At 62.0% G+C, this 57,391-nt stretch carries 49 protein-coding genes (1 of these 49 cut by a window edge); 27 read left to right on the top strand and 22 right to left on the bottom strand.

What is annotated here, in order from left to right; genetic code table 11:
• A protein-coding gene (locus ACM62R_RS08810) for an MFS transporter (protein WP_415183684.1) crosses the window boundary here: on the bottom strand, positions 1-536 show its 5' portion. 799 nt of this gene lie to the left of the window's left edge; 536 of the gene's 1,335 nt are visible here — the first part of the coding sequence; its start codon is at positions 534-536; the stop codon falls past the left edge of the window.
• A 76-nt stretch (positions 537-612) separates the two neighbouring features.
• Positions 613-1,143 (bottom strand): acyl-CoA thioesterase, encoded by a 531-nt coding sequence (locus ACM62R_RS08805; protein ID WP_415183683.1) that lies wholly within the window; start codon positions 1,141-1,143, stop codon positions 613-615.
• A 134-nt stretch (positions 1,144-1,277) separates the two neighbouring features.
• On the opposite strand from ACM62R_RS08805, the gene ACM62R_RS08800 reads away from it, so the two are divergent.
• Both ACM62R_RS08800 and recQ read left to right on the top strand, forming a co-directional pair.
• Positions 1,278-1,571 carry a YggT family protein gene (locus ACM62R_RS08800; protein WP_415183682.1) on the top strand — a complete coding sequence of 98 codons (294 nt, stop codon included), beginning with the start codon at positions 1,278-1,280 and terminating at the stop codon, positions 1,569-1,571.
• 6 nt (positions 1,572-1,577) lie between these two features.
• Positions 1,578-3,626 (top strand): DNA helicase RecQ, encoded by a 2,049-nt coding sequence (recQ, locus tag ACM62R_RS08795; protein WP_415183681.1) that lies wholly within the window; start codon positions 1,578-1,580, stop codon positions 3,624-3,626.
• Between the two features lie 88 nt (positions 3,627-3,714).
• Here recQ and ACM62R_RS08790 read toward each other — a convergent pair whose 3' ends face one another.
• Positions 3,715-5,928, bottom strand: a complete 2,214-nt coding sequence (locus ACM62R_RS08790; protein ID WP_415183680.1) for a response regulator — start codon at positions 5,926-5,928, stop codon at positions 3,715-3,717.
• 159 nt (positions 5,929-6,087) lie between these two features.
• Between ACM62R_RS08790 and ACM62R_RS08785 the strand changes: the two genes are divergently transcribed.
• Together ACM62R_RS08785 and pbpC are read left to right on the top strand one after the other, a co-directional pair.
• Entirely contained in the window at positions 6,088-11,529 is a 5,442-nt protein-coding gene (locus ACM62R_RS08785) for an alpha-2-macroglobulin family protein (protein WP_415183679.1), read from the top strand.
• Between the two features lie 3 nt (positions 11,530-11,532).
• Positions 11,533-13,569, top strand: coding sequence for a penicillin-binding protein 1C (pbpC, locus tag ACM62R_RS08780; protein ID WP_415183678.1), 2,037 nt, complete (start codon positions 11,533-11,535; stop codon positions 13,567-13,569).
• 129 nt (positions 13,570-13,698) lie between these two features.
• Here pbpC and ACM62R_RS08775 read toward each other — a convergent pair whose 3' ends face one another.
• From ACM62R_RS08775 to ACM62R_RS08760, 4 genes are all read right to left on the bottom strand, one after another.
• Entirely contained in the window at positions 13,699-14,874 is a 1,176-nt protein-coding gene (locus ACM62R_RS08775) for an acetyl-CoA C-acyltransferase family protein (protein ID WP_415183677.1), read from the bottom strand.
• Between the two features lie 114 nt (positions 14,875-14,988).
• On the bottom strand, positions 14,989-15,732 hold the full coding sequence (locus tag ACM62R_RS08770; RefSeq protein WP_415183676.1) for a metallophosphoesterase: 744 nt from the start codon (positions 15,730-15,732) through the stop codon (positions 14,989-14,991).
• 69 nt (positions 15,733-15,801) lie between these two features.
• Positions 15,802-17,397, bottom strand: a complete 1,596-nt coding sequence (gene serA, locus ACM62R_RS08765; RefSeq protein ID WP_415183675.1) for a phosphoglycerate dehydrogenase — start codon at positions 17,395-17,397, stop codon at positions 15,802-15,804.
• Between the two features lie 68 nt (positions 17,398-17,465).
• Positions 17,466-18,614, bottom strand: a complete 1,149-nt coding sequence (locus tag ACM62R_RS08760; RefSeq protein WP_415183674.1) for a phosphoserine transaminase — start codon at positions 18,612-18,614, stop codon at positions 17,466-17,468.
• Between the two features lie 151 nt (positions 18,615-18,765).
• Between ACM62R_RS08760 and serB the strand changes: the two genes are divergently transcribed.
• From serB to ACM62R_RS08745, 3 genes are all read left to right on the top strand, one after another.
• A complete protein-coding gene (gene serB, locus ACM62R_RS08755) occupies positions 18,766-19,638 on the top strand; it encodes a phosphoserine phosphatase SerB (protein ID WP_415183673.1) in 873 nt (290 codons plus the stop codon).
• Positions 19,639-19,762: 124 nt separating this feature from the next.
• Positions 19,763-20,272, top strand: a complete 510-nt coding sequence (locus tag ACM62R_RS08750; protein WP_415183672.1) for a copper chaperone PCu(A)C — start codon at positions 19,763-19,765, stop codon at positions 20,270-20,272.
• 66 nt (positions 20,273-20,338) lie between these two features.
• On the top strand, positions 20,339-21,097 hold the full coding sequence (locus tag ACM62R_RS08745; protein ID WP_415183671.1) for a TSUP family transporter: 759 nt from the start codon (positions 20,339-20,341) through the stop codon (positions 21,095-21,097).
• A gap of 22 nt (positions 21,098-21,119) precedes the next feature.
• Here the strand turns inward: ACM62R_RS08745 and ACM62R_RS08740 are convergent, their stop codons facing one another.
• The gene (locus ACM62R_RS08740) at positions 21,120-22,109 is read right to left on the bottom strand and encodes an asparaginase (RefSeq protein WP_415183670.1); all 990 of its coding nucleotides are present in this window, start codon (positions 22,107-22,109) and stop codon (positions 21,120-21,122) included.
• Between the two features lie 184 nt (positions 22,110-22,293).
• Between ACM62R_RS08740 and ACM62R_RS08735 the strand changes: the two genes are divergently transcribed.
• Positions 22,294-22,821 (top strand): invasion associated locus B family protein, encoded by a 528-nt coding sequence (locus ACM62R_RS08735; RefSeq protein WP_415183669.1) that lies wholly within the window; start codon positions 22,294-22,296, stop codon positions 22,819-22,821.
• 264 nt (positions 22,822-23,085) lie between these two features.
• Here the strand turns inward: ACM62R_RS08735 and ACM62R_RS08730 are convergent, their stop codons facing one another.
• Positions 23,086-23,880, bottom strand: coding sequence for an inositol monophosphatase family protein (locus tag ACM62R_RS08730; protein WP_415183668.1), 795 nt, complete (start codon positions 23,878-23,880; stop codon positions 23,086-23,088).
• Positions 23,881-24,150: 270 nt separating this feature from the next.
• On the opposite strand from ACM62R_RS08730, the gene ACM62R_RS08725 reads away from it, so the two are divergent.
• On the top strand, positions 24,151-24,762 hold the full coding sequence (locus ACM62R_RS08725) for a glutathione S-transferase family protein (protein ID WP_415183667.1): 612 nt from the start codon (positions 24,151-24,153) through the stop codon (positions 24,760-24,762).
• A 22-nt stretch (positions 24,763-24,784) separates the two neighbouring features.
• On the opposite strand, the gene ACM62R_RS08720 is transcribed toward ACM62R_RS08725, so the two are convergent.
• The 5 genes from ACM62R_RS08720 to ACM62R_RS08700 form a co-directional block, all read right to left on the bottom strand.
• On the bottom strand, positions 24,785-25,945 hold the full coding sequence (locus tag ACM62R_RS08720) for a TIGR03862 family flavoprotein (protein WP_415183726.1): 1,161 nt from the start codon (positions 25,943-25,945) through the stop codon (positions 24,785-24,787).
• Between the two features lie 219 nt (positions 25,946-26,164).
• The gene (gene holA / locus ACM62R_RS08715) at positions 26,165-27,187 is read right to left on the bottom strand and encodes a DNA polymerase III subunit delta (RefSeq protein WP_415183666.1); all 1,023 of its coding nucleotides are present in this window, start codon (positions 27,185-27,187) and stop codon (positions 26,165-26,167) included.
• Positions 27,184-27,672, bottom strand: coding sequence for an LPS assembly lipoprotein LptE (gene lptE, locus ACM62R_RS08710; RefSeq protein ID WP_415183665.1), 489 nt, complete (start codon positions 27,670-27,672; stop codon positions 27,184-27,186). The genes holA and lptE overlap by 4 nt, the downstream gene beginning before the upstream one ends.
• On the bottom strand, positions 27,659-30,202 hold the full coding sequence (gene leuS / locus ACM62R_RS08705; RefSeq protein WP_415183664.1) for a leucine--tRNA ligase: 2,544 nt from the start codon (positions 30,200-30,202) through the stop codon (positions 27,659-27,661). The genes lptE and leuS overlap by 14 nt, the downstream gene beginning before the upstream one ends.
• A gap of 169 nt (positions 30,203-30,371) precedes the next feature.
• The gene (locus ACM62R_RS08700; RefSeq protein ID WP_415183663.1) at positions 30,372-30,884 is read right to left on the bottom strand and encodes a DUF3576 domain-containing protein; all 513 of its coding nucleotides are present in this window, start codon (positions 30,882-30,884) and stop codon (positions 30,372-30,374) included.
• Between the two features lie 248 nt (positions 30,885-31,132).
• On the opposite strand from ACM62R_RS08700, the gene ACM62R_RS08695 reads away from it, so the two are divergent.
• The 3 genes from ACM62R_RS08695 to ACM62R_RS08685 all read left to right on the top strand — a co-directional run bounded on the left by ACM62R_RS08695 (position 31,133) and on the right by ACM62R_RS08685 (position 35,156).
• On the top strand, positions 31,133-32,194 hold the full coding sequence (locus tag ACM62R_RS08695; RefSeq protein ID WP_415183662.1) for a porin: 1,062 nt from the start codon (positions 31,133-31,135) through the stop codon (positions 32,192-32,194).
• A 144-nt stretch (positions 32,195-32,338) separates the two neighbouring features.
• Entirely contained in the window at positions 32,339-34,516 is a 2,178-nt protein-coding gene (locus ACM62R_RS08690) for a sulfotransferase (protein WP_415183661.1), read from the top strand.
• Positions 34,503-35,156 carry a YggS family pyridoxal phosphate-dependent enzyme gene (locus tag ACM62R_RS08685; RefSeq protein ID WP_415183660.1) on the top strand — a complete coding sequence of 218 codons (654 nt, stop codon included), beginning with the start codon at positions 34,503-34,505 and terminating at the stop codon, positions 35,154-35,156. The genes ACM62R_RS08690 and ACM62R_RS08685 overlap by 14 nt, the downstream gene beginning before the upstream one ends.
• A 50-nt stretch (positions 35,157-35,206) precedes the next feature.
• Here ACM62R_RS08685 and ACM62R_RS08680 read toward each other — a convergent pair whose 3' ends face one another.
• Both ACM62R_RS08680 and ribA read right to left on the bottom strand, forming a co-directional pair.
• Positions 35,207-35,710, bottom strand: coding sequence for a L,D-transpeptidase family protein (locus tag ACM62R_RS08680; RefSeq protein WP_415183659.1), 504 nt, complete (start codon positions 35,708-35,710; stop codon positions 35,207-35,209).
• Complete coding sequence (ribA, locus tag ACM62R_RS08675) at positions 35,707-36,795, bottom strand: GTP cyclohydrolase II (RefSeq protein WP_415183658.1); 1,089 nt, start codon at positions 36,793-36,795, stop codon at positions 35,707-35,709. Before ribA ends, ACM62R_RS08680 begins: the two co-directional genes overlap by 4 nt.
• 149 nt (positions 36,796-36,944) lie before the next feature.
• On the opposite strand from ribA, the gene ACM62R_RS08670 reads away from it, so the two are divergent.
• From ACM62R_RS08670 to ACM62R_RS08650, 5 genes are all read left to right on the top strand, one after another.
• Complete coding sequence (locus ACM62R_RS08670) at positions 36,945-37,631, top strand: response regulator transcription factor (protein ID WP_415183657.1); 687 nt, start codon at positions 36,945-36,947, stop codon at positions 37,629-37,631.
• Positions 37,632-37,766: 135 nt separating this feature from the next.
• Positions 37,767-38,555: an exodeoxyribonuclease III gene (locus tag ACM62R_RS08665; protein ID WP_415183656.1), complete on the top strand. Its 789-nt coding sequence runs from the start codon at positions 37,767-37,769 to the stop codon at positions 38,553-38,555.
• Between the two features lie 65 nt (positions 38,556-38,620).
• Positions 38,621-39,511 (top strand): thioredoxin, encoded by an 891-nt coding sequence (gene trxA / locus ACM62R_RS08660; RefSeq protein ID WP_415183655.1) that lies wholly within the window; start codon positions 38,621-38,623, stop codon positions 39,509-39,511.
• A 26-nt stretch (positions 39,512-39,537) separates the two neighbouring features.
• Positions 39,538-40,176 carry an LON peptidase substrate-binding domain-containing protein gene (locus tag ACM62R_RS08655; RefSeq protein ID WP_415183654.1) on the top strand — a complete coding sequence of 213 codons (639 nt, stop codon included), beginning with the start codon at positions 39,538-39,540 and terminating at the stop codon, positions 40,174-40,176.
• Positions 40,173-40,361 carry a Trm112 family protein gene (locus tag ACM62R_RS08650; RefSeq protein ID WP_415183653.1) on the top strand — a complete coding sequence of 63 codons (189 nt, stop codon included), beginning with the start codon at positions 40,173-40,175 and terminating at the stop codon, positions 40,359-40,361. The genes ACM62R_RS08655 and ACM62R_RS08650 overlap by 4 nt, the downstream gene beginning before the upstream one ends.
• A gap of 64 nt (positions 40,362-40,425) precedes the next feature.
• Here ACM62R_RS08650 and ACM62R_RS08645 read toward each other — a convergent pair whose 3' ends face one another.
• Positions 40,426-41,652, bottom strand: coding sequence for a UbiH/UbiF/VisC/COQ6 family ubiquinone biosynthesis hydroxylase (locus ACM62R_RS08645; protein WP_415183652.1), 1,227 nt, complete (start codon positions 41,650-41,652; stop codon positions 40,426-40,428).
• A 79-nt stretch (positions 41,653-41,731) separates the two neighbouring features.
• On the opposite strand from ACM62R_RS08645, the gene ACM62R_RS08640 reads away from it, so the two are divergent.
• The 4 genes from ACM62R_RS08640 to ACM62R_RS08625 all read left to right on the top strand — a co-directional run bounded on the left by ACM62R_RS08640 (position 41,732) and on the right by ACM62R_RS08625 (position 48,183).
• Positions 41,732-43,048, top strand: coding sequence for an amidase (locus tag ACM62R_RS08640; protein ID WP_415183651.1), 1,317 nt, complete (start codon positions 41,732-41,734; stop codon positions 43,046-43,048).
• Positions 43,049-43,166: 118 nt separating this feature from the next.
• Positions 43,167-44,345 carry an aminotransferase class I/II-fold pyridoxal phosphate-dependent enzyme gene (locus tag ACM62R_RS08635; protein ID WP_415183725.1) on the top strand — a complete coding sequence of 393 codons (1,179 nt, stop codon included), beginning with the start codon at positions 43,167-43,169 and terminating at the stop codon, positions 44,343-44,345.
• A gap of 12 nt (positions 44,346-44,357) precedes the next feature.
• The gene (locus ACM62R_RS08630) at positions 44,358-47,498 is read left to right on the top strand and encodes a DNA translocase FtsK 4TM domain-containing protein (RefSeq protein WP_415183650.1); all 3,141 of its coding nucleotides are present in this window, start codon (positions 44,358-44,360) and stop codon (positions 47,496-47,498) included.
• 82 nt (positions 47,499-47,580) lie between these two features.
• Positions 47,581-48,183: a LolA family protein gene (locus ACM62R_RS08625; RefSeq protein ID WP_415183649.1), complete on the top strand. Its 603-nt coding sequence runs from the start codon at positions 47,581-47,583 to the stop codon at positions 48,181-48,183.
• 5 nt (positions 48,184-48,188) lie between these two features.
• Here ACM62R_RS08625 and ACM62R_RS08620 read toward each other — a convergent pair whose 3' ends face one another.
• Positions 48,189-48,770, bottom strand: coding sequence for a lytic transglycosylase (locus tag ACM62R_RS08620; RefSeq protein WP_415183648.1), 582 nt, complete (start codon positions 48,768-48,770; stop codon positions 48,189-48,191).
• A 189-nt stretch (positions 48,771-48,959) separates the two neighbouring features.
• Here ACM62R_RS08620 and hspQ point away from each other — a divergent pair, with 189 nt between their 5' ends.
• On the top strand, positions 48,960-49,286 hold the full coding sequence (hspQ, locus tag ACM62R_RS08615) for a heat shock protein HspQ (protein WP_415183647.1): 327 nt from the start codon (positions 48,960-48,962) through the stop codon (positions 49,284-49,286).
• Positions 49,287-49,343: 57 nt separating this feature from the next.
• On the opposite strand, the gene ACM62R_RS08610 is transcribed toward hspQ, so the two are convergent.
• A complete protein-coding gene (locus ACM62R_RS08610; RefSeq protein WP_415183646.1) occupies positions 49,344-49,826 on the bottom strand; it encodes an ATP-binding protein in 483 nt (160 codons plus the stop codon).
• Positions 49,816-50,169, bottom strand: coding sequence for an STAS domain-containing protein (locus ACM62R_RS08605; RefSeq protein ID WP_415183645.1), 354 nt, complete (start codon positions 50,167-50,169; stop codon positions 49,816-49,818). Before ACM62R_RS08605 ends, ACM62R_RS08610 begins: the two co-directional genes overlap by 11 nt.
• Positions 50,170-50,265: 96 nt before the next feature.
• Here ACM62R_RS08605 and ACM62R_RS08600 point away from each other — a divergent pair, with 96 nt between their 5' ends.
• The 4 genes from ACM62R_RS08600 (at position 50,266) to ACM62R_RS08585 (ending at position 53,388) form a co-directional block, all read left to right on the top strand.
• Positions 50,266-51,444: an acetyl-CoA C-acyltransferase gene (locus ACM62R_RS08600; protein WP_415183644.1), complete on the top strand. Its 1,179-nt coding sequence runs from the start codon at positions 50,266-50,268 to the stop codon at positions 51,442-51,444.
• Between the two features lie 64 nt (positions 51,445-51,508).
• On the top strand, positions 51,509-51,964 hold the full coding sequence (locus ACM62R_RS08595) for a GAF domain-containing protein (RefSeq protein ID WP_415183643.1): 456 nt from the start codon (positions 51,509-51,511) through the stop codon (positions 51,962-51,964).
• Positions 51,965-52,035: 71 nt separating this feature from the next.
• Positions 52,036-52,659 carry a LysE family translocator gene (locus ACM62R_RS08590; protein WP_415183642.1) on the top strand — a complete coding sequence of 208 codons (624 nt, stop codon included), beginning with the start codon at positions 52,036-52,038 and terminating at the stop codon, positions 52,657-52,659.
• A 75-nt stretch (positions 52,660-52,734) separates the two neighbouring features.
• Positions 52,735-53,388: a pseudouridine synthase gene (locus tag ACM62R_RS08585; protein WP_415183641.1), complete on the top strand. Its 654-nt coding sequence runs from the start codon at positions 52,735-52,737 to the stop codon at positions 53,386-53,388.
• Positions 53,389-53,458: 70 nt separating this feature from the next.
• Here the strand turns inward: ACM62R_RS08585 and ACM62R_RS08580 are convergent, their stop codons facing one another.
• The gene (locus tag ACM62R_RS08580) at positions 53,459-54,898 is read right to left on the bottom strand and encodes an aldehyde dehydrogenase family protein (protein WP_415183640.1); all 1,440 of its coding nucleotides are present in this window, start codon (positions 54,896-54,898) and stop codon (positions 53,459-53,461) included.
• Positions 54,899-55,028: 130 nt separating this feature from the next.
• Here ACM62R_RS08580 and ACM62R_RS08575 point away from each other — a divergent pair, with 130 nt between their 5' ends.
• Positions 55,029-55,682 carry a peroxiredoxin gene (locus ACM62R_RS08575; RefSeq protein ID WP_415183639.1) on the top strand — a complete coding sequence of 218 codons (654 nt, stop codon included), beginning with the start codon at positions 55,029-55,031 and terminating at the stop codon, positions 55,680-55,682.
• Positions 55,683-55,748: 66 nt separating this feature from the next.
• Here ACM62R_RS08575 and pnp read toward each other — a convergent pair.
• Positions 55,749-57,391 (bottom strand): polyribonucleotide nucleotidyltransferase (gene pnp / locus ACM62R_RS08570; protein WP_415183638.1); only part of this gene is annotated, 1,643 nt, incomplete at its 5' end.

Here is a 57,391-nt window from a genome sequence, read left to right as displayed (position 1 = left end):
ATCGGGCTGATCCCGATCAGGGTCTTTCCGGCGGCATTCTCGGCAAAAAGGGCCAGCATAACGATCAGCGCCAGCATTCCCCCCAGGTAACCAAACGCCCAACCGGACCCTGACACCCGGCCCATATCTTCGCGTTTGGCCAGATCGGGCAGCATCGAGTTGGTGAAGATCGTCGCAAACTCCATACCGATCATGCCAACCCCGAACGAGGCCATGATCAGCCAGACGTTGAAATTGCCGGGCGCCGCATACCAAAGCCCCCATGCCCCCAACACATACATCAGCGAAAACAGCCAGATAAACCGCATCCGGCCCCCGGCCCTGTCCGCGATAGCGCCCAGCAACGGCGCGCATAGGGCGATGATGATCCCGGTGGCGCCAATGCCGTAACCCCAGACCGTCTGCGCCGCCGACCCGTCGCCCATCAGCTCTTTCATGTAGGGGGCAAAGATGAATGTCAGCAGCAGGGTGTTGTAGGGTTGGCTGGCCCAGTCAAAGAAATACCAGCCCCAGATCCGTTTGCGCAGACTTGCCATTCTGTTCCCCCGCAGGCTTTGCGGCGATCAAGCCCGAATTTCACGCGGTGTGCAAGCGCGGTGGTTGTGGGTCGCGCTACATCTGCGGCGGCCAGGGGCGGGCGGCCTCGGCCTCGCACCAGGCGTTGACCCAATCGGGCAGGGCAGGGCTTTCGCCGGTGTGGCCCAGTGCGGCCAACACCTCGGCAGGCGGCACAATCCCCTTCTTTGAGGTGACGGCACCGCGGATGATGATGTGGCTGGAACATTCGCCCCGGCTCCACATGCTTTGTTCCATATAGACAAAGCGTGCGTCCCAACCGATGCAGCGGGTCCGCATCTCAAAGCGCTGAAAGGCCCGAACGCGGCGCCGGTAACGTGTGGTATTGCCGGCTACAACCATCCCCCAGCGGTTTTCTTTCAGCGCACGCGCCAACCCGGTACGCAGTGATAGCGGTATCCGGCCCAGATCATAGAGCGTCAGCGTGCGACCATTGTTCAGCTCTAGCCAGGGGTCGATGTCCCAGGGCCAGCAAACATGCGGTGACACATGGGTGTCAAAAATTCCCAACGCCGGGGCATTGCGGTATTTCAGGGCCTCTTTGGCCATGCGGACGAACGGATACATGCAAGCCTCACAGTTTTGCGTGGGGTGCCCTTTGCCGGCGGCAAGGTCAACCCGGCACGTTGCGGCATGCACTGGGCGGTTGCATGGCGCCGCGGTCTGACATACCTGTGGGCGCGAAATTCCCGGAGGTCCAAATGATCACGCTGTTCCAAGCCTTGAATCTGATCCTGAACGTGGTCTGGTTTATCATGATCGCCCACATCATTCTTAGCTGGCTGATCAGCTTTCAGGTGCTGAACATCCGCCAGCCGACGGTTGCGCAGATCTGGTACGGGCTGAACCGCTTGCTAGAGCCGGTCTACGCCCCGATCCGCCGATTTTTGCCACAGGCGGCGGGGTTGGACCTTGCGCCGTTGGTCGCGTTCATCGTGCTGATCATCATGCAACGCGCGCTGATCAACAACGCTGGCTTCTTTTACGGATATTGACCCGCGATGCCCGTCGCGACCGCGCAGGCGCTACTGGGGACGGTGTTTGGCTTTGGGTCGTACCGGCCCGGGCAGGAAGAAATCGTGCACGCCGTTCTTGCCGGGCGTAACACGTTGGCGATCATGCCGACGGGGGGCGGAAAGTCCCTGTGCTTTCAGCTACCTGCGCTGTGCCGCGACGGGGTGACGGTGGTCATTTCGCCGTTGATCGCCTTGATGCGCGATCAGGTCCGCGCGTTGCGCGAAGCGGGGGTCGAGGCGGGGGCGCTGACCTCGGGTAATACCGACGAGGAAACCGAAGACGTTTTTGCCGCGCTGGATGCGGGGCGGCTGAAGCTGCTTTACATGGCGCCGGAACGGCTGGCCTCGGGCGGAACATTACCGCTGCTGCGGCGCGTCAACACCCGGCTGATTGCCGTGGACGAGGCGCATTGCGTGTCGCAATGGGGCCATGATTTTCGCCCCGACTATCTGCGCATCGGTGAATTGCGCCGCGCCTTGGGCGTGCCGCTGGCCGCCTTTACCGCCACCGCAGACGAAGAAACCCGCGCCGAGATCGTCACACGTCTGTTCGATGGCGAAGCGCCCGCGACGTTCTTGCGTGGCTTTGACCGCCCGAACATCCATCTCGCGTTTGAGCCAAAGGATCAGCCCCGCCGCCAGATCCTCACCTTTGCCGCCGCGCGGCGCGGGCAGTCCGGCATCGTCTATTGCGCAACACGGGCCAAGACCGAGGCGCTTGCCCGCGCGCTGCACGACGACGGGCATCTTGCCCGCCACTATCACGGCGGCATGGATGCCGAAGACAGGCGTCAGGTCGAGGCTGCATTTCAGCGCGAAGACGGGCTGATCGTGGTGGCGACCATCGCCTTCGGCATGGGGATCGACAAACCCGATATCCGCTGGGTGGCCCATGCGGACCTGCCCAAGTCAATCGAAAGTTATTATCAGGAAATTGGCCGTGCCGGGCGTGATGGTGCGCCTGCGGAAACCCTGACCCTGTTCGGCGCCGATGATATCCGTCTGCGCCGCGCACAGATTGACGAAGGGCTGGCACCGCCTGACCGCAAATCCGCCGATCATGCCCGGCTGAACGCGCTTTTGGGTTTGGCCGAAGCAACCGGCTGCCGCCGCCTGCGCCTTTTGGGCTACTTTGGCGAGGCGGCGCAACCCTGCGGCAACTGCGATCTGTGCGACACGCCGCCTGATGTGTTTGACGCCACCGATGCGGTGCGCAAGGCCCTGTCTGCTGCGTTGCGCACGGGGGAAAGCTTTGGCGCGGGGCACTTGATTGATATTCTGACCGGCAATGCGACCGAAAAAGTAACCCAGCGCGGCCATGAGGCACTGCCGACATTTGGTGTAGGCCGTGATCTTGGCCGCCCACAATGGCTGGCAGTGTTTCGGCAGATGATGGGGCATGACCTGATCCGCCCCGATGCGGAACGCCACGGCGCGCTGGTGATGACCGAGACCGCCCGCCCGATTCTGCGTGGCGAAACGCAGATAACCCTGCGCCGCGATCTGATCCGCAAGGCGGTTGCGCGGCCGGTGGTAAAATCCCTGGTAGCCGAGGAGGATGCGCCCCTGTTGTCGGCGTTGAAGGCCAAACGTCGGGCGCTGGCCGAGGCGGCGCGGGTTCCGGCCTATGTCATTTTTCCCGACCGCACGCTGATCGAAATGACCGAGACCCGGCCCATGACGCTGGATGCGATGGCGCGGGTCAGCGGTGTGGGAGCAAAAAAGCTGGAAAGCTATGGCGCGGCCTTTTTGGAGGTGATCGCGGGGGCGGTTGAGACGCTACACCCAGCGCGCCGCAAGTTGGCTGGGCGGGATGCAGGGCCAGTGTTTGACCGCTTGGCCGAAGCGCAGTTGACATTGGTGCGCGGCCCGGATGGGTTGGATCGTTATCTGACTTGCAGCCAATCCACCTTGCGCAAGATTGCCGAAACCCGGCCCCGCAACCGCGCCGATATGGCCCGTATCGGCGGCATGGGCGAGCAGAAATTGGACCGCTTTGCCGAGGTGTTCCTGGCTATAGTGGCTGAAGGCTGAGCGCGGCGGCAAGGGCAGAAGCCTCCGGCGGGAGTATTTTTCCAAAAAAAAGCCGCGAGGGGGTGGTGTGTAAAGCAGGAAGTGTGGGTTAATCTGCACCCTCCTTTGGGCCCGGGCGGCGCGCGTGTTCGGGGCAATGCGCATGAATCTGTGCGGCGATGGCGCTTTTTCTAAGTGGCTTGGTCATGTAGTGATCGACCCCGGCTGCGAGTATCGACGCGCTGTCACCGTCCATAGCGTGTGCGGTCAGGGCGATAATGGGTACATGAGTGCCCTGTGTGGCCTCGGTCGCGCGGATGGTGCGGGTTGCCTCGCGACCATCCATTTCGGGCATCGAGATATCCATGAAGATAAGGTCGGGGTGGAAACTTTGCCACAATGCGACCGCCTCACGACCATTGGCGGCAAAAGCGAGGTCGATATCGAAATCCTTGACCATCTTGCGAAATACCAATTGATTGGTGCGGTTGTCTTCGGCGGAAAGGACACGCATTTGCCTTAGGCCGAGAGGGGCGGGGGCTGTGAGGCACTGGGGTGAGGGCGCGGGATTCGAGAGATCTTGCAATGCCCGAAACAGATCGGAGCGCAGCACCGGTTTTTCCAACATCCCGGCCAGATGTTGCCGTATCGGGGCAATCGTGTTTTCGTCGGTGTCGGAGGTCAATAACAGGATCGGCGCATCTAGCCCGCGTTCCTTGAGTTTTGTTATCAGCTGGAGGCTGTCCATGTCGGGCATCTGATGGTCGGTCAGGACCAGATCGAAATTGCTGTTGTCATCCAGCGCGCTGAGGGCCTCGGCGCCCGAACGGCAAAGTGTTACAGCAAGGCCATAGGTTTCCAACTGCCGTTCCAGGATAACGCGGTTAACCATCAGATCATCAATCACCAACGCGGCGCGCAGCGTGATCGGGGTGCTGGGATTGTCAGGCGGGGCGGCGGCTTCGGCTACGGGCAAGGTGACCCGGAAGCCAAAACAAGAGCCTTGACCAATGTCGCTATCAACCCAGACAGAACCGCCCATCAGCTCGATCAATTGTTTGGTGATGGCCAGCCCAAGGCCGGTTCCTTCAAATTTGCGATTGGATTCGTATTCCACTTGATTGAACTCTCCGAACACATGTTCGATGTGCTCGGGCGCGATGCCGATTCCGGTATCTTCGACCGTTACATGCAGCTCAATCTTGTCCTTGCCATGTTCATAGCCGACGACGCGGGCCAGAACATGGCCTGAAGCGGTGAATTTTACTGCATTGCCGATAAGGTTGGTCATGATTTGCCGCATGCGCCCCGGATCAGCCAGAAAGCGGGTCGGCAGGAACAGGTCGTAATCGACCAGCATTTTCAATTTTTTCTCTTTGGCCGAGGGTTGCAGCAGCACCATGATTTCGTGCAGGCAACGTTCCAGATCAAAGACCTCGGGATACAGACGCAATCTTTCAGCCTCGATCTTTGAATAGTCCAGCACGTCATTGATGATGGTCAATAACGCCTCGCCTGACGATTTGATCGTATCCGCGTAGAGTTTCTGATCTTCGTCAAGCGCGGTTTCGCAAAGCAGGTCAGCCATGCCCACCACGCCATTCATCGGGGTGCGAATTTCATGGCTCATGTTTGCCAGAAAGGCCGACTTTGCACGGTTGGCGGCTTCGGCCCTTTTGCGGGCGTCTTCAAGTTCTGCTTCGCGATGAATAACATTGGTGATGTCTTGCGCCAGGCAAACCAGATCACCATCGGCGCCCCAGCGGTCGATCAGCCTGAGGTGGCGCCCGTTTGACAGTTTCATCACATAAGGGCTGATCTGAGTGCCACGGATGCGCGCAATCATTTCATGGTGCCAATCCAAGGGGTCGCGCCCAGCCAGATCTGCCAATCCGAATTGCGCGACAATCTTCAAGACCGAACTATAGCTGACCCCTGCGGCTACGGCTGCTTGTCCGTTGAAGAATGAAAGATAGGGTCTGTTTGCAACCACCAGCTTGAGGTCGGAATCGAAAACGGCAAAGCCGTCCGGGATCGTTTCTAACGCATCCCATAGGCGGCGCTGGGCAATCAGGGCGGCCGTATTGGCGCGTGCCAGATCGACCCGCACCTTCGAGTTTTCGCCCTTGAGCGATTCGGCCTCGGTCAGGGCGCGTTGCAGGCCGTGGCGTTGTTCTACGATTTGATCCGACAATGATCGCGCATGCAGTGCCAGTTTTTGATTGGCGGCGAAAAGTTCGCGTTTCTTTTGGTCTAACAGGCGTTCTGCGGCCAGTCTCGCACGGCGCTCTTGGGCTAGTTTCTCGGTGATGCCGCTGTTCATACCGGGCACCTGCTCCGCTATTGTGTGAATTTTGGGCAGGATGACAATCTTGCATGAAATAATGCTTAATCAGTCCAGTTTTTTATTGGCGATAGGTATGCTTGCACGCGTGCCGTCTGCGTGGCAGCATCGGCCAGTGGCCTTCCCGGAGGAATTTTGATGCGTGCCTTTTTGACTGCAGCCATTTTTACCGCGTTAGCATGGCCAGTGTTTTCACAAGAAATGCCGCTGATACCCGAGCGGCGTCTGGTGATGACCGAAGGCACCGATCTGGCCGGCACGGATATTCGGCAGATTTTTGATACCACGCTTGAATCTTGTGCGGCGGCTTGTCTGCTAGACCCGGCGTGTCAGGCGCTGACGTTCAACGCACGCAATAATTCCTGCTTTCCGAAATCCGCGGTTACGGGGCAGGCGCCCTATCAGGGGGCGGTGTCGGCCTTTGTTCGGCAGGCAGCACCGGGAGCAGTGTCGCGGGCGGCGACCCGCGCGGTCGATCTGGATTTTCTGGACGGGCAAGACCTGACCCGTGCCTATGATCAGGCGGCGGGCCTGGGGCGCAGGCATTTGACCGGCGACTGGTCCGAGGCTGAACTGTTGGCCGCGGTGGCCGAGGCCCGCGCGTCGGGTAACGTAGCGGCGGCTGCGCGCTTGCAAGGGGCTGCGCTGAACCTGTCGGATGCGGCGGATCAATGGCTGGAATACGCGCGGCTGGTGCTGGCAAGCCCGTCTGATGGGAACAATACCCCGCGCACGGCCGTTCTGGCGGCGATCAACGGTTATCTGCGGGCACCCGCGAAACCGGTGCAGGCCGAAGCGCTGATGGTGTTGGCGGACGCACTGGAGCACGCCGACCGTGGCCGCGACGGGGTGCATGCGCTGCGTCTGGCCCACAGCCTGTCGTCGCGCGAGGATATCGCCGCGCTGCTGGACGATTTCGCCGGCAAATACGGCTTTCGCATTTCCGAACACAAGGTTGAATCCGACAGTGCCGCGCCGCGTATCTGCGCGATTTTCACCGAAGATCTGGCCAAGTCGGGCACCGATTACGCCAGCTTTGTGAAACTGCCGCAGACCGGCCTGTCGGTTGAGGCCAGCGGTAACCAGATCTGCGTTGCCGGGCTGAAACATGGCGAACGCTACGCGCTGACCTTCCGCGAGGGCCTGCCCTCGGCTGCGGGCGAGGTTCTGGCCAAGGATGTGGCCATTTCAACCTATGTCCGCGACCGCAGCCCCGCGGTCAGCTTTCCGGGCCGGGCCTACATTCTGCCGCGCACGGCGGACGCGGGCCTGCCGGTCGAAACTGTCAACACCGACCGGCTGGACCTGACCTTGCTGCGGATATCGGACCGGAACCTTGTGGCGGCAATGCGTGATGATTATTTTGCCCGCTCGCTTGACTATTGGTCGAACGATTATTTCTCCAGCACGCTGGCCGAAACCGTTTGGAGCGGTAGCGCCGATGTCGCGATGGAGGTGAACCGCGACACCACCACCCGCCTGCCTGTGCAAGAAGTGACAGGCCCGCTTGGCCCCGGCATCTACGCACTGCAAGCCGAAATTCCGGGCAAGGACGAAACCGAATATCCGGCGGCAACGCAGTGGTTTGTGATCTCGGATCTGGGGATGTCGACGTTGTCGGGGGCGGACGGGCTGCATGTCGTGCTGCGCGGCCTGTCGGATGCGGCCGCGCGTGAGGGTGTTGAGGTGCAACTGATCAGCCGCGCGAACTCGGTTCTGGGGGTGGCGGTAACGGATGCGCAGGGCTACGCGCATTTTGAGGCGGGGCTGACCATGGGCAAGGGCGGGTCCGCGCCGGCGCTGGTATCGGCCACCTCGGGCGAGGATATGGCGTTTCTGTCGCTGACCGACCCAGAGTTTGATCTGTCTGATCGCGGGGTTGAGGGGCTTCCCCCCGCGCCGCCGATTGATGTGTTTTTGACCACAGATCGCGGCGCTTACCGCACCGGTGAAACGGTGCACGCCACCATGCTGGCGCGTGATGCGGCGACCCGCGCGCTGCCCGGCCTGCCACTGACAGCGGTTCTGGTACGGCCCGACGGGGTCGAATATGCGCGCGCTCTGGCGGAAGATGTGGGGGCCGGTGGCCATGTCGCGGCGTTTCCCATCGCCGGGTCTGCGCCGCGCGGCACCTGGCGGCTGGATGTCTTTGCCGACACAAAGGCGGCACCGCTAAGTTCAGCCAAAGTGCTGGTCGAGGATTTCTTACCTGAACGTATCGACTTTGACCTGACCCTGCCCGAGGGGATTCTGCCTGCCGGGTCGCTGCCCGAAATGGGGCTGTCGGCGCGCTATCTGTTTGGCGCACCGGGGGCGGGATTGGCGGTTGAAGGGGGCGTGCGCCTGGTCGCCGCCGATAGCGTGCCGGGGTTTGAGGGCTACCGTTTTGGCCGTCACGATGACATTTTCTCGCCGTGGTTCGACAGTATCGCCGGTGCTGAGACCGATGATCAGGGCAAGGCGCAGCTTTTCCTGTCGCTGCCTGAAATGGGGGCGGATGGTCAGCGACCGTTGCAGGCAACCTTTACGGTCGATGTGCGCGAAGGTTCGGGTCGGCCGGTCGAGCGCAGCCTGTCGCGGATCGTGCTACCCCGTGAACCGGTGATCGGGATCAAGCCGATGTTTTCCGACGATACCGTAGGCGAAGGCGACGAGGCGCGTTTTCAGATTGCGGCCGTGGGGCCGGATGGCCAGCCCGCCGCGATGAAGGTGCATTGGGTGATGAACCGGGTCGAAACCCGGTATCAGTGGTATTCGCTTTACGGATCGTGGAACTGGGAGGGCGTCACCAGCCGCACCCGCGTGGCCGAGGGCGACCTTGACCTGACCGCCGCGGGTCCGCAGCAGGTGGCGGCCCGCGTGGGTTGGGGCCAGTATGAACTGGTTGTCGAGGCGGCTGCGGGCGATGCCGCCGCCTCGGTCGGGTTTGATGCGGGCTGGTATGCCCCCGCCAACGCGATGGAAAGCCCCGACCGGTTGGAGCTGTCCTTGGACAAGCCCGCCTACAAATCGGGCGATACCGCGCGCTTGCGCATTGTTCCGGCTGCGGATGGGGTGGCGGTGGTCTCGGTTCTGTCGAACCATCTGATTTCGCTTCAGACGGTGGCGGTGACGGCTGGGGAAAACACCATTGATCTTCCGGTGACGGATGAATGGGGGGCAGGGGCCTATGTCACGGCCTCGGTGATCCGGCCCTTGGCGGTTGACGTGGGCGCGCGCGTCCCAACCCGAGCGCTGGGTCTGGCCCATGCGGCGGTGGACCCGGCAGAGCGGCAGTTGACCGCGAGCTTTGATGTGCCAGCGGCCTCAGACCCGCGCGCGGCCTTGCCGGTGGCGCTGAAGGTTTCGGGCGGCACGGCTGGCGAAACCGTCTATGCGACGATTGCGGCCGTGGACCTTGGCATCTTGAACCTGACGGGGTTCAAATCACCCGACCCCTCGGCGCATTACTTTGGCCAGCGGCGTCTGGGCATGGGGCTGCGGGATGTCTATGGCCGGTTGATTGATGGCAAGAACGGGGTTGAGGGTATCATACGGTCCGGCGGCGATGCGGCCTCTGGGCTGAAAATGCAATCGCCGCCGCCGACCGAAGAACTGGTCGCCTACTTCAGCGGCCCGCTGACGGTGGGCAGCGATGGCATGGTTCAGACTGAATTCCAGATGCCCGCTTTCAACGGCACCGTGCGGCTGATGGCGGTGGTCTGGTCTGACAGTGGCGTCGGACAGGCCAGCGCCGATGTGCTGGTGCGTGACCCGGTGGTGGTGACGGCCTCGGTGCCGCGGTTCATGGCGCCGGGCGACGAATCGCGCCTGCTGCTGGAAATTGTCCACGCCTCTGGCCCATCGGGGCGGATGGGGCTGGATCTGAGCGCAGACGGAATGGCGCTTGGCGCCGCACCTTCGGGCGTGGATCTGGCCAATCAGGGCAAGGCTGAGCTTTCGGTGCCGATTACAGCGCAGCAGACCGAGGGCGTGCAAACGATCCGCGTGGCGCTGTCCACACCCGACGGCAAGGTGCTGGACAAGGTGTTGTCCATTCCGGTGCAACTGAACGATCCGGCCGTGTCGCGCCAATCGCGGTTTGATCTGGCGGCGGGCAGCACGTTCACGCTGGATGCCAACGTCTTTGCGGGGCTGCAACCGGGTAGCGGGCGGGCAACGCTGGCGGTTGGCCCGCTGGCGCGGTTTGATACGGCGGGCCTCATGGCGGCGCTGGACCAATACCCCTACGGCTGCACCGAACAGGTCACGTCAAAGGCGCTGCCGCTGCTTTATTTCGATCAGGTTGCCTCGGCCATGGGGCTTGGCGGGCGGGATGATGTGAAAGCCCGGATCGACACGGCCATCGGCCTGGTGCTGACCAATCAGGATGCGAGCGGCGCCTTTGGTCTTTGGTCGCCTGAAAGCGGCGATCTGTGGCTGGATGCCTATGTTTCGGATTTCCTCAGCCGGGCCAAGGCGCTGGGGCACAAGGTTCCCGACATCGCCTTCCGCAACGCGATGGACAATCTGCGCAATCAGGTCAACTACGCGCCTGACTTTGACGCGGACTCCAACGGGGGCGGCGCGGCGCTGGCCTATGCGTTGATGGTGCTGGCCCGCGAAGGTGCGGCGGCGGTGGCCGATCTGCGCTATTACGCCGATGTGAAGGGGGATGAATTCGCCAACCCGTTGGCAGCGGCGCAACTGGGTGCCGCGCTGGCCAGCTACGGCGACCAGACCCGCGCTGACGCGATGTTTGCCCGCGCGGCGCGGCTGCTAGGCGGTGCGCGCGACAGGGGGCAGGTCTGGCGCGCGGATTACGGCACCATCCTGCGCGATCAGGCGGCAGTTCTTGCGCTGGCCGCCGAGGCCGGGTCAACCGCCATCCCGCTGGAGCAGGTCGGCACGAGTGTCGCCAGCGCGATCAACGGTCAACGGCTGTCAACGCAAGAGGCCAGTTGGGCCCTGATGGCGACCCACGCGCTGATCGACCGCCCCGGAACGGCAGGGTTCACCCTGAACGGCGCGCCGGTCGAAGGGCCGCTGGTGCGGGTGCTGGATGACCAGACCGTGGGGACCGAAATGGCGATTGCCAATGGCTCGGGCAAATCGGCGGTCTTGACGCTGACCACGACCGGCGTGCCATTGGTGCCGGAGCCTGCGGGCGGTACGGGCTATACCATCAGCCGCAGCTACTACACGCCCGAAGGTGCGCCGGTTGACCCGTCGCATGTGGCGCAGGGCGCACGGCTGGTCGCGGTGCTGGAGGTCAAGCCCCATGGCGGAGGTGCGGCGCGGCTGATCGTCGAAGACCCGTTGCCCGCCGGGTTTGAGATTGATAACCCGAACCTTCTGCGGGCGGGCGATCTGGCGGCGCTGGACTGGCTCTCGGTCGAGGAGAACACCCGCACGGTCGAGTTCCGTCAGGAACGTTTCATGGCGGCAATCGACTGGCGCAGCGACAAGCCGTTCCGGCTGGCCTATATCGTGCGGGCGGTGTCGCCGGGCAGTTTCCACCAACCGGCGGCCAGTGTTGAAGACATGTACCGCCCAGATTATCGCGCGCAAACGGATGCGGGACGCGTGGTGATCGACTAGGCGATGCGGCGGTTTGCACTGATCTGGCTGGTGGCGGGGCTTTTGGCCTTCGCCGCCGCCCGCGATGGGTTTGACGGCTGGATAGCCGCGACTGATCTGCCAGTTTTGCAAGTGCCGGTGGGCACCGAGGTGGTGGCGCGCGACGGTAGCTTGCTTCGGGCGTTTCCGGTGGCTGATGGCCGCTGGCGGCTGACCCCTGGCCCGGTGGATCCGGACTTTATCGCCCTGCTGATCGCTTACGAGGATGCGCGGTTTTATGACCACGCCGGGGTTGACCCTTTGGCAATGGCGCGGGCCGCGTGGCAAGCACTTTGGGCGGGGCGCATCGTGTCGGGGGCATCAACCCTGACGATGCAGGTGGCGCGGCTGCTGGAAGAGGGGCCGACCGGCACCCTCGCCGGAAAACTGCGCCAGATCCGGGTCGCGCTGGCGCTGGAGAGGCGGCTAAGCAAGGTTGATATCCTTGAGCTATATCTGCGGCTTGCGCCCTACGGCGGCAACCTGGAGGGGGTCCGCGCGGCTAGTCTTGCCTATTTCGGCAAGGAACCGCGCCGCCTGACCCCGGCGCAGGCCGCGCTTTTGGTGGCGCTGCCGCAATCACCAGAGGCGCGCCGCCCGGACCGTGCCCCTAAGGCGGCGCAGGCGGCGCGTGGGCGGGTGCTGACACGGCTGGTGGCGGATGGGGCGCTTTCACCTGCGCGGGCCGAGGCGGCAACGCACGAAGCCATCCCGCGCACCCGCCGCCCGTTTCCCGCGCTGGCGCCGCTGTTGACCGACCGTTTGCGCCGCGCCCACCCCGAGGCGGGACGGATCGCCACCACCATTGACCCGGCCTTGCAACGCGCCGCCGAGGCGTTGGCGCGGCGTGCGGTTGCGGGGCAGGGTGGCCGGGTTTCAACGGCGATGGTCTTTGCCGATCACCGCACCGGCGAGATCCTGGCCGAGGTTGGCACCGCCGAATGGGCCGAGGATGCACGGGGCGGATTTATTGATATGGCACAGGCGGTTAGGTCGCCGGGGTCGACGTTGAAACCCTTTGTCTACGCGCTGGCCTTTGATGAGGGGCTGGCCCATCCTGAAACGCTGATCGAGGACCGTCCGCTGGCCTTTGGTAGTTGGCGCCCGCAGAATTTTGACCGCCATTTTCGCGGCACGGTTTCGGTCCGTGACGCACTTTTGATGTCATTGAACATTCCGGTGGTCAGCCTGACCGAAGCCCTTGGCCCGGAACGGCTTTTGGCAACTTTGCGGCGGGCGGGCGTTACGCCGGAGATGCCCGGAGGGGCGCCGGGGCTGGCGGTTTCCTTGGGCGGCGTTGGCGTCAGCCTGGAGGGGTTGGTGCAGGCCTATGCGGGGCTTGCGCGGCTGGGCGAGGGGGTGCGGATCTCGGCCGAGGCGGGGCAGGCGGAGGTATTGCCGCAGCGGCTGTTTGGGCCGGTGGCGGCGTGGCAAGTGGTTGATATACTTTCCGGATTAGCGCCGCCCGCGGGGGGGGCGCCGGACCGGATTGCGTATAAGACGGGCACGAGTTATGGCCACCGTGACGCGCTGGCGGTGGGGTTTGACGGGCGGCATGTGGCGGGGGTTTGGCTGGGGCGGCCAGACGGGACGCCGGTTCCGGGGGCCTTTGGCGGTGAGTTGGCGGCGCCGATCCTGTTCGAGCTTTTTGGCCGTGCAAAGCAGGCGCCGGACCCGCTTCCACCGCCGCCGCCTGCGACATTACTGTTGCCAAACAATCGCTTACCGCTGCCGCTGCAACGGTTTCGCCCGCGCGATGCGGTGTTTTCTGGCGCCACGCCTGACGCGCCAGAACTGCGGTTTCCGCCCGACGGGGCCGAGGTTGAGGCGCCCGGGGGCGGGTTGGTGGTCAAGCTGGCCGGGGGCACGCCGCCCTTTACCTGGCTGGCCAACGGGACGCCGGTTGCGGTCGGGATCCGCGCGCGGGAGACGGTTTTGCCGATGCCGGGGCCGGGGTTTGTGGCGCTGGTGGTGATTGACGCGAAGGGCCGCGCGGCGCGGGTTTCGGTGCGTTTGCGTTGAGAACCGGCGGTAGGATCGGTGTGTAAAAGCGCGTAGAACCGGTACACACGCGCGTATGACTTTTGGCCCGGCGATGCCGAACCAAACTGCCGCTGGCAGGAGTATTTAGGCCAAAAAAAAGCAGGGCGCCTAGAGCCGTTCGATGGCCAGCGCGATGCCTTGGCCGCCGCCGATACACATGGTGATCAGCGCGCGTTTACCGCCGGTTCGGTGGAGCGCATGGAGCGCCTTGACGGTCAGCAGCGCGCCCGTTGCGCCGACCGGGTGGCCAAGTGCAATCGCGCCGCCCGAGGGGTTGACGCGGGCCGGGTCAAAGCCGAGGGCGCGGCTGACGGCGATGGCCTGGGCGGCGAAAGCCTCGTTCGATTCGATCAGGTCGAAATCGGTGGCGGTCAGACCGGTGCGGGCGAAGAGGGATTCGACGGCGGGGATCGGACCAAGGCCCATGACCTCGGGGCGCACCCCGGCGTGGGCGTAGCCGAGAATGCGGGCGAGGGGTTTGAGGCCTGCCGATTGCGCGGCGCTTTTGCGGGCCAGTACGAGCGCGGCGGCACCGTCATTGATGCCCGAGGCGTTGCCGGCGGTGACGGTGCCGTCTTTCTGAAAGACCGGTTTCAGCGCGGCGAGGGCCTCAGCGGTGGTGGCTTTGGGGTGTTCGTCTTTGGCGAAGGTGACGCTGCCTTTGCGGGTGGGAACCTCAACGGGGACGATTTCATCCTGGAAGTGGCCGGCGGCGATGGCGGTGGCGGCGCGGGTCTGACTTTCCAGTGCGAAAGCGTCCTGATCGGCGCGGGTGATGCCGTATTCGGTGGCAACGTTTTCAGCGGTAACGCCCATATGGCCGGTACCAAATGGGCAGTTGAGGGCGCCGGTCATCATGTCAAGTGCGCGGACATCGCCCATTTTCTGACCCCAGCGGCCAGCTTGCAGGATATGGGGTGAGCGGCTCATGCATTCGGCGCCACCGGCGAGGGCAAAATCGGCGTCATGGAGCAGTAGCGATTGCATTGCCGAAACGATGGCCTGCGCCCCCGAGCCACAGAGCCGGTTCACGTTCATCGCCGGGGTGCGATCGGGAACACCGGCCTGAATGGCGGCCACGCGCCCTAGATACATATCGCGTGGTTCGGTGTTGATGACATGGCCAAAGACCACATGGCCGATCTGATCGCCTGACAAGCCCGCGCGGGCAAGTGCGGCTTTAGAGGCCGTTGTGGCAAGCTCGATCGGGGGGGCAGTGGACAGGGCGCCGCCGAAGGTGCCGATGGCGGTGCGTGCGCCGGACAGGATGACGATATCGGTCATGGGATGCTCCGTTCATTGGTTTTACCAATGCTAGCGCGTGGGTGTCAGTCGCGCCAGCTTTAGAGCGGGCATGTGACGGGGGGTAACGGTGCCGCCCCGTGGGCCAATGTCGGATCAGGGGATTTGCGGCACAAGGGGCGTGCGGCCTTTGGGGGTTAAAAGCCACGCATCGCGCCCGTCGATCACCACCGCAGAGAGCGGCCCGCCATAGGCCGCCGAGCTGTCGATATTGAGCCGGTTGCCGTAATGCGTGGCGTCGGGCAGGGCGGTGTGGCCATGCACGACCAGGGCGCCATGATCGCGGCGATCCTCAAGAAAGGGGCCGCGGATCCATAGGAGGTCATCTTCGGTTTGATCACGCAGATTGATGCCGGGGCGGATGCCCGCGTGAACAAACAGGGCGGCATCCAGCATGAGGTTAGTTGGCAGCGCCGTCAGCCAGTCGCGGTGGGCCTGCGGCACGGCGGCGCGGGCTTCAGCGTGGATCTGCTCAACGGGGCGGTTGCCGGGTTCGCGCAGCCCGTAAGAGGCCAGCGTTTGCGGGCCGCCAAGGCGCGGGTGTAGCCAGCCAAGGTCTGGCCGAAGCCCAGGGTCATGCGCCCAAGGATCAGTCAGAAAGGTCAGGAACAGCCGGTCGTGATTACCCTTGAGCACATGCCACGGATGCCCGGCCTTTTGCCCCTGCATCAGGTAATTGATGACGCCCGCGCTGTCGGGGCCGCGGTCCACAAGATCACCGACATGAACGACAGGTGAGGCGCTATTTCTGTAAGCTGCGCGGTCAGCCGCGATCAGCGCATGGGCGCCTTGCAACAGGCCCAGATGGCCGTGAATATCACCGATAGCATAGATTTGCATGATGGTCTTTCAGATAAAAAGCCCCCTACCGTTCGGGCAGGGGGCCAGTCGCGCACCTTGAAGTTACGCTCAGACGACCTCGAATTCCAGCGGTCTGATCCGTTGGAAAAGGCCGGTGCCTTGCAGGTCCTTTACTACCGCATCGGATAGGTGTTCGTCCAGATAGAGGATCGCGATTGCATCACCACCGGTGTTCGAGCGGCCGAGGGTAAAGTTGGCAATGTTGACGCCGTGTTTACCCATGGTGCTACCCAATGTGCCGATGATGCCCGGCGCGTCGCGGTTGGTGGTGTAGAGCATATGGGGCCCGACCTCGGCGTCGATGTTGATCCCCTTGATCTGGATAAAGCGGGGTTTGCCATCGGCAAAGCAGGTGCCCGCAATCGAGCGTTCATGCGTGTCGGTGACCACGGTCAGCTTGATATAAGCGTCGAACACACCGGATTTGCTTTGCTTGGTAGTGGCAATCTGCACACCACGTTCCAGCGCGAGAACCGGCGCCGAAACCATATTCACATCGGGGTTTGTGGCCTTCATGACGCCCGCAATCGCGGCACAGTTCAGCGCAGCCAGGTTCATGTCTGCAACCGACCCGTCATAGAGGATGTTGATCGCCTTGATCGGATCGTCGGTCATCTGGCCGACGAATGACCCCAGATGCGCCGCAAGTTTGATCCAGGGCCCCATGATGGTGGCCTCTTCAGCAGTAACGGACGGCATATTGAGCGCATTTTGCACTGCACCGGTCAACAGATAGTCCGACATCTGTTCGGCCACCTGAATAGCGACGTTTTCCTGGGCCTCGGTCGTTGCAGCGCCTAGGTGCGGCGTTACAACGACATTCGGCAGGTTGAAGACCGGGCTATCGGTTGCCGGTTCCACCGCAAATACATCCAGCGCGGCACCTGCGACATGGCCGGATTTCAGCGCGTCATGCAGGGCCGCTTCGTCAATCAGGCCGCCACGGGCGCAGTTGATGATACGCACGCCCTTTTTGGTTTTTGCGAGTGCCTCGCGCGAGAGGATGTTTTTGGTCTTTTCGGTCATCGGGACATGGAGGGTGATGAAATCGGCCTTGGCCAAAAGCTCGTCCAGTTCGACCTTGTGAACGCCCATGTGCTTTGCGCGATCTTCGCTGAGGAAGGGGTCATAGGCGATGACTTTCATCTTAAGCCCCAGGGCGCGGTCGCAGACAATGCCGCCAATGTTGCCCGCGCCGATCACGCCGAGGGTTTTGTTGAACAGTTCAACCCCCATGAAGCGGTTCTTTTCCCATTTTCCTTCGTGGGTCGAGGCGCTGGCTTCGGGTAGTTGCCGGGCCACGGCAAACATCATCGCAATGGCATGTTCAGCGGTGGTGATCGAGTTACCAAAGGGGGTGTTCATCACGATCACGCCCTTTTTCGAGGCGGCGGGGATGCTGACGTTATCAACCCCGATGCCGGCACGGCCGATGACCTTGAGGTTGGTTGCGGCGGCGAGGATCTTTTCCGTGACCTTGGTGGCCGAACGGATGGCAAGGCCGTCGTATTGGCCGATCACCTCAAGCAGCTTTTCCTTATCTTTGCCCAGGTTGGGCATGTAGTCGACGTCAATCCCACGATCACGAAAGATCTGGACAGCGGTTTCAGAAAGTTTGTCGGAAACGAGAACCTTGGGGGCCATTTCGGTAGTCCTTGAATTTCAGAAATATCGGGAAACTGGCGGGGCAAGCCCGCCAGCCACTGTCCAGATCAGGCTTGGGCGGCCAGTTCGGTGCGGTAGGCCCATTCGATCCACGGCATCAGGGCCGCCACGTCACTGCTCTCGACCGTTGAGCCGCACCAGAGGCGAAGGCCGGCGGGCGCATCGCGGTAGGCGCCGGCATCCAGTGCCACGCCTTCTTTTTCAAGCCGCTTCGCAACGGCCTTGGCAAAGGCGGCACCGTCCTTGATTGCCGGGTCGGTGAACTTCAGGCAGACCGAGGTGGTCGAGGCGGTGGCCGGGTCAACCGCGAGATCGGCAATCCAGGGCTTGCCCGCGATAAAGTCGCGCACCACGCCGGCGTTGGCGGTGGCGCGGGCAATCAGCCCCTGCAGCCCGCCAATACCCTGCGCCCATTTCAGCGCCACAAGGTAATCTTCGACGGCCAGCATCGAGGGGGTGTTGATGGTTTCCCCCGCAAATATCCCTTCGATCAGCTTGCCGCCCTTGGTCATCCGAAAAATTTTGGGCAGGGGCCAGGCGGGGGTATAGGTTTCCAGCCGCTCGACCGCGCGGGGCGACAGGATCAGCACGCCGTGCGCGCCCTCACCGCCCAGCACTTTTTGCCAAGAGAAGGTCACAACATCCAGTTTGTCCCACGGCAGGTCCATCGCAAAGGCGGCGCTGGTGGCGTCGCAGATGGTCAGGCCCACGCGGTTGGCCGGGATCAGATCACCGTTTGGCACCCGCACGCCCGAGGTGGTGCCGTTCCAGGTGAACACCACGTCACGGTCAAAGTCGACCGAGGCGAAATCAACGATTTCACCGTAGGGGGCCTTTTTGACGGTGGCGTCCAGCTTCAATTGCTTGACCACATCCGTGACCCAGCCTTCGCCAAAGGATTCCCACGCCAGCATTTCCACCGGGCGCGCGCCCAGCAGCGACCACATCGCCATTTCAACGGCGCCGGTATCAGAGCCGGGGACGATGCCGATGCGGTAGCCTTCCGGCACGCCCAGCACGGTGCGGGTCAGGTCGATCGCCTCTTTCAGTTTCGATTTGCCCACGGCGGCACGATGCGAGCGGCCCAGAGGCGCGTCAGAAAGCATCGTCAGATCAAAGCCGGGGATTTTGGCGCAGGGGCCAGAGGAAAAGCGCGGATTGGCCGGCCGCACTGCCGGGGTCTGTAGGTCAGACATGGTATCCTTCCAGATAAATGCCCCCCGTTGGGGAGGGGTGTCCCACGGATGGGGATAGGGGGGGAACGGCTCTGGCGCAAGCGGCAAAATTGCGCTAACCGCCGCTTTGAACCACAAAAGCGACCCGTCGCCTCCACTATCGGAAACACGCATGTTCACAGCCACCCTGCTCTGTGCCCCAAAAGCCGCCAATCTGGACCGGGTAACGGTCGAATCGCTACGCGATGCCTGGGCGGGGGGCGTGGCGTCATGGCTGAACCCCGGCATCGCTGCTGAATTTGCGATGCCAGCGCGGCCCGCGAACCAGTGGGAAGTTTGGGCCGGGTTGCAGGCGATTGGCGTTGATCTGGTGGTGCAGGCCAGCGCGGGCCGCAAAAAGCAGATGCTGCTGGCCGATATGGACAGCACGATGATCGAGCAGGAATGCATTGACGAGCTGGCCGATGTTGCTGGCGTCGGCGCGCGGGTGAAAGAGATCACCGCGCGGGCGATGAACGGCGAGTTGGATTTTGAAGCGGCGCTGACCGAACGGGTCGGGTTGCTGAAAGACCTGCCCGACGGTGTGATTGCCAAGGTGCTGGCCGAGCGGATTACCTTTATGCCGGGCGGAACCGAGCTTTTGGCCACGATGAAGGCGAACGGTGCCTATGCGGCGCTGGTGTCGGGCGGGTTCACCGCCTTTACCGGGCATGTGGCCGCGGCGCTGGGGTTTGACGAAAACCGCGCCAACACCTTGCTGATCAAGGATGGGGTTCTGACCGGCACAGTCGCGCAGCCGATTTTGGGGCGCGAGGCGAAGGTGCAGGCGCTGCGCGAAATTTCGGCGCGCTTGGGGATTGGCCATGATCAGGTGATGGCCGTTGGCGACGGCGCCAATGATCTGGGGATGCTGGGGCTGGCCGGGGCAGGGGTGGCGCTGCACGCCAAGCCTGCGGTCGCGGCCAAGTGTGATATTCGGATCAACTACGGCGATCTGACGGCGCTTTTGTATGTGCAGGGCTACGGGATCGGGGATTTCGCCTGAGCGCGGCTCACAATTTGATGATCCGGGGCGGTGGGGCTTGTGTTTCATCAGCGGGCCTTGTTCCTATGGCCCGACACTGCCGTTCGTATGAAATACTGCGGGATTTTGGGATGAGGATCGGACGATGAAACTTTCTTATTTTGCACTGGCAACCGTGATCTGGGCGGGTTTTGCGCCGATGGCGCCGGCGCATGAAATTGTTGCCGGCGATCTGGAGATCATCCACGCGCATATCCCCGCGCTCTCGCCGGTGGCGAAATCGGCGGCGGGTTACATGGTGATTTCAAATGAAGGCAAGTCGGCTGACCGGCTGATCGGGGTGGAAACGCCGGCGGCAGAGGCAGCCTCGGTGCATGAGACGGACTTTGGCAGCGACGGCGTGGCGCGGATGCGCGCGCTGGACGGATTGGCGATTGACGCGGGCGATATCGTGACGCTGGAACCGGGCGGCATGCATGTGATGCTGATGGGGCTGACCGCGCCGCTGAAGGCGGGCGACGTGGTGCCCGCCACGCTGGTCTTTGAACATGCGGGCCGGGTAGAGATGACCTTTATGGTGGACGCGGCCGATGCGGTCATGGATCACTCGACCATGGACCATTCAACGATGAATCATTCCGCCCCGAAGCCCTAGCGCAAGGCTGCTTTACTTTCGCTGATCGCCGGTCGATGAAAGGCGATTGCCAAAGGATGACGCCCGATGTTCGAAGTCTCGCTTGACCTTGCCCTGATGCTGATCGCGGCGGCCTTTACGGCCGGGTTTGTGGACAGTATCGCCGGCGGTGGCGGGCTGATCACGCTGCCTGCGTTGCTGCTGGCGGGGGCGACGCCGCTTCAGGCCCTATCGACGAACAAGGTGCAGGGCGTTTTTGGCGCGGCGACGGCGGCACTAAGCTATGCCGCCTCGGGGCATGTGAACCTGCGCAGGCAGGCGCGTGCGGCGGCGATGGCCTTTGGCGCGGGTGTGGCCGGGGCGGTGCTGGTGTCAGTGATCCCGACCGAGGGGCTGCGCTGGGCGCTGCCGGTGCTGCTGGTGGCGGTGGCGCTGTTTTTCGCGCTGAAAAAGGGGCTGGATGACACGGACCGTCAACAGCGGTTAAGCCCGGCGATGTTCACCGCATTTTTCGTGCCGCTGATCGGTTTTTACGACGGGTTGGTCGGGCCGGGGGCCGGGTCGTTTTACATGATCGGCTTTGTGATGCTGGCGGGTTACGGCGTGCTGAAGGCAACGGCGCATACCAAGCTTTTGAACTTTGCGTCCAATCTTGGCGGCCTGTTGGCCTTTGCGGTTGCGGGCGCGCCGTGGTGGATTATCGGGCTGGCAATGGGGGCGGCACAGATCGCCGGCGCGCGGATTGGGTCACGGGTGGCCATGCGGGTGGGCGCGCGGGTGATCCGGCCGCTATTGGTTGTCACCTCGTCGCTGCTGGCCGGGCGGCTGATCTGGCAGTTGATCTGACCTTGCCGCGATAGGCCGGGGTTCAGGCGAAACCCGGTGCCAGACGCATTTCGCCGGTTGTCAGCCCACGCCAGTTTTTCTGCGGGTCCGTCAGGTATTTCCCAACCATCGGATGGGTGGCGTCCAGCGCGCCGTATTTGACCAGAAGCGCGGTGATTGCCGCCTCAGAGGCGCGGGTAGCGCCATCAAGGATTTTCAGCGCGATACCCAGTTTCTGATCGGGCAGAATGGCGACAAAGACCGCCTCGGCGCCGGTTTTGACCGCGACCCGCCCGCCCATGGCACGCATCAGGTTGGTGCAGGCGCGGCCCTCACCGGCGACCATTTCGGGAAACGCGGTCATGGCGCGGGTCAGGTGGGCGGCGGCACGGTCACGGATGCCGCCCTCAGGATTGGCGGCGGCAAAAAAGGCCATCGCACGGGCCAGGCCGGTGACTGTGGTGGCGAAATTCGGGGCGGAACAGCCGTCGATCCCGTGGCCGGGGCTGGTTTCGCCAGTGACTTCCTCGAATGCGGTCTTCACCGCCTTTTGAACCGGGTGATCCAGGTCGACATAGTCGGGGCCAGCGTGCAGGTGGCGGGTCAGGGTCAAAAAGCCCGCGTGCTTGCCCGAGCAGTTGTTATGGATCTGACAAGGTGCGGTGTCAGAGCAGGTCAGCAGTTTGTTGGCCGCGCGGTCTGCGGGCATATGCGCGCCGCAACGCAGGTCAGGTTCGCCAAGCCCAAGGTCGGTTAGCCACGCGCTGACCGCCTGGGTATGGATCTGCGCGCCCTGATGGCTGGCGCAGGCCAGTGCCAGTTGCCGGTCTGTCAGCCCGGCGGTATCGGCCGCGCCGCTTTCCATCAGCGGTAGCGCTTGCAGCATCTTGCACGACGAACGCGGAAAAATCACCGCCTCGGGGTCACCCCACGCCTCTAGAATGCCTGCGGGGCCAAATACCACCGCATGGCCCGCGTGGACGCTTTCAAGCAACCCGCCCCGCCACAATTCCACCATCGACACCGCCGACATAGCGTTCTCCTTCCTCAAATGCGCGAAAACCCGCCAACGGGGGTTTCCTAAATTGGCACTTTTGCGTTATCTGTCGGATATCGAGTTGAAAACAAGTCCGCCATTGGAAAAGGTGCGCCAAAGCACCGCCTTGAGCACCCAAAAGGCGGAACCGAGGCATCAGGCAGCTGGAGGGCTGTAATTTATGAAGATTTCCCTGCGGAGCGGCGCGTTCGCCGCCATCATCGCCTTTTCGTCTCTGACCGCCTCGGTGGTAGTGGCGCAGGAAAGCACCAACCGCGTTGCCGCCAACACGGATTGGAGCGTTTTTGTTGGTGACAATCCAAAAGAATGCTGGGGCGTTTCGGCGCCCAAGGAAACCGTCAACACCAAGGACGGCAAGCCCGTCGCAGTGCGCCGGGGCGATATTTTGCTGTTTGTCACCTTCCGGCCGGGTCAGGCGGGTGAAGTGTCCTTCATGGGGGGCTATCCGTTTGCCGACGGGTCTACCGCCGATATGGATGTGGGCGGCACGAAATTCACACTGTTCACCGATGGTGAAGGCGCTTGGGCCGGTTCGCCCGAAGAAGACGCCAAGATCATCGCTGCCCTGAAATCAGGGACCGAAGCGACGATGACCGCCCGTTCGGGGCGCGGCACGCAAACCAAGGACCGTTTCAGCCTGCTCGGCTTTACCGCCGCAATGGAAGAAGCTGCCAAGCGCTGCAAATAGAAACGCCAATATCGCAATCGGCCATCTTTATAAAAAGCATTTCATGCCCGACCCCAACCCACCCAAGGGTGAGGTTCGCGTGTAAAAGGCCGGAATGAAACCGGGGCAGGGTTGCTGCGTATAATGGTGGCTGCAAGGCACTGGTGACGCGACCGCACGCTTTCGCGTGGGGTGCGCCCGCGCCTTGGATCCAGGTGAATCTTGCCCCCCGAAATCGCCATTCATTGCGGTGGACCGGCGCCTGGTTACCCACACGCCAAAGCGTTAGGCGTAGGCTCCATCTGCCAGCCGTGCAATATCATCCCAACAGTCGGCGGCGCCAACAACCACGCGGCCGCCGTGGGCAATTGCCACATCCGCATCGCCCGGTTCAGTACGGCCTCCGGACTCTACCACGATCAATTGCCCCGCGAGGTAATCCCACGCGTTCATGTGTTCTTCAAGATACCCAAGTATCCGCCCCGAGGCGACATAGGCCAGCGACAGCCCGCCCGACCCATTGCGCCAAAATATACCGCCTTTGTCGATGAGCGCATTGATAAGATGTTTGATGCCCTTGGTGGGCGTGCGCCCGGAAAACCCAACCCCGACCGATCCTTCGCCCAGCCCTTTGCCGGTGGCGCAGTGAATCGGCCCGGCGTTGCAAAAGGCGCCGCCACCACGGCGGGCGTGGTGCATTTCATCATGAACCGGGTCATGGACAACGCCAATTTCGGTGCGCCCCGCGCGCACGCAGGCCAGGATCACACACCATTGCGGAATCCCGTTGATGAAGTTGGTGGTACCGTCGATCGGGTCGATCACCCAGGTAAAGCCGCTGGTGCCGGAGTGTGGTGCGCCTTCTTCGCCCACGATTCCGTCATCTGGGAATGCCTCGGCCAAGGCGGCGCGCACCTTGAGTTCGACGTTTTTATCAGCCTCTGAAACAAAGTCTTGATGGCCTTTCGTTTCAACTGCCAGCCGGTCCCAATGCCGAAAATACTCTAGCGCCAATGCCCCTGCTTCGCGTGCAATCCGCTGCGCCTCGGCATAGCGCCGCGCAATTTCCTGTGCTGGCATCAACTGTTCTCCTGTTTTGCTGCCCGTTTTGAAAGGCTATCAGCATCGCCCCCGTCTTGGGAAACCCGATTTTAGCCCGGCGCGATTTTGCGCTGTGTCCTGCGGCCGGGCTTCGTCAGAAGCGTTGTTGTAAGGCTGGCACGGCTGTCACAGCCCAAAGATCCGCGCCCACGCTGCCAACCCCCCGTGCAGGCGATGAATTGCAGGATGATAATCGCCGCTTGCACGGCGCGCGGTGGCGTGGCCCAATGCGGCCAAAAGGGGGCTGCCATGTATACGGTCATCGGCACGGTCGGGTCGCGCGCGCTGCGCGTTTTGTGGATGCTCGAAGAGTTGGGTCAGCCCTATGACCATGTGTCCGCGCAGCCGCGATCGGAAGGGGTGGTGGCGTTCAACCCGGCGGGCAAGGTGCCGGTGCTGATTGTCGATGGCACCCCGATTACCGACAGTACCGCGATCATCCAGTATCTGGCCGACCGCCACGCGGATCTGACCCGCCCCGCCGGCACGTTGGAGCGCGCGCGCCAAGATAGTCTGACGCAGTTCCTGCTGGATGAATTTGATGCGGCACTGTGGCTGGCTGCGCGCCACAGCTTCATTCTGCCCGAAGAACTGCGTCTGTCGTCGATCAAGAACTCATTGCGCTGGGAGTTTGAGCGCAGTCAGAAGGTGCTGGTCGCGCGGATGGGCGAGGGGCCGTTCATCATGGGCGAGGCGATGACCGTGCCCGATATCGTATTGACCCATTGCGGCATCTGGGCGCTGGCCGCGCGTTTTCCGATTATCGAGCCGCGTTTGAGCGAGTATCTGGAACGGATGCGCGCCCGGCCCGCGCTGATGCGCGCGCTGGCCAGGACCGGAGGGGCCGCCCCGCGGTCCTGAGGGGGTAGCCCAGAAGGAATGATCAGAAATGGCGGGCGGCGGCGCGGCCTGCGTGCAGCCCTGTGGCAAGGCAGCCGGTCAGCAGATAGCCACCGGTCGGGGCCTCCCAGTCCAGCATTTCGCCGCAGGCGAAGGTGCCGGGCAGGGCGGTCAGCTCCAGATCCTCGGTCAGGCTGGTGCGCAGGATGCCGCCTGCGGATGAAATTGCCTCGGCCAGGGGGCGGGGGCCGCTGTGGCGCACGGGAAGTGATTTGATCCGCTGGGCGAGGGGGCCGGGTGGTTTGGGCAGGGGGCGGCCCCATTCCTGCAGCAGGGCCAGTTTGACCGGGTCCAGATGCAGGGCCTTGCGCAGCCAGTTTGTGGTGGTGTCGCGCCCCTGCGGGCGCAAAAGGCGTCCGAGAACCTCGGTCAGGCTACGGTCGGGGGCCAGATCCAGCGTCAGCGGGGCGCCATCGCGCACCGCGGCGGATACGGCATAGACGCCGCCGCCCTCGATCCCCTTGGGGGTGATCACCCACTCGCCCCGGCTGATCCGGCCGCCGGCGAGAAGTGCGCAGCCTTTGACCGCCGTGCCGAAATGCGGCGCCATATGGGCCGACCAGTCGACCGAAAAGCCCATATTGGCCGGGCGCAGTGGCGCAATACCTACGCCCGCATCCCCCAGAATCGGCACCCAGGCCGCGTTTGACCCCAACCGTGGCCAACTGCCGCCACCCAGGGCCAGCACCGTCACCTTGGGTTTCAGGGTTTGCCGCCCCTCGGGTGTGTCGAACACAAAGCCCTGATCCAGCCCGACCCAGGCCCAACGGGTCTGGAGCTGCACCCCCATCGCTGCCAGCTGCGCCAGCCAGGCGCGCAGCAGCGGCGAGGCCTTCATCGCCACCGGAAACACCCGTCCGGTGCTGCCGGTGAACAGATCGACGCCCAAGCCCGTTGCCCAATCGCGGGTCTGTTCGGGGCCGAAGTTGGCCAGCAGCGGGGCCAGCCAGTCGCTGTCATAGGCGGCGGTGAACGTGGCGAGGGGCTCGTCTTTGGTCAGGTTCAACCCCGATTTCCCGGCCATCAGGAATTTGCGCGCGGGGGTGGGGCGGGACTCGGCCACCGTCACGCGGCGACCTGCGCGCGCCAGCGCCTCGGCGGCCATCAAACCGGCCGGGCCTGCCCCGATTACCAGTGCATCAATCATTCTGGTAGGATCCTTTTCACATATGCCACCTGCTGCGCTGTGGGCGCATCCAGCCATAGGTCCGTCTGGCCCGGTCGTGCAGGGCCCTGATGGTGGGGTAAATAATCCCGCAGCCTGTTCATCCTGATCTTTCAAAGCCCCTTTTCAGCAGTGGCGGACCCGCGTATCCATAGCCTTTGTATGCGATCTGCGCGGGTTGTGCAGGGCATTTCGTAGCTAACGCCGGGCCATCATCGCAAGCCGGATCAATGCGCGCTCCATCACCGCCATGGCGGGTGCGCGGCTGGCCGAACGCAGGCCGAGGTCTGTTTCCACCAACAGCCTGATCGCGTCTTCCAGCCGGTGCATGCCCCATTGCTGCACCTGTTTCAGCATCCGTTCGCGGCGGGGTCCAAAGATTGGCGGGCGCATCCGCGCCATCCCTTCCGCTGCGCCACCGGAGGCCGAGGCCGCAGCATGCAAGGCCCGAAAATGGCGCAGGCTTTGAATGGCCAGCGTCACAGGAAGAACGCCTTGCCCTTCCAGCCGGCGCATCATCGGACCCAGTTCCGCCGTGCGCCCCTCTGCCACGATGTGGAGCACGTCATCCACCTCGGCCTCGATCGTGGCAGGGGCGCAGGCCTCGACGTCGGTGGGGGTAAGGGGGGTGCTATCGCCATGTTTGTAAAGCGAGATTTTTTCGACCATCTGGCGGAAATCGCCGGGGTCCAGATCGCGCGCGAGGGCCGACAGATCTGTCATCGCCTCGCGGTCGATCTGCAAAAGCCCAGCTTTTTTCAGGGTGTCTTCGATTTCTTCGCGGGTGGGCGGATCGTCATAAATGCCGATGGCATAGGCGTTCGGGTGGTCCTCAAACACCTTGCGAAGGGCCGATTTTGCGGTCAGGGTGCCCGCCGTGACCACCACCGCCGCATCGCCCGTGCGCCAATCGGCAACGGCAGCTTTCACCGCAGGGGCCAGCGCATCGGTTGCGTCCTCCAAAAAGGCCACGCGTTGCCCCGGAAAGAACCCCTGCGCCTTGATTGCATCGCCAAGCGCCGCTGGGTCTTTGCGCAGGTCCGCGGCCGGAATACGCGATAGCCGCATCTCTCCTTCGCCTTCAGGGCCGATCAGCGCGGCGATCACCTCTTGCCGCTTCAGCGCCACCCGCATCGCATCGGCGCCAAAGATCAGCAGGCCCATGCGGCCAGGGTCGGGCTTGGCAAAGTAGCGGTTGGCGCTTGGCCCGGTCAGCTTCATTTCGGCAAGGATCCGGCACTGGCCAAAAGCCGCGTCACGATCTGATCGGCCAACATGCGCATCAGCCGTGTGCGGGCGTCGCCTTCGGCGGTCAGCGTCGACAGGGTGGAACCGGTCGCAGACCATGAGGTGAAACTGGTGACCTCACCCGTCAGCAACACCGCGTCAGACCCCGCGTCGCGCAATGTATAGGTTGCCACCCCGTTCAGCGAATAGCGCGTTGTGACGTTGTCAGGCGTGATTGCCTGGCCCGTCGTATCGGTTCTTATGGCATATCCAAGGCGGTAGCGCGCAGTTTGCGCTGGCCCCAACCGTTCAGAGAGACGCCGCACCAGCGCAAATTCATCGCGCGTGTTGGGGGTATCCGGGGCGACGCCTTCCAACAGGCCCGCCGCCCCGCCGCCGGGCCCATAGGCGGGCGTAAAGCCGCACCCGGCAACCGCCAGCGCCATCAACAGAAAGGTTCGGCGGTCAGATAACCACATTGACGATACGCCCCGGCACCACGATCAGCTTTTTGGGCGCTTGGCCCGCAAGCACCTTGATCACAGTTTCATCCGCCAGCGCCAGTTTTTCAACCTCTGCTGCGGGCATATCCCTGGCAACCGACAATTCCGAGCGCCGCTTGCCGTTGATCTGGATGGGCAGCACGATCATGTCGTCTACCAGCATTGCCGGATCGGCTTTTGGCCATGGTGCATTTACCACAAACCCTGTGCCACCTTGGGCGGCCCAGACCTCTTCGGCCAGATGCGGCACCATGGGTGACATCAACTGCGCCATCGTGCGCAGCGCACCACGCAGGGCCGTGCGGCTAGCCTGCGCCTTCGACAGCGTGTTTGAAAACTCGTATATCTTGGCAACAGCCTTGTTGAACGCAAAGGATTCGATGTTTTGCGTTACTTCGTGCACGGCGCGGTGCATGGCACGCAGCAATGCGTCGTCGCCGTCGCTGGCACCGATATCTTCCATGCTTTCGATTCGGTCAGACAGTGCCCAAACCCGGTTGAGGAACTTATACGCCGCCTCGGCGCCCGAGGATGTCCATTCGACATCGCGTTCGGGGGGGCTGTCGGACAGCACAAACCACCGTGCCGTATCGGCGCCAAAGGCCCGGATGATATTGACCGGATCAACCACGTTCTTTTTCGATTTCGACATTTTGGCCGAAGGGATGACCTTCACCGCCTCGCCGGTGGCGCGCAGTTTGCCGTCCTCGACATCTTCGGGCAGGTGATAGACGGGCCGCCCTTGGGCGTCGCGGGTCAGGTAAATTTCGTGCGTGACCATGCCTTGGGTGAAAAGCGCGTTGAACGGCTCGATCGCCTTGGCGGGCAGATGCCCGGTTTTGGCCATCGCGCGGGCAAAGAAGCGCGAATAGAGAAGGTGCAGGATCGCGTGTTCGATGCCGCCGATATACTGGTCGACGTTCATCCAGTACGCGGCGTCTTCGGGGTTGGTCGGGGTGGCGGCGTGGGGGCTGGTAAAACGGGCGTAATACCAACTGCTGTCCACGAAGGTATCCATCGTGTCGGTTTCGCGCCGCGCCGGGGCGCCGCATTTCGGGCAGGCACAGTCGCGCCATGTCGGGTGGCGGTCCAGAGGGTTGCCGGGTTGCTCAAAGCTGACGTCATCGGGCAGCTTGATCGGCAGATTGGCCTTCGATTCGGGCACCACGCCGCAGGTATCGCAATGCACCACCGGAATCGGGCAGCCCCAATAGCGTTGCCGCGAAAGACCCCAGTCGCGCAGACGGTAATTCGTGACGCCGCGCCCGATGCCGTTGGTTTCGCAAAACGAAATGGCTGTGGCCACGCCGTCATCGCCGGTTTGCACCTCGTCGCCGGCAAAGCCGCGCACATAGCGCACCGGTTCCGATTTCATCGGCACATAGGCCTCGGTCAGGGGGGTGGGGTCGTCTTTTGCCTCATAGACCGCGTTGATCGGCAGGCCGTATTTGGTGGCAAACTCATAGTCGCGCTGATCATGCGCGGGGCAGCCAAAGATTGCGCCTGTGCCGTAATCCATCAGGATGAAGTTGGCGATGTAGACCGGCAGCTCCCATGATTCGTCCAGCGGATGGCGGACGCGCAGGCCGGTGTCCATGCCGCGCTTTTCGGCCTTTTCCAGCGCCTCTTCGGTGGTGCCGATCCGGCGGCATTCGGCCACGAACTCGGCCAGCTTCGGGTCGTGGCGTTCCAGATGCCGGGCCAGCGGGTGATCCGGGCTGATCGCGGCAAAGCTGGCACCGCGCAGGGTGTCGGGGCGGGTCGTATACACCTCTAGCCGGTCAAACCCGTCGGGCGCATCCACCATCGAGAAGGCAAATTGCAGCCCGCGCGACTGGCCAATCCAGTTGGCCTGCATCAGCCGCACCTTTTCGGGCCAGTCCTTCAGCCCATCCAGCGCGCCCAGCAATTCGCCCGCGTAATCCGAGATCCGAAAGAACCACTGCGTCAGTTCGCGCCGCTCGACCGGCGCGCCAGAGCGCCAACCCTTGCCGTCGATCACCTGTTCATTGGCCAGCACGGTCATATCGACCGGGTCCCAGTTCACCACGGCATTCTTGCGGTAGACCAGCCCGGCCGCCAGCATATCCAGAAACATTGCCTGCTGCTGGCCATAGTATTCCGGGTCGCAGGTGGCAAATTCGCGGCTCCAGTCGATCGACAGGCCCAGGGGTTTCATCTGCGCGCGCATGTCTGCGATATTGCCGTAGGTCCAGTCCTTCGGGTGGCCGCCCCGCTCCATCGCGGCGTTTTCGGCGGGCATGCCGAAGGCGTCCCAGCCCATCGGGTGCAGCACCGAAAAGCCGCAGCTCATCTTGTAGCGCGCCACCACGTCGCCCATCGTATAGTTGCGCACATGCCCCATGTGGATCCGCCCCGAGGGGTAGGGGAACATCTCCAGCACATAGTATTTCGGCTTGTCCGGGTCGCGCCGGGCCAAAAACACGTCGGCCTCATCCCAGGCCCTTTGCCATTTCGCTTCGTTCTGGCTGGGTTCGTACGACATATCTGGCCCCTCATGCGGAATTCTGCCGGGGCTTGCTACACCGGGCGGGGGCGACAGGTCCAGACGGTCACGGGGTTTGCGCCTTTATCGTCGCAAAAATATCCCCGCCGGGGGCGTTCGGGAACGGATAGGGGCCCGCGGCGGGGGTATCAGCGCCGGGTTGGCGCGCCTACAGCTTCGAATCGCGGATGCGGATTTGCCGGGCCCGCGTCAGAATCGCATCTTCGACGGCGCGCACGGTGTCGGGCGACACGGCACCGCCGCGGCTGTCCAGCGCGACCTTCAGGCTGCGCGCGTCCAATGCGGGGTCTTGCACATAAACTGTGGCGCGGTAGGCGCGGCCGCCGCCGGGCGGGGTGCCGTAGCCGGTGACGATCACCCCCGAAAACGGATCGACCGACTGGATCGGCAAGAAGTTCAACACCTCAAGCGAGGCCTGCCAGAGGTATTTGTTCACCTCGACCGTGGTGCTGGGGTCTTTTGCGTTGGTGAACAGATCCCAGATGGTGGATTTCGGCTGATCGCCCAGGTTTCTGACCGGTTCCGCCTCGGCCGTGTCTGCCGTCTTGGGCTTTGCGCCAAATGAAAACGGATTGCCCCCGCCACAGGCAGCGACGGAAAAGGTCAGCGCAAGCAAGGCAATGGCGTGCAAGCTGCCGCGCGCGCGGCGTTTAAGTGTCATCTGAAAACCGTCCCCGTTTGGCGTTTCATGCTGTCTAGCCCATGGCCTGATGCCCGACAAGGTTTTTTGCCCACGACATCCCTTGGTGCGGGCGCGCGCACTGTGGCAAGACTGCACCATGCCGCCCCCTAATGCCGCCCGACCCTGTGTTTGAGTTGCAAAGCCGGGGGCGAAGGACGAAAAAGCATTCATACCCATCTCGGATCCTCCTGAGTTGGGGTTGCACCTTAGAGACAACGAGGGAAACGATGAAAAAGATTCTTCTTACCACGTCCGCACTGGTCGCGTTCGCTGGCGCCGCTTCGGCAGAGATTGCCATCTCCGGTTCGGCCGAAATGGGTTTTGTTGGCGGTGGCGACAACAACATCAGCTTCGCCGCTGGTGGTGAAACCCAGTTCCACAATGACATCACGCTGTCGATCAAAGCGACCGGCGTGACCGATGGCGGCCTGTCGTTCGGTTCTTTGTTCGACTTCTCGAAAGTCGAAGGCAACGCCAACGGCAACGTGTCGATCGACAACGAAGCTGCCTTCATTTCGGGTTCGTTCGGCACCCTGACCATGGGCGAAATTGATGGCGCCATGGACTGGGCGATCACCGAATCCGTGGGCAACCCGGGTTCCATCGGTGACGACGAAACCATGCACGCTGGCTACATGGGTTCGTTCGGTGACGGCTTCTATGACAACCAGATCGTTCGCTACGACTATTCGATGGGCGACTTTGGCTTTGCCCTGTCGGCCGAGCTGGACGACGACGTTGCTGGCCGCAGCACCAACTACGCTGCTGGTGTGACCTACAAAACCACCTTCGGTTCGACCGCGCTTGGCTTTGGCCTGGCCTACCAGTCGTTCGAAGCTCTCGGTTACCTGCCGGGCAACCTAGGTGGTGACGGCGGCTACGGCGATGCAACCGGAACCTCCGCCTATGACCCAGTCACCGGTTGGAATACCGCAGGACTAGGACTCGACGGTAATATTGACATCGTTGCGGTGTCGGTTAACGCCGATATGGGCAACGGCTTCGTCGCTGGTCTGGCCTATTCCGATTGGTCGGCCGACAATGCCGATGCCACCCAGACCCAATTGTCGCTGGGCTACACCACCGGTGCAATCTCGGTTGGCGCCAACTACGGCGTGTATGACATTGACGGTCTTGGCAAAATCAAGGGCTTTGGCCTTGCAGCAGCCTACGATCTGGGCGGCGGTCTGTCGGTTCATGCCGGCTACGGCGACAGCAGCTGGGACAACGTTTTTGGCCCGGACGATGGGTTTGAAACCTACTCGGTCGGCGTCGCGATGGCGTTCTGATCTTAGGATCATTGCTTAGGGAAAGAGCGGGCCTTGGCCCGCTCTTTTCTTTTGGGGGGCAGGATCGGCACCTCGACAAGGGGTGGACCGGCGGCTAAGGTTCGGCGCGTTCCGCCCGACCCGGCCCAGACAGGGGTATGCCCGATGCCGCCGACCAAACCAGACCCCGTACACGCCCTGTTCGCCCAAGGGCAAAAGCATCAGTCCGACCGCCGCTTTGACGATGCCTTGGCCTGCTATGAACAGATCCTGAAAATCAATCCCGATATCGCCGAGGTGCATTTTCACATCGGCCGCATCTGCGCTGTGACCGACCGTTTTTCCCGTGCGCTTGCCCATCTTTCCCGCGCCGCCGCCCTCAAACCCGCCGAACCCGCGATCTGGCAGGCCTGGGCCGAGGCGGCCGCCCTTGCCGCCGACCCGCAGGCCGACGCCGCCCTGCTTGGCGCGGTGAAATCCGCCCCCATTGCCCCGGCGCTGCGGATTGCCGTTCAAGACCGTTTTGCCCGCCCCCATGGCCGCCCGCCCGCCCCGATCTCTGCGGCAAAGCGCCCCGCCCTGGACCGGATCCTCAAGCACCTGAAAGCGGGCAAACCCGCCGAGGCACAGCGCCTTGCCGCCGCCGAAGCCGCCCGCCACCCGCAAGAACCCGCGTTTGCCAACGCCCTGGGTATGGCGCAACGCGACCTGGGCGCCAAAGAGGCCGCCATCGCCAGTTTTCGGCGCGCAGTGGCCCTGCAACGCGGCTACGCCGAGGCGCAGAACAATCTGGGCACGACGCTGCGCGATTTGGGACGCACCGCCGATGCCGCGCGGGCCTTTCGTGCCGCCGTGATTGCCGCCCCGAACTGGCCCGCCGCGCTGATCAATCTGGCCGATATGCTGAACCGCCTTGGCGCGCAGACCCATGCGCTACCCTATGCGCAAAAGGCCGCAACATTAGACCCGAGGTCTGCCGCAGCACCACTGTTGCTGGGGGAAATCCATTTCCGCCTAAGCCAATACGCCGAGGCCGCCGAAGCCTTTTCGCGCGCATTGGTTGCAGACCCCGCCGGGTTGCAGCCGCGCCTTTCGCTTGCCCAGGCCCATACCCGTCTGGGCCACGTCAGCCAGGCGATGGACGAATACGACCGGGTTTTGAACCGCGCACCCGACCACGCCAACGCATTGGCCGGAAAGGCCGGGCTGTTGCAAAGCCTTGGCCAGTTCGACGACGCCGAGGCGCTGTTTCGCCGCAGCTTTGGCGCAGACCCGACCAACGGCGAAAATTACCGGCTGTTCATCGCCTCGCACCGCACACGGGCCGATGATCCCTTGCTGGAACAGATGGTCACCCGGTTCAACGCCAAGGGGCTGCCCGATACCGACCGCATGAACTTTGGCTTTGCCATCGCAAAGGCGCTAGAGGATACCCGCCAGTATGACCGCGTGTTTGAGTATCTGAACATCGCCAACGGATTGATGCGCAAGGCGTGGCCCTATGACATTAGCCACCGCCTGAACGAGGTGCGCGCGCTGCAAGAGGCCTATGCCGGTTTCGATTTCGCCACAGCACAGCCCGAAGGCGCCTGCGACTACGCCCCCATTTTTGTCACCGGCATGCCCCGTTCAGGCACCACCCTGGTCGAACGGATCATCGCCGCCCATTCAAAGGTCGAGGCCGCTGGCGAGGCCGGCGTGGCGGCAGGCGCGGCGCTGCGGCTGATATCGGCCGCAGACGGCCGATTCGCACCGGTTTCATCGCTACCCGCCGAGGCAATTGCGGCGGTTGGCCGGGAATACGCGGAAAAGCTGGGTGCGCGCTTTCCCGATGCGGCGCGGGTCACCGACAAGTCGATCCTGACCTATATGCATATCGGCCTGATCAAGCTGGCTTTGCCAAAGGCGCGAATAATTGTCGTGCGGCGCGATCCGCGTGATACGCTGCTGTCGATCTACAAGAACAAATTCGCAGAAGGCACGCATCTATATGCTTATGACCTTGGGGATTTGGCGCAATACTACCGCAGCTTTGTTGAAATGGTGGGTTTCTGGCGCCGCCGTGTGCCCGATTGGATCTACGAGGTGGATTATGAATCGCTGGTGGCCAACCCCGAGACCGAAAGCCGCAACCTGATCGCCGCTGCGGGCCTGGAATGGGAGGATCAGTGTCTTGAGTCCCATAAAAACGTGCGCAAAGTGGATACCCTGTCAGTCTATCAAGCGCGCCAACCGATCTCTGCTGGGTCGGTTCAAAGTTGGAAACGCTATGAAAAAGAGCTTGGCATGATGATGGATGCTCTTGGCGATATCTTAACAGAGGCGAAAGATGGCATTGAATGAGGTATTAGGGCGGATCCGCCGTGCCGAAGCCGCAGCCGGGCGAGCGCCCGGTTCGGTGCAACTGATCGCCGTGTCCAAGGTGCAACCCGCTAACCGGGTTGAGGCAATCCTGCACGCCGGCCAGCGCCTGTTTGGCGAGAACTATGTGCAAGAGGCCGCGGGGAAATGGCCCGCCTGGCGCGCGCAGTTTGCGGGTGTGGCGGTGCATATGATTGGCCCGCTGCAAACCAACAAGGCGAAACTGGCGGTAGAATTATTTGACGCCATTCACACGCTGGACCGCCCCAGCCTTGCGGCGCGGCTGGCCCGTTTGGCGCAGGATCGCGGCGCCAGCCCTGATCTGTTCGTGCAGGTCAACACCGGAAGCGAATCGCAAAAGGCAGGCGTCCTGCCCGAGGACCTGGACCCATTCATCGCTGACGCCCGGGCGCTGGATCTGCCGCTGGTCGGCCTGATGTGTATTCCCCCCGAAGCCGAAGACCCCACCCCGCATTTCGCCGCGCTGGCCGAGATGGCCGCACGCAATGGCTTGGCGGGCCTGTCGATGGGAATGAGCGGTGATTTCGAGGCGGCAATCACTGCGGGGGCCACGCATGTGCGGCTAGGGTCCGCGTTATTCGGCGCGCGCGACTATGGCTGACGCCGGGGCGCTGCCCCGGACCCCGGAGTATTTGGCCAAAGAAAACGAGATCAAGCGCGCACGATCAACCGTGCGCCTGGGTGCAGACGCTGTGCGATCCACAGCAGATGGGCACGGTGAAAGCCTATGCAGCCCGCCGTGGGATAGCCCGGGCGACGCATCTGGTGCAGGAATATGGCAGAACCGCCATATGGGACCGGGTTGGGAGAGTTCCAGTCGGTAATCAGCACAAGGTCATAAAGAGGGTCAGCGCGGCGCATCTGTTCGGCGCTGGCATTGAAGGGGGCGCGCACGAGGCGATTGTAGGCTAGGTGGTCGGGTGCGTCGCACCACAGGTCGCGCGGGCCGATGGGCACTGCCCAACGGGGCAGAGTCTTGGCCGCGATCCGGTCGGGGCGAAACATCATGCCGGTGATCGTGTGGAGGCCGATGGGGGTGGCGCTGTCGCCCTCGTGTTTGTTGGCGGTCAGGCCATTGCGCCCGATGGTCACGGGAAAGCGACGCCCCCGGTACCGCAGGCCAAGCGGGGTTAATACCAGATCAATCGGGGTCACAGTATATGGCCGGATTTGGCGGCCTTGGTGGCCAGATAGGCGGCGTTATGGCGGCTTAGCCCGGCGTGAAGTGGCACGCGTTCGGTAACGGTGATGCCGTTGGCTTCCAACATGCGAACCTTGGCGGGGTTATTGGTCAGCAGGCGCACGGCGGAAAACCCTAGCTTTTTCAAGATGCCTGCACCGATACGAAAATCGCGTTCATCGTCCTCAAAGCCAAGTCGGTGGTTCGCCTCGACCGTGTCAAAGCCTTGATCCTGCAGGGAATAGGCGCGCATCTTATTGGCTAGCCCGATGCCGCGACCTTCCTGGTTGAGGTAAAGCAGCACGCCCGCGCCCGCCACCCCCATCTGGGTAAGGGCGGCATCAAGCTGGGGGCCGCAATCGCATTTCAGGCTGCCCAGAACGTCGCCGGTGAAGCAGGCTGAATGGAGGCGGGCCAGTACCGGCACCGCGCGGTCGGGGGTGCCGACTTCGATGGCGTAATGTTCTTCGGCGCCGTCATCGGGGCGGAAGATGTGCAACCTGCCCATGCCGGCGGCGGCCATTGGCAGGCGGGCGGCAGCAACGGGGGCCAGGGTCGCCTCGGAGGTGAGGGCGCGGGTGGCCTCGGTGCAGGTCAGGGTGGTCAGGCCCTCGGGGGTGGGGCCGGAAAGCGGGGCGAGCAGTGCCGCGGGCAGCAGATGTGCCGATTTGGTCAGCGCCAGTGCGGTTCTGGCCAGGTCTGTCGGGCCTTCGCGCAGGGTTTGCAGCGGGCCTTTCAGCGGCGTCATCAAGTCATCTGCCGGATCTGCCAGCGCCCTTAGCCAGCGCAGATCGGCGTCTTTGGGCACCCGGATGCGCGCCAGATCGCCATCATAGGCGCGCGCTTTGAGCGTTTCGGCCCGCCGTGCGGTCAGTGCCAGTGTCAATGGGCCAAGGGCGGCCAGCGCCATCAGCCGCGCGGGTGACAGGGTTTCAACCGCGACCGCCAGTGCTGCGCCATCCCCTGTCAGCACGACGGGAAGGCCCATACGCAGGTCAGCGCGGGCGCGGTTGAGCCGTTCAGAAGGGGTGGGGCCAAGGGGCAGGGGTGTGGTGTTCATGTGTGCGAAGATAGCGATGGCTGAAACAAATTGAAACATATCCCGGTATTGCGACACGTCCGCGTGAGAAATCTTTCAGAACTGCCACTGGCCCTTGTCGTGAGCGTTAGGTAGGGGCCAATTATGCCTCAAAGATATAGGAGGCAAGGATGTCTGCGTTGAAAAAGATCCTTTTGGTGGATGATGATAGCGACCTGCGCGAGGCACTGGCCGAACAACTGGTTGCGACCGACGATTTTGATGTGTTCGAGGCGGGGTCTGGGGCGGAAGCCGTCGATAAGGCCAAGCAGGCGCTATACGATCTGGTGTTGCTGGATGTGGGCCTGCCGGACACCGACGGCCGCGAACTGTGCAAGAAGCTGCGCAAATTGAACGTCAAATGCCCCATCGTGATGCTGACGGGGCATGATACGGATGCCGATACGATCCTGGGGCTTGATTCTGGCGCCAATGACTACATTGCCAAACCGTTCAAATTTCCGGTGTTGCTGGCCCGTCTGCGCGCACAATTGCGCACGCATGAGCAGTCCGAAGACGCCATCTTCCAACTGGGGCCATATACATTCAAACCGGCAATGAAGATGCTGATTGACGTGAAAGAGCGCAAGATTCGTCTGACCGAGAAAGAAACCAATATTTTGAAGTTTCTTTATCGTGCCACCGATGGTGTGGTGGCGCGGGATGTTTTGCTGCATGAGGTCTGGGGGTATAATGCGGGGGTCACGACCCATACGCTGGAAACCCACATCTACCGGCTGCGGCAAAAGATTGAGCCGGATCCGTCAAACGCGCGCCTGTTGGTGACAGAGTCGGGCGGCTATCGACTGGTGGCCTGAGCCCCGGGCGAGGCGCCGCTGCTAAGAGGAACGGTGCGGGGGCATGTCAAGTGACCCCCGCATTTTGCATTTTACGGCCGGGTTGCGTGTAGCGCGCGGATAGCCGAAGATCGCCGCGCAATAAAGGAGCCCGCCATGAGTTTTACCCTTGCCACCTGGAACATCAATTCGGTCCGATTGCGCGAAGGGCTGGTGGCGCGACTGATGCGCGACGAGGCGCCAGACGTGATTTGCCTTCAGGAATGCAAAAGCCCGGTGGAAAAGATCCCTCTTGAGGCGTTTCAGGCGCTGGGTTACGGCCATTTCATCGCACGCGGGCAGAAGGGTTATAACGGCGTGGCGATCTTGTCCAAACTGCCGATGATGGATGCGGGCGGTGAGGACTTTGTGCAGTTGGGTCATGCCCGCCATGTGGCGGGGCGGCTGGAAAATGGCGTAACAATCCATAACTTTTATGTGCCGGCGGGGGGCGATATTCCTGACCGCGATCAAAACGAAAAGTTCGGCCAGAAACTCGATTACCTGACCGAGATGCGCGACTATTTTCGCTGGCAGCGCCCGGACCGTGCCATTCTGGTGGGCGATCTGAATATTGCCCCGCGCGAGGATGATGTCTGGAACCACAAAAGCCTGCTGAAAATTGTCAGCCACACGCCGATTGAGGTTGAACATCTGGCCGCCGCCCAAGAGGCAGGGGCCTGGGTTGATGTGACGCGCAAGGATATTCCCGAAGGGCAGCTTTATAGCTGGTGGTCCTACCGCGCCGCCGATTGGGACGCCGCCGACAAGGGCCGCCGTCTGGACCATGTCTGGGCCACACCCGATATCGCCAATGCGGCACATTCCAGCCGCATCTTGCGCGCCGCACGCGGGTGGGAACAGCCTTCAGATCACGCACCGGTTTTTGCGACGTTTGATCTGTGACTCGCCCCTTGGCGAAACACGGTCGCGCGCGCATATAGGAGGAAATCGAATTGAAGGGGGCGAACATGCTCGGGAACGGACAGGCAAAGTCTTATGTCAGTGACGTGACAGAGGCCAATTTCATGGCCGAGGTCGTGGAAAAATCGCAACAAATTCCGGTGATTGTGGATTTCTGGGCGCCTTGGTGCGGGCCGTGCAAGACGCTGGGCCCGGCACTGGAAGCCGCGGTCAATGCTGCGGGCGGCAAGGTCTTGATGGTCAAGGTCAATGTTGATGAAAACCAGATGATTGCAAGCCAGATGCGGGTGCAATCAATTCCAACAGTGTTCGGGTTCTGGCAGGGCCAGCCGGTTGACGGGTTTCAGGGCGCGCTGGCACCATCCGAGTTGAAGAAATTCGTGGAAAAGCTGGCGGCTTTGGCCGGGGATGGCGGCCTTGCCGAGGCGATTGAGGCGGCCGAGGCAATGTTGGCCGAGGGGGCTGCGGTTGACGCTGCCGAAACCTTCGCCGCAATTTTGGGCGAAGAGCCGGAAAACGCCGATGCATTTGGCGGTTTGGTGCGGTCCCATATTGTGCTGGGATCGCTGGATCAGGCCGAGGCGTTCTTGGCCGGGGTGCCCGCTGCAATCTCAGGCACCGCCCCGGTTGAGGCTGCCCGGGCCCAGCTCGCACTGGCGCGGCAGGCTGCCGAGGCCGGGCCGCTGGAGGCATTGGAGGCTGCCGTAGCCGCCGATCCGGCCGATTTACAGGCGCGGTTTGACTATGCGGCAGCGCTGCATGCCGCGGGGCGGGTCGATGAGGCGGTGGACCAGCTGCTGGAACTTTTCCGCCGTGATCGTGATTGGAATGAGGGCGCCGCCAAAGCGCAGCTTTTTACCATTTTTGGGGCGCTTAAACCTGCTGATCCGATCGTTCAAAAGGGGCGGCGGCGATTATCGTCAATGATATTTGTCTAATCATGGCTTCGGCCTAGGTAAGACCCATGATCAAAAGCATTGACCTTCCCACCACGATTCCCCTGTTCGCCTTGCCGGGCGCCTTGCTGTTGCCGCGCACACGTCTGCCGCTGCATATTTTTGAGCCGCGGTATTTGCAGATGCTGGAAGACTGCATGAAAACCAAGGCCCGGCTGATTGGCATGATCCAGCCGCGCCGGGGCCCGGACGGAGAAGAACGGTTGAACGCAATCGGCTGTGCCGGGCGGCTGACCGGTTTTTCGGAAACCGAAGACGGGCGCTATATGATCACCCTTTCGGGGATGTCGCGGTTTCGGTTGCAGCGTGAGGTATCGGGGTTCACCCCCTACCTGCGCGCCGACGTCTGCTGGGATGGGTTTGAACGCGATCTGGGCCGGATCGAAGCAGACAGCCACTTTGACCGAGCGTCGTTTCTGGACCTTCTGGGCAGGTATTTTGCGGTTCAGGGGCTGGATGCTGATTGGGAAACGCTAAAGCAGGCCGAGGATGAATTGCTGATCAATTCACTGTCCATGTTGTTGCCGCTGGACCCCGAGGATAAACAGGCGCTGCTAGAGGCTCCGACCCTGACCACCAGACGCGAAACGCTTGTCACGCTGATTGAATTTGCGATGTTGGGCGGCGGCGAGGAAATTGTGCAATGACCGACGTTGAACGCCCGCTGTTTGATCGTCGCATGTTGGAGGCACTGGTTTGCCCGCTGACGCAGGCCGTTCTGAGCTATGACCCCGAACGGCAGGAATTGGTGTCACGCTCCGCAAGGCTGGCATTTCCAATCCGAGGCGGGATTCCGATTTTGCTTGAGGATGAGGCACGGCGCCTGGATTAAGCCCGCCGCGCCGAAGGCCAGTCAGCAAGCCTCTGGCAGAAAATCCTGTGCAATGGCAAAGGGGTCAAAGGGGGCGACCTTGTAAAAGGCGCGGCAGCTTTCCACCAAGACCCGCCGCCTGACGCATAAAGCCCTGACGTAGGGCCGGGATGGCCTGAACCAACCCCATACCAAGGTCACGACCTGCACGCAAAATCGGGTTGTTGTTTGAAAACAGATGGTTGACCCCGTCCATGCCAAGCGCGAGCGTGGTCGCATCAAACCGGCGCCACCTTTGATAGCGGTCCAGCACATCGGCGCCGCCAATGTCTTCGCCGCGTCGCAGCGCCTCGGCCAGTACTTCGGCAAGCGCGCCCACATCGCGCAGGCCAAGGTTCAGGCCCTGCCCCGCAATCGGGTGAACCCCATGCGCCGCATCCCCAATCAACGCGATGCGCGGCGCGGTATAGGCATTGGCCAGCGTCAGATTGAGCGGGTAGGAAAAGCGCGGCCCGGCAAGTTGGATCGCCCCCAGAAAATCGCCAAAGCGGGGGCGCAGGACGGCCAGAAAGTCGTCATCCGACAGCGCAGCTATGGTTTTGGCATTGGCGTCGGTTTCGCTCCACACGATTGAGCAGCGGTTACCGGGCAGCGGCAGGATTGCCAGCGGCCCGGTGGGCATGAAAAGCTGATAGGCAATGCCACCATGCGGCAATTCGTGGTCGATGGCGCAAACCAGCGCCGTCTGCCCGTAACCCCAGCCAGACCGGGTGATGCCCGCCCGTTCCGCCACGCCCGAACGCCGCCCGTCAGCCCCCACCAATACCCGCGCCGAAAGGTTGCGCCCGTCTGACAGTGTTACCGTCACACCCGCCGGGCCAGCGGTTTGGGCCACAACCGAGGTGGCGCCGATATGGGTCAGGTTCGGCTCGGCCTGCATCGCGTCCAGAAATGCACGGTAAAGGTAGCGGTCTTCCAGCATGTAACCGACGGGGCCGTGGTCCAGTTCGGCCGAATCAAAGTGCAAAAACAATGGCGAAGCACCTTCGCCGGCGTGGCCGTCGGCGGCTTTGACGGCGTTCAGCGCCTGCGCGTTGGGCGCTACAGCGGGCCAGATGCCGATTGCCGCAAGCAGTTTTTGCGAGACGATCGCCAGCGCATAGGCCCGCCCGTCAAACCCCAGATCCGTGCGCGCACGCGGCGGTTGGGCGTCAACTACCGTTATCCGCAGCCCGGCCCCGGCCAGTGCCAACCCCAAGGCTGGACCATTCAGCCCGCCCCCCGCAATAATCACGTCTGAATCATATTCCATGTCCGTCAATATGGCGTCTCGTGCGGGATTGTCCATGCGCGTCCTTGCCGTTAGCCTTCGTCAAAAGCAGGAGCGCATGATGCAGTGGCGGACAAAGACAGCGGCCGAGCAGGGCCGGGCTATCGCGGCGGGTCAACTGGACCCGGTGGTGCAGGTCGAGGCCTATTTGGATGCGGCCGCCTCTGAACCGCGAATTTACGCGCGGTTGACCCCGGACCGCGCCCGCGCCGAGGCGATGGCCGCCCGCGCCCGCGCCAAGGCAGGGCTGCTGCGTGGCCCGCTGGATGGGGTGGCGCTGTCGTGGAAGGATCTGTTCGACACTGCCGGCGTGGGCACCGAAGCGGGCTCGCGCCTATTGGCGGGCCGCGTGCCTGATGCGGATGCCGAGGTTTTGCGTGTGGCCACGCTGCAAGGCACCGTTTGTCTGGGCAAGACCCATATGACCGAACTGGCGTTTTCCGGTCTTGGGGTGAACCCGATGACCGCGACGCCGCCCAATGTGCATGACCCAAGGCTGGCGCCTGGCGGGTCTTCGTCGGGGGCAGCGGTTTCGGTGGCGATGGGGCTGGCAGCGGCGGCGGTCGGGTCAGACACAGGCGGGTCGGTGCGTATTCCATCGGCGTGGAACGATCTGGTGGGGCTGAAAACCACCGCCGGGCGGCTGCCCTTGGCGGGGACAGTGCCGCTATGCCCGCGGTTTGATACGGTCGGGCCGCTGGCGCGCAGCGTCGAAGATTGCGCGCTGGTCCTGGCCGCATTGGAGGGGCGCGCCGCGCCTGATCTGCGCGATACCACCCTGACGAACGCGCGGCTGTTGGTGTTGGAGGGCCTGCCCTTCGAGGGCGCGCGCAAGGCCCCGGTGCAGGGCTTTGAACAGGCGGTCGACCGGTTGGCCAAGGCGGGCGCCCACATCACCCGCAAGACCCTGCCGATGGTTGATGAGGCGCTGGCGATGTCGGGTGTCTTGTTCGCCCCCGAGGCCTATGCCCAGTGGAAAGACCAGATCGAGGCGCATCCCGAAAAGATGTATCCCGTCATTCTGGAGCGGTTCCGCACCGGCGCTATCCCCCTGGCCACCGAATATATCACCGCATGGCAGCGGTTGGAACGGCTTCGCGCGGACTGGCTGGCGGCGACGGCGGGCTATGACGCGGTATTGGTGCCCACCGCGCCGATTCTGCCGCCCGATGCCGAACGGCTTTTGACCGATCCGGCCTATTTCGCCTCTGAAAACCTGCTGGCGCTGCGTAACACGCGTATCGGAAATAACCTTGGCCTTTGTGTGCTGACCCTGCCCACCGGCGTGCCGGCGACGGGTATCAGCCTGATGGCCGCGCCGATGACCGAAGACCGACTTTTGCGTCTGGGCACCGCCGCCGAGGCCGCGCTTGGCTGAAATGCCACAATAGTGCAGACCAAAGGCCGGGGATTCATTGCTTTTTCTGGACGTTGCCGCCCGGCTTGGCTAATCTTGGCCCAAACGGGGCGACATGACCCCGACAAGCGAGGCAGACATGGCATTTCCCGAGCGGTTCTCGAACCTGCCCGAATACGCGTTTCCGCGGTTGCGCAAACTGCTGGATCATCACGCCCCCGGCGGCGATCCCATTGCCATGACCATCGGAGAGCCACGCCACCCGATGCCTGCGTTCCTCGCGCAGGTTTTGGCTGAAAACGTCCATGAATTTGCACTTTACCCGCCCAATGATGGAACGCCCGAACTGTTGACGGCGATCACGGGCTGGCTAAAGCGGCGCTATGGGGTGGACCTGACGCCTGACCGTGTGATGGCGCTGAACGGCACCCGTGAGGGGCTTTTCAACGCGGCTATCGCGCTTTGCCCCGAGCTTAAGAACGGCCAGCGGCCGGTCGTGCTGATCCCGAACCCGTTTTATCAGGTCTATGCCGTGGCGGCGCTGGCGGTGGGGGCCGAACCGGTGTTTGTGCCAGCAACCGAAGAGACCGGCTTTTTGCCCGACTTTGCCAGCCTGCCCGCCGCGGTGTTGGACCGCACGGCGATCGCCTATTTGTGTTCGCCCGCGAATCCGCAAGGCGCCGTTGCACCGCGCGGTTATCTGAAAACCGTGCTGACGCTGGCCGAAAAACATGATTTCCGGCTGTTTTCCGATGAATGCTATTCCGAAATCTGGCGCAATGCCCCGCCGCCCGGTGCGCTTGAGGTCGCCAATGAGGTGGGCGCCGACCCGGAGCGTGTGGTGGTGTTTCACTCGCTTTCCAAGCGCTCGAACATGCCGGGGCTGCGGTCCGGGTTCTGCGCGGGGGGGGCGCAAAGCATGATGCGCATTCGCCAACTGCGTGCCTTTGCCGGGGCGCCGCTGCCCTTGCCGTTGCAGCGCGTATCCGAACGCGCCTGGAATGATGAGGCGCATGTGACCGAAAACCGGGCGCTTTACGCTGAAAAATATGATATGGCTGAACAGGTTTTTGCGGGCGTGAACAGCTATCATACCCCCGAGGGCGGCTTTTTCCTTTGGCTGCCCGTCGACGACGGCGAAGAAGCGGCGCTGAAGCTATGGCGCGAAACCGGGGTGCGGGTTCTGCCCGGCGCCTATTTGTCGCGTGACGTGAACGGGGAAAACCCCGGCAAGGGATATATCCGGGTGGCCTTGGTCGCCCCAAAAGAAGAAACGCAGCGCGGGCTGATTGGCCTACGCGACTGCTTATATGCGTGAGGACGGGTAAATATGGCATCCTATCAGGCAAGACAGCGCGACCCGCTTTTGGATCAGGACACACAAGCGGTGCTGGAACGGCGCGGCAAGGAACTGCTGGGCGCGGGTCTGGTGGTGTTGGGCGTTTTGGTAACCCTGATGCTGGCCAGCTATTCCCCCGAAGACCCTAGCTGGATGGTTGCCTCGGATGCGCCGGTGCATAACTTTCTGGGTCATCTCGGGGCGGGCATTGCCTCGCCGCTTTACATCATCGTCGGTTTTGGCGCGTGGATGCTGCCCCTGGGGCTGATCGCCTGGGGGCTGCGCTTTGTCACCCACCGCGGCGAGGATCGTGCCTTGGCGCGGGCAACCTTTCTGCCGATCGGGCTGGCGCTGGTTTCCGTTTATGCGGCGCTTTTGGTGCCCGGGGCTGATTGGGGCCAAGCCTACGGTCTGGGCGGGCATTTCGGTGACATGATCGCCGGATCGTTGCTGGGGATGTCGCCGGTTTCGGGGTCGGTCGGGCTGAAGCTGATGGCGCTGATCTTTGCGGTTCTGATGCTGGGGATGGGGGCCTTTGTGCTGGGCTTTGACCGGGCAGAGCTGCGCGCCATTGCGCGGTTTTTGATGCTGGGCACCGTCACGCTTTATGCCGGGGCGATGACGCTTTTGGGCCGGGGTGCTGCCGCTTCGGTGTCTGCGGCGCAGATGGCGGCGGAACGCGCCCGCAAACGCCGGGCCGATGCCGCAGACCGGGCCGCCGATCTGGCCAACTGGCAGGCGCAGCAAACCGCTTGGGAAGGTGGCCCGCACGGCTATGCCCCCGAGGTTGCCGCCGAACGGCCCACATTTATCAACCGCATCCGCCGCGCAGTAGAGCCCGATCACCTGCCCGATCTGGAGCCGGAACTGGTAGAGCCGATCCACGCGTGGGATAACACGCAGATGGATGCGCCCAGCGAAGACCGTATCCGGGCGCGCATTGCAAATGCGGTAAAAACGCGTTCTGCGGCCCCTGCGCCGGCGCCACGGGTAGAGCCGATGGTACAAGGCTACAACATAGCGCCTGTAGCGGGCCAGTTGCGCGCCAATTCACGCCCTGACCGGGCCGAGCCTGCCACCGAGTTGAGCTATAAGCCCGAACCGCCGGTTTCTGCACCCGCCTCGGTTTTGTCAGCGGTCGCAGCGCGCTTGGGACGTGGGGCAAAACCCTTGGCGGCTGAGGGCCGCGCTGCCGGATCAGGCGGTTTGCGGGCCGAGCCGCCACTTCAGGCGACGCCGCGCTTCATGCCGGCCCCGGCGCCACGCGTCATGCCCGTTGTAGCGGCCCCCTCGCCACTTGTCGCGGACGGGCAATCTTGGGATACGGCGACCGATCTGACCGAAGATTCCGATCCGATGGTTGACGATTTTGCCCCCACACCGGATGAACAGCCCTGGAAGGTGAATTCCAGCTTTGACCGCAATGCCTTTGCGGCGTTGGATGATGACGAGGAAGAAGACGGTTTTGATGAACCATCGCCGCGCGGGACGCTGAACCGCATGGTGATCCCCACCGCCGAATCGCGGCGCGTGGTCCAGCATATGCCGAAAAAACCCACTGCCCCCTCGCGCCAGGCAATGGCCGAAGCGCAGCCCAAGCTGAACCTTGAACCCGAGCCCTCGGCCTATGAACAGCCGCCGCTAAATCTTTTGACAAACCCCGTGACCATTCAACGCCACACGCTGCCCGATGAAGCATTGGAAGAAAACGCGCGGATGCTGGAAAACGTGCTGGACGATTACGGCGTCAAAGGCGAAATCGTCTCGGTTCGGCCCGGCCCGGTGGTCACGATGTATGAATTGGAGCCCGCGCCGGGGTTGAAAGCCAGCCGGGTAATCGGGTTGGCCGATGACATCGCGCGGTCCATGTCTGCGCTGTCGGCGCGGGTGTCTACGGTGCCGGGGCGTTCGGTCATCGGGATCGAGTTGCCCAACGCGCACCGCGAAAAGGTCGTGCTGCGCGAAATTCTGGCCGCCCGCGATTTTGGCGACAGCAACATGCGCCTGCCTCTGGCTTTGGGTAAAGACATCGCCGGTGAACCGATCGTGGCGAACCTGGCGAAAATGCCCCACCTGCTGATTGCCGGAACCACCGGGTCCGGTAAATCCGTTGCGATCAACACGATGATCCTGAGTCTTCTTTACAAGCTTTCCCCCGAGGAATGCCGCCTGATCATGATTGACCCCAAGATGCTGGAATTGTCGGTCTATGACGGCATTCCGCACCTTCTGTCGCCGGTCGTGACCGACCCTAAAAAGGCGGTTGTTGCGCTGAAATGGGTCGTCGGCGAAATGGAAGAGCGCTACCGCAAAATGTCAAAAATGGGGGTGCGCAACATTGAGGGCTATAATGGCCGCGTCCGCGAGGCGCTGTCCAAGGGCGAAACTTTCAAGCGCACGGTGCAGACCGGTTTTGATGACGAAACCGGCGAGCCGATTTTTGAGACCGACGAATTCACCCCCTCGACCATTCCCTACATCGTGGTGATCGTTGATGAGATGGCCGATCTGATGATGGTGGCCGGTAAGGAAATTGAGGCTTGTATTCAACGGCTTGCGCAGATGGCGCGGGCCTCGGGGATCCATCTGATCATGGCCACGCAGCGCCCCTCGGTTGATGTGATCACCGGCACGATCAAAGCCAACTTCCCGACCCGGATTTCCTTCCAGGTGACCTCAAAAATCGACAGCCGCACGATCTTGGGGGAACAGGGCGCCGAGCAGCTTTTGGGTATGGGCGATATGCTTTACATGGCGGGGGGTGCGCGCATAACCCGTATTCACGGACCGTTCGTCAGCGACGAAGAGGTTGAGGAAATCGTCAACCATCTCAAGTCCTTTGGCCCGCCGGAATATATGTCGGGCGTGGTTGAAGGGCCCGATGAGGACCGAGAGGCCGATATTGACGCGGTTCTGGGCCTTGGTGGCGGCGATGATGTGGAAAACGCGCTTTACGATACCGCTGTGGCGATCGTGATCAAGGACCGGAAATGCTCGACCTCGTACATTCAGCGCAAACTGGGCATCGGCTATAACAAGGCGGCGCGTCTGGTTGAGCAGATGGAAGACCAGAACATTGTCACCGCGGCCAACCATGTCGGAAAACGCGAAATCCTGGTGCCCGAGCATTAACCGCGCGAAACCGTGACTAATCGCCCCGCCAAAGTGATCTGGCGGGGCTTTTCTATTGCGGGCGAACAGATAGATTGACCCCATGAAAATGCTTCGCTTTGCCCTCGCCCCGCTGTTCGCCCTCGCCCTTGCGGTTCCCGCTTCGGCCGAGAAAATTTCACTGGGCGAACTGTCGCGCTATCTGAACGGGCTTCAGACCGTTGAGGCAGATTTTACGCAGGTCAACGGTGATGGCACGATCTCAACGGGGAAAGTGTTTATCAAACGCCCCGGCCGCGCCCGGTTTGAATACACGCCGCCCGACCGTACCCTGGTCATTGCCGGAGGTCAGCAGGTTGCCATTTTTGACGCGAAATCGAACCAACCGCCAGAACAGTATCCGCTGGCGCGGACGCCGCTGAACCTGATGCTGGCGGCAAATGTCGATCTGGCAAAAGCAAAGATGGTGGTGGGTCATACCAACGACGCCAAAACCACATCCGTTATTGCCCAAGACCCTGAACACCCCGAATACGGCACGATCAAAATGGTTTTCACGGGCAAGCCGACTGAGTTACGGCAATGGGTCATAACCGACGATACCGGCACGCAAACCACTGTGATTCTGGGCGATCTGCGCAAGAATGGCGCGCTGGGCAATTCGCTGTTTGATATCGTTGGTGAAATCAACAGGCGTGCCAAATAACGCGCCTAGTTCCTTCGACAGGCGATCAGCTGTTCACGATAGATCTGCGAACGGGTTTCTACCCGCCCCGCGACATCCACCAGCCAGGTTTTCGTGCTATAACTGCCGTTGGCATATCCGGCACGCCCCTCATGGTAGGCAAGATACTGGTTGCGGGCATCGCTTTTGGGGATGCCGAGTTTTTTGTTCGAGGTGGCCATATACCAACCCATAAAGTCGGTCGCATCCTCAATCCGGTTACGCTTGGCGCCGCGCCGACCAGTTTCTTGGCGATACTCATCCCATGTACTGTCGATTGCCTGGCTGTACCCATAGGCCGAGCTTTGCCGCCCCATCGGTATTACCCCCAAAGCGAAGCGAAACGGGGTACGCGCATTGCCTATAAACTTCGATTCCTGATGGATGGTCGCCATTTGGACATGTACAGGAACACCCCAGCGCCGCTCTGCCCGCTTCATCGCAGAGTGATATTTCGGCCGCTCTTTCACAATCGCGCAGGCATCATCCAGATCGCGTGGCGCCTTGTAACTGCCACCACCGCAAGACGCGACCAGCAAGATCATTGCTGCCATAAGATATTTGTTCATCACTGCTCTGCCTATCGGCTTATGTTTTGTCACAGCTTAACCAATAATCGCCGCTGTGGAAATCACAAAGCCGCGGCAGATCTGAACTGTAGGCTGTGCACTCACAGACTGTTTCCCCGCAAAATGCCCCGAAACGATGGACAGCGCGCCCCACAAAGGATTATTACCCACTTCGAAGGATTGTTGAGAATGCATACGTCACGCGCAAAATACCATCTGGGCCAAGTGGTCCGGCACCGCAAACATCCGTTTCGCGGGGTTGTGTTTGATGTCGACGCAATATTTTCCAACACGCAGGAATGGTACGATGCCATCCCCGAAGAAAGCCGCCCCCCTAAGGATCAGCCCTATTATCATCTCTTGGCTGAGAACGATCATAGCTATTATGTCGCTTATGTTTCTGAACAAAATCTGATGGCGGATTATTCCGGCGAGCCCATTGATCATCCTGATCTTCAAGACATGTTCGGGGATTTCGAAGACGGGCGCTACCCGGTGCAATTTCAATTGAACTAAATCGCGGGTAGGGTTTCCTGCATCCGGCAGGCTATTTTGCACATCGCCGTAAAAAAATCAGCCGCTCAATGGTAGGCGAAATGCCAACAGGTTTTGATTGTTTTCGCGACGATATCCAAAATGGTCAGCAAGATCGTGAATCAGGAACCACCCAAATCCACCTTCCGGCAAGAGCGTCGGGCTTGGACGATCAGGACTGTTGCGGCGGGTATGCAGACAGTCAGCTGGCAGTGTAATCCCGTCATCGCTGACCGAACAACTTAATCCCTTACGGTCGCGGACGATCGACAAGACGATGGTGCCGTATTCCCTGTCACGATACCCATGTTCCACAATATTGTTCAACACCTCTGCCAGCACCAGCTCTAACGTGCCGGCTTCTTCTGGCGTGATTTGACGCGCGAATCTATTGAGTGCGGTTTGAAGGGCTGCGCGTACTGACAAGGGATCGGCAGGAAAGCTGTGATGGAAAATCTGCGGCGCAAGGCGGGCCGAGGGGCGCGTACCAGGCGCAAACCCATTGGTCTGATCAGCCAACATGCAACATCCCCCCAGTGTCGAAATTTGCGGCGGCAACGTTGGTGTGAATCGTGAATACCGAATCCATACGGGTCAGGCGGAATACTTTTTCAACATTCGGTGTCAGCCCCGCCAGTTCCAGCCTGAGCCCCGGTGCGAGTGTTTTCATCACGGACACGATCGCGCCCAACCCTGAACTGTCAAGAAAGGTGACATTCGCAAGATCCAGAATCACGCGTTGTGCTGGTTGACGAAGAACTTCGCGCATCTGATCCTTGAACCGGATTGCAACGGCCGCATCCAGCCGTTCATCTTCAACACGCACTAAAAGCGCACTATCATAGGCTTCGGCAAAAAGGTTCATTTCAAGACTCCACCGCGGATCAATATTTCTTCAACCTAGACGGAAATGCTTACCAATCGGTATCCGTGAAACAGATTGTTTGAAGGATCAGGCAAGATGACCAACGTGATGATTCTGGGCGCCGCCCGCACGCCGATCGGCGCGATGCAGGGCGTCTTTACCAACGTGACCGCCGCTGCACTGGGCGGCACGGCTATCGCAGCCGCCCTGCAACGCGCCGGCGCGCACCCGGACACAGTCCAAGACCTGCTGATGGGCTGCGTGCTGCCCGCAGGGCAGGGGCAGGCCCCCGCACGCCAGGCCGGTTTTCTTGCCGGGCTGCCGCAGGCTACCCCGGCAACAACCCTGAACAAGATGTGCGGTTCGGGGATGAAAGCGGCGATGATCGCGTATGACCAGATCGCGTTGGGTGCCGATTCGGTCATTGTCGCAGGCGGAATGGAGAGCATGACCGGCGCCCCTTACTTGCTTCCCAAAATGCGTGGCGGGGCGCGGTTGGGTCATGCGCAGGCGCTGGACCACATGTTTCTTGACGGGTTGGAGGATGCCTATGACAAGGGCCGCCTGATGGGCACCTATGCCGAAGACTGCGCCGGTAGCTTTGGCTTTACAAGGCAAGAACAGGATGCCTACGCCCTCGCCTCACTGACCCGCGCGATTCGGGCACAGACCAGCGGTGCTTTCGCTGCTGAAATTGCCCCGGTCATGGTTTCCGGTCGGGGGGGCGATGTATTGGTCAGCATTGATGAACAGCCGGGCCTTGCGCGGCCCGAAAAGATACCCACGCTCAAGCCGGCCTTCCGCGCTGGGGGGACCGTGACGGCGGCCAATTCCTCGTCTATTTCTGATGGTGCTGCCGCCCTTGCAATGGCGTCTGAGGGCTATGCGGTTTCGCATGGCTTGCCAATCCGCGCGCGTGTCCTGGCCCATGCATCGCACGCGCAAGCGCCGGCGGATTTTCCAACCGCACCAGTCCCCGCAGCAGAAAAGTTACTGGCAAAGCTGGGCTGGACCGCCGCCGAGGTTGATCTTTGGGAGGTAAACGAGGCTTTCGCCGTCGTTCCCATGGTGTTCATGGCACGCCTTGGCATCCCTCATGACAGGGTCAACGTGAACGGTGGTGCTTGTGCGCTGGGTCATCCTATTGGCGCGTCAGGTGCGCGTATCATCGTCACGCTATTGCATGCGCTTGAGGCGCGTGGTCTTAGACGCGGGATCGCGGCCATCTGCATTGGGGGCGGTGAAGGCACCGCGATTGCTATTGAGCGTGACTGAACCCTTCACCCCCCAAGTATCCTAATGGCAAGCCGGGCTTTCATCGCCAAGCAAAAGGTAACGCATGCAAATTTCTTACCCTGAGATCAGCAAGGTCATTGCGGCCCTTACCAAAGGTGAAACCGACGAAATTGCCCTGATGGCAACTATCGTCTGTGAATTGCACCATGCGGATAACCGCTTTGACTGGAACGGTTTTTACCGTGTTACGGCACCTGACCTGCTTAAGATCGGTCCCTATCAGGGCGGGCATGGCTGCCTTACAATTCCTTTTTCGCGCGGGGTTTGCGGGGCGGCGGCCCTTCATGGTCAGACGCAGATCGTGGCCGATGTCGAGGCGTTCCCCGGCCACATCGCCTGCGCGTCCTCAACCCGTTCGGAGATTGTTTTGCCGGTTTTTGGCAAAACTGGGCGCTTGATCGGTGTGCTGGATATTGACAGCAACCAGCCCGCCGCCTTCACTGAAGCTGACGCGGCTGGCCTGACGAAAATATTACACGATGTCTTCGGGGCGCTTTGACCCTGGCCGGCAAGTGGGGCCGCGTATCGTTTGATCCAGACCCCGGCCAATTGCCGACCAAGGAGCCTGCCATGTGGGATGTGTTGGTGGCCTTCCCGGCCCAAAGCCTGATCGCCTTTACTTTTGGCGGGTTGATCCTCAACTTTGCGCCGGGGGCGGACGTGTTCTTTGCAACTGCTTGCGGGATGCAAGGGGGGCCGCGCGCAGGCGCGATGGCGGGGCTGGGCGTTGGTCTGGGGGTCGTGTGGCACATCACATTGGCCGCTCTTGGTCTTTCAGCCATCATTGCGGCGCATCCGGAAGCGCTGATTGCAATTCGTTGGTTGGGGGCGGGGTATCTTTTGTGGCTTGCGTGGCGATCCTGGCGGGCAGGCGGCGGCGATGGTTCGGCGCGTGGGATGGTCAGCCCGGTGCGGGCAATCGGGCGGGGATTCCTGTCCAACGCGCTCAACCCCAAACCAATTCTGTTCATTCTTGCCTTTCTGCCACAGTTTACCCGGCCAGAGTATGGCCCGATCTGGCAGCAGGTGGTAATTCTGGGCGCTATATTTGCCTTTACCGGAACACTTGTTACCATCGGCTACGGTATCGCTGCGGGCTATCTTGGGCGCTCTCTTTCAGCGCGAATGGGGGCGCTGAACAAGGCGGCGGCGGTTTTGTTTGGTGGTTTGGCGGTGAAGCTGGCAGTTAGTTGACTGCCAGCTAGCCAGTTGCCGGAATGATGCCTCCTGGCGGCTTGACGCGCCCCTTTGGGACGGGCAACAGACCGCATGAGCGTTTTTCACTATTCCCCACCGCCTGATGCGCCCCGTATCCTTTATGCCGATGCCCATATCCTGGTGGTCGACAAACCGGCGGGTTTGCTGTCAGTTCCGGGGCGGGGCGAGGACCGCGCCGACTGTTTGATCAGCCGGCTTCGGGTGGGCCATCCCACGGTGCTGTTGGTCCATCGGTTGGATCTGGACACGTCGGGGGTGATCATCTTTGCCCTGACCCCGGACGCGCAGCGCAACCTTGGCCGTCAGTTTGAGGCTCGCAGCACCGCAAAAACCTATACCGCACTGCTGGCGGGCCATCTGACCCCGGCCGAGGGTCGCGTTGATCTGCCGCTGATCGTCGATTGGCCAAACCGCCCCCGCCAGCATGTCAATTTTGAAACCGGCCGGCCCGCCCAAACCGATTGGCGTGTGCTAAGCCATGAGTCAGATGGCACCAGCCGCGTTCTGCTTATGCCGGTTACGGGCCGCAGCCATCAATTGCGGGTGCATATGATGGAACTTGGTCATCCAATCCTTGGCGATACGCTCTATGCCACAGGTGACGCGCTGAACCATCCGCGCCTGATGCTGCATGCCGAAACATTGGCCTTCGCGCACCCGGCAACTGATGAGCCCATACGGTTTACAGCGCCTTGTCCGTTCTGACCCGTTAAGAGCGGGTAAATTACCCTCGCCGGGACCCCCGGCAAGGGTAGGGATAGAATCCCGGTTTGATCTAGTTTTCGGCCCAACCCGAGATCGATTTGACATCGAGGAACTCTTCAATTCCCCAATGTCCGCCCTCGCGCGCGCGCCCCGAAGCCTTGACGCCGCCAAACGGCGCACCCGCCCCACGCGATTGGCCATTCATTTCGACCATACCAGATTTTAGTTGTCGTGCCAGACGGTTGCGCCGTGCGCCATCTGCGGTTTGGACATAGTTGGTCAGCCCGTAGATTGTATCATTGGCGATAGCCAGGGCCTCGGCCTCGGTATCAAACGGCATGATTGACAGCACCGGGCCAAAGATTTCTTCGCGTGCAACTCTCATATCGGGCGTTACATCGGCAAAGATCGTCGGGCGGATAAAATAGCCGCGATTCAGACCTTCGGGGCGACCCGGACCGCCTGCAACCAGCCGCGCACCCTCTTCGATGCCCGTTTCGATCATGCTTTGGATCTTTTCATACTGGGTCGCGTTGACGACCGGCCCGATATGACGCCCCGTTTCATGCGCCGAGGCGACGCGGGTAGACTCGGCCGTTTCGCGGGCGATTTCGACGGCGCGGTCATAAAGCGGGCGCTCAACCAGCATTCGGGTTGGGGCGTTGCACGATTGACCCGAGTTATTGAGGCAATGCCGCACACCCCGCTTGACCGCCGCGTCATCGGCGTCTGCAAAAATCAGGTTGGCGCCTTTGCCGCCCAGTTCCAGGCAGACACGCTTGACGGTGTCGGCTGCGGCCTTGGTGATGGCAATTCCGGCACGGGTGGACCCGGTGAAGGAAATCATCTCAACATCGGGATGGCTTGAAAGCTGCGTGCCAACCCCTGCGCCATCGCCATTGACCAGGTTGAAGACCCCCGCCGGTATCCCAGCCTCATGCACAAATTCGGCAAACAGAAGCGACGACAGCGGTGCCACTTCGGAAGGTTTCAGGACCATTGTGCAGCCTGCCAAAAGGGCGGGAATGGCCTTCAACGTGACCTGGTTCATCGGCCAGTTCCACGGCGTAATCAGCCCGACTACGCCCACCGGTTCCAACGCGATCATCGCGCCGGGGGTGCCATCGCCTAGCGGACGCAGGAAGGTGAAGTCTTTGAATGCATTGATGAAGTTTGAGATATGCCAAACCCCGGCTGCGGTCTGATCCCCCAAGGCCATATCTATCGGGGCGCCCATTTCCAGGCTGATCGCCCGGGCCATTTCGGCGGCGCGGGTCTGATAGATCTCAAGCAGGCGTTCGACATGGGCCAGACGTTGCGCGGGCGGCGTTGCTGACCACAGCGGCAGTGCTGCCTTGGCCGCGGCAACGGCGGCGTTGGTATCTTCGGCAGCGCCAATCGAAATTACCGCGCAAACCTCTTCGGTTGACGGGTCGATTACGTCCAGATCATGCGCGTTGGCCGGGGCGACCCAGCGCCCGTCGATATAGAAGTCGCGTTTTTCGATCATGTCTTCCTCCATTGTGGCGGCAGAGTGCCAGCCTGAGACCAAAGGTTCAATGGCCTCTTGGGGGCTGTAACTGCCGCCGGGATCTTGTATGGAACGGTTCTAATCTAACCGCTAAAGAAGGAGCCAACCAATGGGTCTTCGCATCAACGATACCGCCCCCGATTTTACCGCCGATTCCACCGCCGGCAAACTAAGCCTGCATGAGTGGATGGGTGACAGCTATGCCATCCTTTTTTCGCACCCGAAAGATTTTACCCCCGTTTGCACCACCGAATTCGGCGTCGTGGCGCAACTGGCCGGCGAATTTGCCAAGCGCAATACCAAGGTGATGGGTGTTTCCGTCGACACAGTGGAAGAGCATGTGAAGTGGAAATCCGACATCGAGACGGTCGGCGGCGCCAAGGCTGACTTTCCGATCATCGACGACACCTCGCTTGCCGTGGCCAAGCTTTACGACATGCTGCCCGCCGAGGCCTATCTGCCCGACGGCCGCACCGCCAATGACAGCGCCACCGTGCGCACCGTGTTTATCATCGGCCCTGACAAGAAAATCCGCCTGATGCTGATCTACCCGATGACTGTCGGTCGCAACTTTGCCGAAATCGTACGCGCGTTGGACGCCGTGCAGGCCGCCGATAAATTCCCGATTGCAACCCCCGCCAACTGGCAGGTGGGCGATGACGTGATCGTGAAAACCAGCGTGTCGCTGGAAGATGCCAAGGCCCAGTTTGGCGACGTGACTGTCGTCCTGTCCTACCTGCGTACCGCGAAAGCGCCGAAATAATCGCACCACAATCCAATGCAAAAGGCCCCGGATCACTCCGGGGCCTTTCGTTTAGTGTGAAGGAGTTCACGCCTCGGCGGCGTCTTCTCTGGCTTTTTCCGGGCTGATTTCTTCGCCCGTTTCCTGATCGACCATCTTCATGCCAAGGCGTACCTTGCCACGGTCGTCAAAGCCCAGAAGCTTGACCTTTACTTCCTGCCCTTCCTTCAGCAGCTCGTTCGGGTGGTTCAGGCGTTTCGCCGAGATCTGGGAAACGTGGACCAGACCGTCGCGCTTGCCAAAGAAGTTCACGAAGGCGCCGAAATCGACCAGTTTCACGACCTTGCCGGTGTAGACCTTGCCTTCTTCCGGCTCGGCCACGATCGACCAGATCATGTCATAGGCTTTCTTGATGCTGTCGGCATTGGCCGAGGCAATCTTGATGATGCCGTCATCGTTGATGTCGACCTTGGCACCCGACACTTCGACGATTTCACGGATGACCTTGCCGCCCGAGCCGATCACTTCACGGATCTTGTCGGTCGGAACCTGCATCGTCTCGATCCGCGGCGCATGCGCCGAGAATTCCTGCCGACCGGCGGTCAGTGCCTTGGCCATTTCGCCCAGGATGTGCATCCGGCCGTCTTTAGCCTGCGCCAAAGCCTCTTCCATGATCGCAGGGGTAATGCCCGCAATCTTGATGTCCATCTGCAAGCTGGTGATCCCGTTTTCGGTGCCAGCCACCTTGAAGTCCATGTCGCCCAAATGGTCTTCGTCACCCAGAATGTCGGTCAGAACGGCCCATTTGCCGTCTTCTTCCAGGATCAGACCCATCGCCACACCGGCCACGGCGGCCTTCAGCGGCACCCCGGCGTCCATCATCGACAGCGAGCCACCGCAGACCGACGCCATTGAGGATGAGCCGTTCGACTCGGTGATCTCGGACACAACACGGATGGTGTAGGGGAAGTCTGTCGCAGCAGGCAAAACCGCCTGCAACGCACGCCAAGCCAGTTTTCCGTGGCCAATCTCGCGGCGGCCGGGGCCGCTGACACGACCGACTTCGCCAACCGAATACGGCGGGAAGTTGTAGTGCAGCAAGAAGTTGGAGCGGCTGTTGCCATGCAGCGCGTCGATGATTTGCTCATCATCGCCGGTGCCCAGCGTCGTCACGACAAGGCCCTGCGTCTCACCACGGGTGAACAAGGCCGAACCGTGGGTCCGCGGCAGAATGCCGACTTCAGACACGATCGGCCGCACCGTCTTGGTGTCGCGCCCGTCGATGCGCGGGCCACCGTTGATGATGTCGCCGCGCAGGATCGACGCTTCCAGCTTCTTGAACGCCGAACCGAGGTTGGCATCCGCCAGTTGCTCTTCGTTCAGGGCGGCTTTTACGGCTTCGCGGGCGGCGGCAATCGCGTTGACACGCTCTTGCTTGTCGCGCAGACCAAAAGCGGCGCGCATCTGCGTTTCGCCAGCGGCTTTGACGGCGGCATAAAGCACTGAATAGTCAGGTGCGCGAAAATCGAACGGCTCTTTCGCGCAGTTTTCGGCAAAGTCGATGATCATATCGATCACCGGTTGCATCGCTTCATGGCCAAACTTCACCGCGCCCAGCATCTCCGCTTCGGAAAGCTCATAGGCCTCGGATTCGACCATCATCACGGCGTCTTTAGTGCCGGCAATGACCAGATCCAGCCGCTGATCAGGGTTTTCACGCAGCTTTTGCA

It is taken from the genome of Phaeovulum sp., from assembly GCF_047638075.1.
In the GTDB taxonomy this organism is placed as follows: domain Bacteria; phylum Pseudomonadota; class Alphaproteobacteria; order Rhodobacterales; family Rhodobacteraceae; genus UBA6197.
Note: the sequence above shows the minus strand (reverse complement) of the source record. Positions and strands in the feature narration are given on the sequence as shown.

Coding starts and splice junctions, on each gene's coding strand:
- ACM62R_RS08760 (WP_415183674.1), bottom strand. CDS start 18,614: ATGTCTGACCTACAGACCCCGGCAGTGCGGCCGGCCAATCCGCGCTTT.
- leuS (WP_415183664.1), bottom strand. CDS start 30,202: ATGTCGTACGAACCCAGCCAGAACGAAGCGAAATGGCAAAGGGCCTGG.
- ACM62R_RS08775 (WP_415183677.1), bottom strand. CDS start 14,874: ATGACCGATATCGTCATCCTGTCCGGCGCACGCACCGCCATCGGCACC.
- ACM62R_RS08745 (WP_415183671.1), top strand. CDS start 20,339: ATGTTCGAAGTCTCGCTTGACCTTGCCCTGATGCTGATCGCGGCGGCC.
- ACM62R_RS08685 (WP_415183660.1), top strand. CDS start 34,503: ATGGCATTGAATGAGGTATTAGGGCGGATCCGCCGTGCCGAAGCCGCA.
- ACM62R_RS08690 (WP_415183661.1), top strand. CDS start 32,339: ATGCCGCCGACCAAACCAGACCCCGTACACGCCCTGTTCGCCCAAGGG.
- ACM62R_RS08700 (WP_415183663.1), bottom strand. CDS start 30,884: ATGACACTTAAACGCCGCGCGCGCGGCAGCTTGCACGCCATTGCCTTG.
- recQ (WP_415183681.1), top strand. CDS start 1,578: ATGCCCGTCGCGACCGCGCAGGCGCTACTGGGGACGGTGTTTGGCTTT.
- ACM62R_RS08610 (WP_415183646.1), bottom strand. CDS start 49,826: ATGTTGGCTGATCAGACCAATGGGTTTGCGCCTGGTACGCGCCCCTCG.
- hspQ (WP_415183647.1), top strand. CDS start 48,960: ATGCATACGTCACGCGCAAAATACCATCTGGGCCAAGTGGTCCGGCAC.
- ACM62R_RS08770 (WP_415183676.1), bottom strand. CDS start 15,732: ATGCAAATCTATGCTATCGGTGATATTCACGGCCATCTGGGCCTGTTG.
- ACM62R_RS08665 (WP_415183656.1), top strand. CDS start 37,767: ATGAGTTTTACCCTTGCCACCTGGAACATCAATTCGGTCCGATTGCGC.
- lptE (WP_415183665.1), bottom strand. CDS start 27,672: ATGTGGTTATCTGACCGCCGAACCTTTCTGTTGATGGCGCTGGCGGTT.
- pbpC (WP_415183678.1), top strand. CDS start 11,533: ATGCGGCGGTTTGCACTGATCTGGCTGGTGGCGGGGCTTTTGGCCTTC.
- ACM62R_RS08800 (WP_415183682.1), top strand. CDS start 1,278: ATGATCACGCTGTTCCAAGCCTTGAATCTGATCCTGAACGTGGTCTGG.
- ACM62R_RS08790 (WP_415183680.1), bottom strand. CDS start 5,928: ATGAACAGCGGCATCACCGAGAAACTAGCCCAAGAGCGCCGTGCGAGA.
- ACM62R_RS08585 (WP_415183641.1), top strand. CDS start 52,735: ATGAGCGTTTTTCACTATTCCCCACCGCCTGATGCGCCCCGTATCCTT.
- trxA (WP_415183655.1), top strand. CDS start 38,621: ATGCTCGGGAACGGACAGGCAAAGTCTTATGTCAGTGACGTGACAGAG.
- ACM62R_RS08590 (WP_415183642.1), top strand. CDS start 52,036: ATGTGGGATGTGTTGGTGGCCTTCCCGGCCCAAAGCCTGATCGCCTTT.
- ACM62R_RS08600 (WP_415183644.1), top strand. CDS start 50,266: ATGACCAACGTGATGATTCTGGGCGCCGCCCGCACGCCGATCGGCGCG.
- ACM62R_RS08620 (WP_415183648.1), bottom strand. CDS start 48,770: ATGAACAAATATCTTATGGCAGCAATGATCTTGCTGGTCGCGTCTTGC.
- ACM62R_RS08805 (WP_415183683.1), bottom strand. CDS start 1,143: ATGTATCCGTTCGTCCGCATGGCCAAAGAGGCCCTGAAATACCGCAAT.
- ACM62R_RS08595 (WP_415183643.1), top strand. CDS start 51,509: ATGCAAATTTCTTACCCTGAGATCAGCAAGGTCATTGCGGCCCTTACC.
- ACM62R_RS08725 (WP_415183667.1), top strand. CDS start 24,151: ATGTATACGGTCATCGGCACGGTCGGGTCGCGCGCGCTGCGCGTTTTG.
- ACM62R_RS08695 (WP_415183662.1), top strand. CDS start 31,133: ATGAAAAAGATTCTTCTTACCACGTCCGCACTGGTCGCGTTCGCTGGC.
- ACM62R_RS08580 (WP_415183640.1), bottom strand. CDS start 54,898: ATGATCGAAAAACGCGACTTCTATATCGACGGGCGCTGGGTCGCCCCG.
- ACM62R_RS08635 (WP_415183725.1), top strand. CDS start 43,167: ATGGCATTTCCCGAGCGGTTCTCGAACCTGCCCGAATACGCGTTTCCG.
- ACM62R_RS08670 (WP_415183657.1), top strand. CDS start 36,945: ATGTCTGCGTTGAAAAAGATCCTTTTGGTGGATGATGATAGCGACCTG.
- ACM62R_RS08630 (WP_415183650.1), top strand. CDS start 44,358: ATGGCATCCTATCAGGCAAGACAGCGCGACCCGCTTTTGGATCAGGAC.
- ribA (WP_415183658.1), bottom strand. CDS start 36,795: ATGAACACCACACCCCTGCCCCTTGGCCCCACCCCTTCTGAACGGCTC.
- ACM62R_RS08575 (WP_415183639.1), top strand. CDS start 55,029: ATGGGTCTTCGCATCAACGATACCGCCCCCGATTTTACCGCCGATTCC.
- ACM62R_RS08730 (WP_415183668.1), bottom strand. CDS start 23,880: ATGCCAGCACAGGAAATTGCGCGGCGCTATGCCGAGGCGCAGCGGATT.
- ACM62R_RS08785 (WP_415183679.1), top strand. CDS start 6,088: ATGCGTGCCTTTTTGACTGCAGCCATTTTTACCGCGTTAGCATGGCCA.
- ACM62R_RS08740 (WP_415183670.1), bottom strand. CDS start 22,109: ATGTCGGCGGTGTCGATGGTGGAATTGTGGCGGGGCGGGTTGCTTGAA.
- holA (WP_415183666.1), bottom strand. CDS start 27,187: ATGAAGCTGACCGGGCCAAGCGCCAACCGCTACTTTGCCAAGCCCGAC.
- serA (WP_415183675.1), bottom strand. CDS start 17,397: ATGGCCCCCAAGGTTCTCGTTTCCGACAAACTTTCTGAAACCGCTGTC.
- serB (WP_415183673.1), top strand. CDS start 18,766: ATGTTCACAGCCACCCTGCTCTGTGCCCCAAAAGCCGCCAATCTGGAC.
- ACM62R_RS08645 (WP_415183652.1), bottom strand. CDS start 41,652: ATGGAATATGATTCAGACGTGATTATTGCGGGGGGCGGGCTGAATGGT.
- ACM62R_RS08625 (WP_415183649.1), top strand. CDS start 47,581: ATGAAAATGCTTCGCTTTGCCCTCGCCCCGCTGTTCGCCCTCGCCCTT.
- ACM62R_RS08650 (WP_415183653.1), top strand. CDS start 40,173: ATGACCGACGTTGAACGCCCGCTGTTTGATCGTCGCATGTTGGAGGCA.
- ACM62R_RS08655 (WP_415183654.1), top strand. CDS start 39,538: ATGATCAAAAGCATTGACCTTCCCACCACGATTCCCCTGTTCGCCTTG.
- ACM62R_RS08750 (WP_415183672.1), top strand. CDS start 19,763: ATGAAACTTTCTTATTTTGCACTGGCAACCGTGATCTGGGCGGGTTTT.
- ACM62R_RS08640 (WP_415183651.1), top strand. CDS start 41,732: ATGCAGTGGCGGACAAAGACAGCGGCCGAGCAGGGCCGGGCTATCGCG.
- ACM62R_RS08605 (WP_415183645.1), bottom strand. CDS start 50,169: ATGAACCTTTTTGCCGAAGCCTATGATAGTGCGCTTTTAGTGCGTGTT.
- ACM62R_RS08735 (WP_415183669.1), top strand. CDS start 22,294: ATGAAGATTTCCCTGCGGAGCGGCGCGTTCGCCGCCATCATCGCCTTT.